The organism is Auraticoccus cholistanensis (assembly GCF_009742705.1).
Classification (GTDB): Bacteria; Actinomycetota; Actinomycetes; order Propionibacteriales; family Propionibacteriaceae; genus Auraticoccus; species Auraticoccus cholistanensis.
The window spans coordinates 694,326-751,474 of record NZ_WPCU01000004.1 but is presented as its reverse complement, the minus strand read 5'-3'; the positions used below and the strand labels follow the sequence as shown (position 1 = coordinate 751,474).

The window sequence follows — 57,149 nt, the reverse complement described above, 5'->3', positions numbered from 1 at the left end:
CGCCTGCCGGTCCCAGGTGCGGACCTGGGCGATGGTCTGGCTGACGTCGGCGCCGTAGGCGCCCACGTTCTGGATCGGGCTGGCCCCGGTGAGCCCGGGGATGCCCGAGAGGGCCTCCAGCCCCACCCAGCCCCGGGCGACCGTGGCGGCCACCAGCTCGTCCCACGGCTCGCCTGCGGCCACCGCCACCGTGGCGCCGGCGCAGTCGGAGAGGTCCTCGACGCGGATGCCGCGGGTGGCGACCTGCACCACGGTGCCGTCGAAGCCCTCGTCGGCGACCACCACGTTCGAGCCACCGCCCAGCACCAGCACCGGCTCACCGGCCCGGTCGCAGCCCGAGACGTGCTCGACCAGCTCGGCCTCGGTGCGCGCCACCAGCAGCCGCCGGGCGGGTCCGCCCAGGCGCAGGGTGGTCAGCGGGGCCAGGGGGACGCCGGAGCCCTCCGTCGGCGCCTCGGGCGCCGCCGTCGACGGGACGGCCTCAGCCACAGTCGACCTCGATCCGGGTGCCGCCCAGCACCTTGACCCCGTCGCAGACCGCCTCGACCGAGATGGTCCAGCGGGTGCCCTCGACGGCGGTCACGGTGGGGGTGAAGGTGATGTCGGCGCCGTCGAGCTCGTCCACCACCACGGGGCGGGTGAACCGGGTCGTGCAGGAGACCAGCACGCCGGGGTCGCCCACCCAGTCGGTCACGGTCTTGACCGCCAGCGCCATCGTCAGCATGCCGTGGGCGACGACGCCCGGCATCTGGATGGCCGCGGCGAACCGGTCGGACCAGTGGATCGGGTTGAGGTCGCCGGAGGCGCCGGCGTAGCGGATCAGGTCGGCCCGGGTGAGGTGCACCGTGGTGGTCGGCAGCGCGGTGCCGACCCCGACGTCGCCGACGCGGAGGGTGAGCAGCGGGTTCACCGGACGTCCTCCTCGGGGGCCGGGTGGGAGTGCACGAAGGTGGCGCGCACCTCGCAGACGGGCTCGCCGTCGGTGGTGCTGACCTCGACCAGCGAGCCGATGAAGTCGGCCGAGCCGCGGGTGCGGACCTTCTCGATGGTGAGGGTGGCGGTCACCTCGTCGCCGACCCGCAGCGGCCGCTGCCACGAGAAGCCCTGGTCGGCGTGCACCACCCGCTCCAGGGCCAGCCCCAGCTCGGGGTCGTGGAACATCTGGTCCCAGGCCTGGCCGGCCACCACGATGGCGAAGGTCGGCGGGGCGACGGGCCGCTTGCCCCGGTAGACCTCGTTGCCGTCGCGCAGGGCCCGGGCGAACTCCACCACCTTGGCCTGGCTGACGACGTAGGGGTCGGTCGCCGGGTAGCGGCGGCCGACGTGCTCGGCGGAGATGGGCATGGCCTGGAGTCTAGGGGGCGCCCCGGACAGCGCCTGGGACGACGAGAGCCGCCCACCCGGCGGGGTGGACGGCTCTCGGGAGGCGTCGGGGCGAGCGCTCAGCGGGTCTCGCGGTGCGCCGTGTGGGTGTGGCACTTGGGGCAGAACTTCTTCAGCTCCAGCCGCTCCGGGTCGTTGCGCCGGTTCTTCTTGGTGATGTAGTTCCGGTCCTTGCACTCGGTGCAGGCGAGCGTGATCTTGGGCCGAACGTCCGATGCCTTGGCCATGGTTCCTCTGTTCCTGTCGCTCGGAGCGACCTACTCGTCCAGTGCGCGGCGGGTCTGGTAGCGGGAGCGGGATTCGAACCCGCGACCTCACGATTATGAGTCGTGCGCTCTCACCAACTGAGCTACCCCGCCGTGACCCATGGGTGGGTGCCCACGAGCTCCAGAGCCCCCATGCGGAATCGAACCGCAGACCTTCTCCTTACCATGGAGACGCTCTGCCTACTGAGCTATAGGGGCCAGCCGACGCACAAACATACACACCCTGACGGCCTCGCCAAAATCGGCCGCCAGTGCCCGGGTCCGGGGGACGTGACGAGTCACGTCCCCCGCACCAACGGCGTGGCAGGTGTTGGATTCGAACCAACGTAGGCTGAGCCGACGGTTTTACAGACCGCTCCCTTTGGCCGCTCGGGCAACCTGCCGCGCCGATCACTCGGCGCGAGAAGGTTACACGGCCCGGGCCGGGCAGACCAATCGTCGCCCGGCGCGGCCCGCGGCTTGGCACCGCCGACCCCGCCGCGCCACCATGGCGGGCAGACCGCAGCACCGCCGGGGACGCCCGCCGGTGCGGACCAGGAGGATGAGGGTGGCTTCAGACAGCTCGTTCGACGTGGTGAGCAAGGTCGACCGCCAGGAGGTCGACAACGCGCTCAACCAGGCCGCCAAGGAGGTCTCCCAGCGCTTCGACTTCAAGGGCACCGACGCCAGGATCGCCTGGTCCGGCGAGGCCGTGGAGATGCAGGCGGTCAGCGAGGAGCGGGTGAAGGCCGTGCTCGACGTGTTCCGCTCCAAGCTGGCCCGGCGCAAGGTCGACCTGAAGTCCCTGGAGGCCGACGAGCCGCGCCAGTCCGGCAAGCTGTGGAAGATCACCGCCCGGACGGTCGAGGGCATCAGCCAGGAGAACGCGAAGAAGATCAGCAAGCTGATCCGCGACGAGGGCCCCAAGGGCGTCAAGGCGCAGGTGCAGGGCGACGAGCTGCGGGTGTCGGGCAAGTCCCGCGACGACCTGCAGGCGGTGCAGCGGCTGATCCGCGAGGCCGAGTACGACTTCGCGGTGCAGTTCGTCAACTACCGCTGAGCCCGCTCAGTCCTGGACGGCCTTGGCCACCGCGACGCAGCGGGTGATCCAGTCGCGCTCGCCGGCGGTGAGCCCGCGACCGGCCCGGCGGGCGCCCAGCGCCGACCAGGAGGCGTCCACCACCATCCGCACCACCGTCCAGTCCCGGGCCCTGGTCTCGTCCAGCTCCGCGGCGTCGACGACCGTGTGGAAGCGGCGCCGGATGCCCGCCCGCAGGTCGCCGGTCATCTCCTCCCACCGGTCGGTGAGCAGCGGACCGGGCTCCCAGTGCGGGTCGCCGTCGACGGGCAGCGGGTCGATGGCCAGCCAGGGCTCGCGGTCGCCGGCCAGCACGTTGGCGTAGTGCAGGTCGCCGTGCAGCACCACCCCGGTGCTGGCCGGGTCGTCGACCAGCGCCGCCCCGGCGTGCAGCGCCTGCTCGACCAGCCGGGGCGGCACCGGCAGCTCGCGGCCGAGCGCGGCCAGGTCGTCCAGCCAGCCGCGCACGTACCCGGTGAGCGGGCGCAGCTGGGGCAGCGCCGGGCGGTGCAGCCGGCGGTACAGCCCGGCCACCACCTCGCACGCCTCGAGGTCCCAGAGCCCCGTGAGGTCGACCGGGTGCAGCCGTTCCAGCAGCATCGCGCGACGCCGCGGGTCGGCGCGCAGCAGCCGGACGGCTCCCTGGCCGTGCCAGTGCTGCAGCGCCAGCGCCTCGTGCTCCATCTCGGGCTCGCCGTCGAAGGCCACCTTGAGCACCGCCGGCTCCCCCTCGGCGGTGAGCACCGGCAGCACCAGCGCCGCCGACCCGGCCAGCGGGTCGCCGTCGGGCCGCAGCCGCCACTGCTCCAGCAGGTCCCGTCGCAGCCGGGGCAGCCGGTCGAGCCAGCCGGCCCAGGCGGGGCCGTCGTGGCGGCGCTGCTCCAGCGCGGGTGGCAGCGGCTCGGTCACCCGCCGATCATCGCAGCCGTGCCGGGGCCCGGCGCTACAGTGCGCTGCCGTGACCGACCTCCCCGCCACCGCACCGGTGCTCCGGCTGGCCAGCGCCAACGTCAACGGGATCCGGGCCGCGGTGCGGCGCGGCCTGCCGCAGTGGCTCGAGCAGCGGCGCCCCGACGTGGTGGCCCTGCAGGAGGTGCGCTGCGAGCCGGGGCTGGTGCCGCCGCTGCCGGGCTGGCACCTGACCCTGGACGCCGGCACGCGCGCGGGCCGCAACGGGGTCGCGGTGCTCTCGCGCGAGGTGCCCAGCGCGGTGCGGACCGGGATCGGCAACCAGGCCTTCGCCGACGAGGGCCGCTACCTCGAGGTCGACCTGGACCGGGCCGGGCTGACGGTCGCCTCGCTGTACCTGCCCAAGGGCGACCGTCCCGGCGACGGCCCGGCGGCCGAGGCCCGGTACCGGCGCAAGCTGCGGTTCATGGCCTCGCTGGCGCGCCAGCTCACCGACTCGCGCCGGGCCGCCGCGCGGCAGGGTCGCGAGTTCGTGGTGATGGGCGACTTCAACATCGCCCACACCGAGCTCGACCTGGCCAGCTGGCGCACCAACCGCCGCAGCCCGGGGTTCCTGCCCGAGGAGCGGGAGTGGTTCGGCTCCCTGCTCGGGTCCCGCCGGCTGGTGGACGTGGTGCGCCGGCTCCACCCCGGCAGCCCCGGCCCGTACTCGTGGTGGACCTGGCGGGGCCAGGCCTTCAGCAACGACGCCGGCTGGCGGATCGACTACCAGCTCGCCAGCCCGGGGCTGGCCGGGCGGGCGCTGCGCGGCGGCACCGACCGCGAGCCGAGCTACGAGGCGCGGATGAGCGACCACTCCCCCGTGGTCGTCGACTACGCGCTCCCGCCCGCCTGACGGGCCAGCACCCCGGCCACGTCCGGGGGCCGGTAGCGCTCGGACTTGAGCACCTTGCCGTCGGCGCGCAGCACCGGGCGCCCGGAGCCGTCCAGCTTGGTCATGTTGGAGCGGTGCACCTCGGCGACCACGGCGTCCAGGTCGATGCCGTAGACGTCGGCGGTGCCGTAGGCGACGTAGACGATGTCGGCCAGCGCGTCGGCGACGGCCACCAGGTCCCCGGCGGCGCTGGCCTCGGCGAACTCCTCGGTCTCCTCGCGCAGCAGCCGCACCCGCAGCTCCGCGTCGGCCCGGCCGACGTCGGCCTCCGGCCGGTCCCGGCTGGGCAGACCGAAGGCGCGGTGGAACTCCGCCACCGCGGCGGCGGGACTCGGGTGCGTGCGGGCAGCGCTCATGGCCCGATCCTGCCCCGTCCCCGCGGCCGTGGCGGCGGCGGCTGGGTAGGTTGCCGGGCATGGACGAGGGCCTCTCCCCCACCAGCACCCCGGACGTGCTCAGCGGCACCCGCGGCCGGCTGGGACGGATCCGGCTCAACCGGCCCCGGGCCATCAACGCCCTGACCACCGACATGGTGCGGGCGGTGCGGTCCGAGCTGGCCCGGTTCGCCGACGCCGGCGTGGACGCGGTCTGGCTCGACGGGGCCGGCGAGCGCGGGCTCTGCGCCGGCGGGGACGTCCGCGCGGTGCGCGAGTCGGTGCTGGCCGGAGGCGACGAGGCGACCACCTTCTTCGAGGCCGAGTACGCCATGGACGCCGCCGTGGCCACCTCGCCGGTGCCGGTGGTGGCCTGGATGGACGGTGTCGTGATGGGCGGCGGCGTGGGGGTGTCGGTGCACGCCGGGCTGCGGCTGGTGACCGAGCGGACCCGGCTGGCCATGCCGGAGACCCTCATCGGCTTCTTCCCCGACGTCGGCGCGCTGTGGTGGCTGGCCCGCTGCCCGGGGCGGACGGGCACCCGGCTGGCGCTGACCGGGGCCACCGTCGGCGGCGCGGACGCGGTGGCCCTCGGGCTGGCCGACCGGCTGGTCGCCTCCGACCGGGCCGCGGAGCTGGTGGAGCGGGCCGCGGCCGGCGAGCGGCTGACCGACGTGGGCCTGGGCGCGGCGGAGGTGAGCAGCCCGGTGCTGGCGGAGGCGTCCGTGCTGGACCCGCTGCTCGCCGGGGACGACGCCGCTGCGATCCTGCGCCGCCTGGGCGTCGGCGAGCACCCGCTCGCGGCCGCGACGGCCCGCGAGCTCGCCGCCCGCAGCCCCTGGGCGGTCTCGGTCACGCTGGCCGCGCTGCGCCGGGCCGAGCGGATGTCCACGCTCGCCGAGGTGCTCGACCAGGACCGGCGGCTGGCACCCCGGATGGCGGCACACCCCGACTTCGCCGAGGGGGTCCGGGCCCAGCTGGTCGACCGGGACCGCACCCCCCGCTGGACCCACGCCGGCCTCGACGACGTCGACCCCGCCGAGGTCGAGGCCCTCTTCCCCTGACCCCTGCTCGCGTGTATGTCGTCCAGGTCTCGGCCGGTGTGTCGCGGCGCGTCGCGCTGTGGCGCCGCCACCGCGTACAGGTTCCCAGGGATTGCCCGTGCCGCCTCGCCGGGGACGCCCTGCCCGCGCGCACGAGCGGCAGCCGGCCGGCCGGAACCGGGTGCGAGGCGGGTTCTCCTGGGGACGTGTACGCGGTGACGCCGGTACAGCGGGACACGCCGCGGCACGCCGTCCGTGACCGCGACGACATACACGCTGGCGGGGTGGGCGGGGGTGGGGGGTCGATAGGCTCCCCGGCATGGTCCTGGGGTTGTCGCTGGCGCTGACGGGGCTCTGCCTGGTGGCCGTGGCCTGGGCGGTGGTCAAGATCGTGCGGCGGAGCCCGCTGCTGTGGTCGAGCACCGCCGACCGGGTGCTGCTGGCACTGCTGGGCCTGGTGGAGCTGGGGCTGCTGGCCCAGCTGGTGACGGGGTTCGTGCTGATGGCCTCCACCGACGCGCCGGCGGGGCTGACCTTCGCGGTCTACCTGGTCGGCGTGCTGCTGATCCTGCCCGCCGGCACGGCCTGGGCGCTGGCCGACCGCAGCCGGGCCGGGGCCGGGGTGCTGGTGGTGGCCTGCGTCACCGTCCCGGCGATGATCCTGCGGATGCACCAGGTGTGGAGCGGAGATGCCTGACCGCTCGGCGCTGGCCACCCGGACCCGCAGCGGGCTGGGACGGGTGCTGATCGCGGTCTACGCCGTCTTCGCGCTGGCCGCCACCGCGCGCACGCTGGTGCAGGTGGTGGAGCGCTTCGAGGTGGCGCCGCTGGCCTTCACCCTGTCCGGCGTCGCCGCGCTGGTCTACTGCCTGGCCACCGCCGGCCTGGCCCGCGGCGGCCGCGGCTCCCGCCGGGTGGCCTGGCTCAGCTGCACGGTGGAGCTGGTCGGCGTGCTGGCGATCGGGACGCTGAGCTGGGTCCGCCCGGAGTGGTTCCCGGAGGCGACGGTGTGGTCGCACTTCGGCCAGGGCTACGGCTTCGTGCCGGTGCTGCTGCCCGTGCTGGGCCTGCTCTGGCTGCGCCGCACCGCCTCGCCGGCGGCCCCGGTCAGCGGGTGAGCGAGGAGCGCCGGACGGCCTCGGCCACCCGCGGCGCGCGCAGCCGCGGCACCAGCAGGTGCCAGCCCGGCTCGGTGCCGCCCAGCTCGGCCAGCGAGGTGCGGTCGAAGATCCACACCCGCCAGGCGATCAGCCCCAGCGCCACCACGCCGATCAGGGTGGCCTCGTTCTTCCAGGCCACGTTCATCGCGATGTAGCCCAGCAGCCCCGCCGACACCCACACCGCGCCGCGGAGCATCCGCCGGCTCGGACGGGTCAGCCCCAGCAGCACCCCGGACCAGGACAGGTACCAGCCGTGCAGCGCCGGCCCGCACAGCGCCACCGCCAGCAGCGACCAGGCCAGCGAGGTGATGGGACGCCGGTGCGCCAGGGTGACGGCCAGCCAGCCGATCAGCGCCACGCAGGTCACCATGAACAGCGTCCGGACCACCCGCACCGACGTCCACGACAGGTCGTAGAGCCCGAGGGAGTAGAAGAACTGCGAGAAGACCTCGCCGAGCATGGTCGAGGGCGACATCGTGGTGACCATGCCGGGGACGTTCATCCCGGCGATCCAGCCGAAGCCCAGCCCGGTGGCGAGGTTGATCAGCAGGAACACCGCCACCACCACCACGCTGGCCACCAGCCCGCGGCGGACCGTGCGCAGGATCCGCGCCCGCTGGTCGGTCAGCGCCAGCTCCGGACGCAGCCGGGCCAGCGACAGCGAGCTGCTGCGGCTCAGCACCGGGTCGGAGAGCACGGCCACGGCGAGCACGGCGAAGATGCCGGGCAGCTTGATCGCCGCCGACGCGGCCACCAGCACGACCGGGAGCAGCAGCCGTCCCTGCAGGGCGAGCCAGAGGGCCACCACCACCAGGGCCATCATCAGCGCGTCGTTGTGGATGCCGCCGACGAAGTGCACCAGCACGAGCGGGTTCACCAGGCCCAGCCACAGCACCAGCCGCGGCTCGACGCCGATCCGGGCCGCGATCCGGGGCAGCAGGTGCAGCATCACCGCCACCGACAGCAGCACCGGCACCCGCATCCCGACCACGGCCCAGTACGGGTGGTGGCCGAACAGGTCGACCACCAGGTGGTTCAGCTGCAGGTCCAGCGGGCCGTAGGGCGCGGGCGTCCACCGCCACACCATCACGGTCTGGTCGGCGAAGGCGCCCGGCAGGGAGCCCACCCCCACCTCGTAGGGGTTCAGCCCGTTGTGGATCAGCCACCCCTCCGCGGCGTAGGCGTAGGCGTCGGCGCTGAACACCGGCGGGGCGAGCAGGAAGGGGACGCTCCACAGCGCCACCACCGCGGGGTAGCTCAGCCCGGGGTGGCGCGAGGGGCGGGTGGCGAACCAGGCGTCGAGCAGCAGCCCGACACCGACCATCAGCAGGGCCGTCCCCAGCGCGGTGCCCAGGCTGGTCTGCAGGAACGACACCCCCGGCACGGCGTGCACCGGGTTGGCGGCGGGCAGGTAGCCGGGGGTCAGCGAGCCGACGGTGATCAGCGCGGTGCCGAGCAGGCCGCGGCGCACCGCGGCCACGGCCCAGGCCCCGGCGAGGGCGTCGCGGACGTCCAGCAGCGCCGTCAGCCAGGGACGCGCCGCGGCCGCGCCGACCCGCCGCGGCACCGGCGTGGCCGGCAGGCGGACAGGCGGCACGGGTTCTCCTCGGTCTGGCGGGCACCCGGTCTGGCGGGCACCCGGTCTCATCGGCACTCGGGCCGGCGGGCAGCTGGCGGACGGCCGGACCCTCCGCCCGACCGGTGGGCACGAAACCGACCGCCGTGCCGTCGCCGGGCACGGACTATTTCGGTCAGGATACGCGTTGCACCCTCCGAGGGCGGGACCTCGGGGGTCGGACTCCGGCGTCCCCGCGCTCACCGACGGCCCCACGCAGCCCGCGTGGACGTGGAGCCGAGGAATTACGCAAGCCGCGTAGAGTGTAATGGGCCACGACGCAGACGCCGGGTGGCCCGGAAAACTGACCGCCAGGGTCGCAGACCAAGAGGGGCAAGTTCCAGGTGCCAGCCGTCCACACACTCGACCGTGTTGTCATCCGATTCGCCGGCGACTCCGGCGACGGCATGCAGCTCACGGGCGACCGCTTCACCGCCGACTCAGCGGTGTTCGGCAACGACATCTCCACGCTGCCGAACTTCCCGGCCGAGATCCGCGCCCCGCAGGGGACGCTGCCCGGCGTGTCGAGCTTCCAGATCCACTTCGCCAACTACGACATCATGACGCCCGGCGACCGCCCGGACGTGCTGGTGGCGATGAACCCGGCCGCCCTCAAGGCCAACATCGCCGACCTCCCGCGCGGCGGCGTGATCATCGCCGACAGCGCCGAGTTCACCCGGCGCAACCTGACCAAGGTCGGCTACGACTCCGACCCGCTGACCGACGACAGCCTCGCCGACTACCAGGTGCACGCGCTGGACCTGACCGGCATGACGGTGGCCGCGGTCAAGGAGTTCGGGCTGTCGCGCAAGGACGCCTCCCGGGCCAAGAACATGTTCGCCCTCGGCATGGTGTCGTGGCTCTACCACCGGCCCACCGAGGGGACCCTCGCCTTCCTGGCCAGCAAGTTCGCCAGCAAGCCCGAGATCCGCGACGCCAACATCACCGCCTTCAAGGCCGGCCACGCCTTCGGCGAGACCACCGAGACCTTCGCCGTCCGCTACGAGGTGGCCCCGGCGCCCATGCGCCCCGGCCGCTACCGCCAGATCTCGGGCAACCTGGCTACCGCCTACGGCCTCATCACCGGGGCCAGCAAGGCGGGGCTGCCGATGTTCCTCGGCGCCTACCCGATCACCCCCGCCTCGGACGTGCTGCACGAGCTGAGCAAGCACAAGAAGCACGGGGTGACCACCTTCCAGGCCGAGGACGAGATCGCCGCGGTCGGCGCCGCCCTGGGCGCCTCCTTCGCCGGCCACCTCGGCGTCACCACCTCCTCTGGCCCCGGCATCGCGCTGAAGGCCGAGACCATCGGGCTGGCGGTGATGACCGAGCTGCCGCTGGTGGTGGTGGACGTCCAGCGCGCCGGCCCGAGCACGGGCATGCCCACCAAGACCGAGCAGGCCGACCTGCTGCAGGTGATGTACGGGCGCAACGGCGAGGCGCCGGTCCCCGTGCTGGCCGCCCAGTCGCCGGCCGACTGCTTCGACACCGCGATCGAGGCGGTGCGGATCGCCGTGAAGTACCGCACCCCCGTGGTGATGCTCTCCGACGGCTACCTGGCCAACGGCGCCGAGCCGTGGCTGGTGCCCGACCTGTCGGCCATCGAGCCGATCGACCCGGCCTTCGCCACCGAGCCCAACGCGACCGACGCCAAGGGCAACCCGGTCTTCCACCCCTACAAGCGGGACGAGACGACGCTGGCCCGGCCGTGGGCCGTCCCCGGCACGCCCGGGCTCGAGCATCGCATCGGCGGCATCGAGAAGGCCAAGGACACCGGCAACGTGTCCTACGACCCGGCCAACCACGACGCCATGGTCCGCACCCGCCAGGCCAAGGTGGACGGCGTCGTGGCCGACATCCCCGACCTCGTCGTCGACGACCCCGGTCGTGAGGACGGCGACGGGGCCAAGGTGCTGGTGCTCGGCTGGGGCTCGACCTACGGCCCGATCACCGCGGCCGTCCGCCGGGTCCGCAAGGAGGGCCACAAGGTCGCCCAGACCCACCTGCGGCACCTCAACCCGTTCCCGGCGAACCTCGGTGAGGTGCTGCGGGGCTACCAGCGGGTCGTCGTGCCGGAGATGAACCTCGGCCAGCTCGCCATGATGCTGCGGGCCCGCTACCTGGTGGACGTCGAGTCCTACTCCCGGGTGCGCGGCCTGCCGATCTCGCTGTCGGAGCTGGCCCGGGACCTGATCACGGTCGTCGACGAGGTCGAGGGCCGCAGCAACGACGAGATCGCCGCCGAGCTCGCCCGCCTGCGCACCGACGAGGTGCGCGACACCGTCGAGGGACAGCACTTCGACACCGACGCCAGCCAGCGGAGCGCCCCGGCCGGGAACGGCCGGCGCACCGCGGTGGCGACCGCCGTCAGCAACGAGGAGCGCCAGCGATGACCACCACCGACCCCCAGACCCGCCCGGCCTACAAGGGCCTGGCCGGCGTCCCGCTCAGCCTGACGCCGCTCACCCGCAAGGACTTCACCAGCGACCAGGAGGTCCGCTGGTGCCCGGGCTGCGGCGACTACGCCGTGCTCGCCGCCTTCCAGGGCTTCATGCCCGAGCTGGGCATCACCCGCGAGAACACCGTGATCGTCTCCGGCATCGGCTGCTCCTCGCGGTTCCCCTACTACGTCGACTCCTACGGGATGCACTCGATCCACGGCCGCGCGCCGGCGATCGCCACCGGGGTGGCCACCAGCCGTCCCGACGTGGGCGTGTGGGTGGTGACCGGTGACGGCGACGCGCTGTCGATCGGCGGCAACCACCTGATCCACGCGCTGCGCCGCAACGTGAACATGACGATCCTGCTGTTCAACAACCGGATCTACGGGCTGACCAAGGGCCAGTACTCCCCCACCTCCGAGGTGGGCAAGCTGACCAAGTCGACCCCGATGGGCTCGGTGGACAGCCCCTTCAACCCGGTGTCGCTGGCGCTCGGCGCGGAGGCCTCCTTCGTGGCCCGCACCGTCGACTCAGACCGGGCGCACCTGACCGAGGTGCTCAAGGCGGCCGCCCAGCACCGTGGGTCCTCGCTGGTGGAGATCTACCAGAACTGCCCGATCTTCAACGACGGCGCCTTCGACGCGCTCAAGGACAAGGACTCCGCGGCCGAGTCGATCATCCCGCTGCGCCACGGCGAGCCGATCCGCTTCGGCGTCGGGGGCCGCCTGGGCGTGGTGCGCGACGCGGTGACCGGTGAGTTCGCGGTGCGCGAGGTCGCCGAGGTCGGCGAGGAGGCGCTGGTCGTCCACGACGCCCACCGCGAGGACCCCTCCTACGCCTTCGGGCTGTCCCGGCTCACCGACACCGGGGTGATGCAGCGCTCCCCGATCGGCGTGTTCCGCGACGTGGAGCGTCCGGCCTACGACGACCTGGCCCGCGAGCAGCTCGAGCTGGCCACCGCCGGCGGCGTGCCCGAGGACGCCCTGCAGGACCTGATCTCGGGGAAGGACACCTGGGAGGTCCGCTGACACCCCCGCGACCGGCCCACGCGCCCGTCCCGCCTCGGCGGGGCGGGCGCTCGCGCGTCGGGGGCGCGTGCGTCAGCGGGCCTCGCGGACGCCGGTCTCGACCAGCCACACCCGCGACCCGCCGGTGACGGCCAGCGTGCTGCCGTCCGGGCCGCCGAAGGCGAGGTTGGACGTCCGCTCCGGCAGCGGCAGCAGACCGAGCAGCGTGGCCGGCCGGTCGGGGCCGCCGGGCTCCCAGACGCGCACCCCGTCGCCGGCCGAGGACCAGATGCGGCCCTCGGTGTCGACCCGGATCCCGTCCGGCTGCTGGCCGGTGGCCTGCTGCCACCGCGCACCCAGGCTGCCGTCGACCACCTGGTAGGACCACAGCACGCCGTCGACCGAGTCCACCACGTGCAGCACCGACTCGTCGGGGGAGAAGGCCAGCCCGTTGGGGCCGGGCATGGCCGGCGACACCCGCTGCACGTCGCCGTCCGGGGTGACCCGGTAGACGTAGCAGCCGTCGAGCTCGGCCTCGCCGCCGTAGCCCTCCTCCGGCTTCTCCAGCCCGTAGCGGGGGTCGGTGAACCAGGTGCTGCCGTCGCGGGCCACCACCAGGTCGTTGGGCGAGTTGAACCGCCCGCCCTGCCAGCGCTCGGCCAGCGGCGTCCAGCTGCCGTCCGCCTCGCGGCGCACCACGGCCCGCAGTCCGTGGCTCGCGGCCAGCAGCCGTCCCTCGCGGTCGACGGTGTGGCCGTTCTGGTGGTGCGAGGGCTCCATCTCGACCACCACGCCCGGGCCGTAGCCGACGTCCTCGGTGACGGTGCCGGCGTCGGGCCGCCGGCGCAGCAGCCGGTTGCCGATCACGTCGCTCCAGACGAGGGAGTGGTCCTCGAGCCAGGCGGGGCCCTCGAACCACCGGCCGTTCCGGGCCACGGGGCGCGGCTCGCCGCGGAGCAGGCCGGCAGGCAGGGGGTGCACGTCGTCGGTCACGGGGCCGACGCTAGCCGTTGCCGGGGGCGGGCGGGGCACCGGGGTGGGGTGGCCCTCCGGGTCGCCGCCTGATTAACTTCGTGTCAAAGCAAACCACGTCAGGAGTTCCCGTGCCCGAGGCCACCGCCGTCCTTGTCCACCTGCGCGCCGCCGGCGTCAGCCTGCTCGTCGAGGTCGCCGACCGGCGGCTCCCGGCCGTCCTGCACTGGGGCGACGACCTCGGTGAGCTGAGCGGGGAGGAGGCCGCCGCGCTGGCCCGGGCGCGCGTGGTGCAGGCGATGGCGAACCAGGTGGACGAGCCGCTGCGGCTGTCCGTGCTGCCCGAGCAGCACACCGGCTGGGTCGGCCGCCCCGGGCTGTCCGGGTCGCGTGACGGCCGGTCCTGGACACCCTGGTTCACCGTGACCGAGGTCCGGCTGGACGACCGGACGCTCTCCCCCGGGCTGACCGGGTCGGGCGCCGGGACGCTGACCGTGACGGCCGTCGACGAGGAGGCCGGGCTCGAGCTCGGCCTGCTGCTGGAGCTGACCGTCGAGGGGCTGGTGCGCGCCCGCGCCACCCTGACCAGCACCGCCGAGGGCGTCTACCAGCTCGACGACCTGGTGCTGGCGCTGCCCGTGCCGCAGCGCGCCCGGGAGATCCTCGACCTGGCCGGCCGCTGGGGCAAGGAGCGGACCCCGCAGCGGCGCGAGCTCGTGGTGGGCACCCACCTGCGGGAGGGCCGTCGTGGCCGGACCGGTCCCGAGGCGGCCACCGTGCTGCACGTGGGCACGCCGGGCTTCGGCTTCGCCGAGGGCGAGGTGTGGGGGCTGCACACCGCCTGGAGCGGCAACCACACCCACTACGCCGAGCGCATCTACAGCGGCGAGCAGGTGCTGGGCGGGGGCGAGCTGCTGCTGCCCGGCGAGGTCCGGCTGGCCCGCGGCGACTCCTACACCTCGCCGTGGGTGGTGGGCGCCCACGGGCACGGCCTGGACGAGGTCGCCCGGCGCTTCCACCGGCACCTGCGAGCGATGCCGGGGCGGGCCACCCGGCCCCGGCCGGTCACGCTCAACGTGTGGGAGGCGGTCTACTTCGACCACGACCTGCCCCGGCTGAAGGCGCTGGCCGACCTCGCGGCGAGCATCGGCGTGGAGCGCTTCGTGCTCGACGACGGCTGGTTCGGCAGCCGCCGCGACGACACCTCCGGGCTCGGCGACTGGACCGTCTCCGCCGACGTCTGGCCCGACGGCCTGCACCCGCTGATCGACCACGTCCGCGGCCTGGGCATGGAGTTCGGGCTGTGGTTCGAGCCCGAGATGGTCAACCCGGACTCCGACGTGGCCCGCGCCCACCCGGAGTGGATCATGGCGCCGGGCGAGCGGCTGCCCGTGGAGTCGCGGCACCAGCAGGTGCTCAACCTCTCCATCGAGGAGTGCTGGACCCACGTCCGCGACCAGATGTCGGCCCTGCTGGCGGAGTACGACATCGCCTACATCAAGTGGGACCACAACCGGGACCTGGTCGAGGCCAGCACCCGGGCCACCGGCCGGGCGGCGGTGCACGAGCAGACGCTGGCGACCTACCGGCTGATGGCCGACCTGAAGCAGCGCCACCCCGGCCTGGAGATCGAGTCCTGCTCCTCCGGCGGGCTGCGGATCGACCTGGCGGTGCTGGAGCACACCGACCGGGTCTGGGTGTCGGACTGCATCGACCCCCAGGAGCGTCGCCAGATCCAGCGCTGGACCACCCAGCTGGTGGCCCCCGAGCTGATGGGCACCCACATCGCCTCCGGCCGCTCGCACACCACCGGTCGCGTGCACGACCTGGGCTTCCGCGCCCAGACGGCGTTCTTCGGCCACCTGGGCCTGGAGTGGGACCTGGCCGAGGCGAGCCCGGAGGACCTGGCCACGCTGACCGAGGTGATCGCCCGGCACAAGGAGCGGCGCGAGCTGCTGCACGGCGGCGACCTCGTCCGCCTGGACTTCCCCGACCCGACCGTCGAGCTGCACGGCGTGGTGGCCCCTGACCGCTCGCGGGCGCTGTACCAGCTGGCCACCGTGGGCCGCAGCGAGGTCAGCCTGCCCGGGGCGCTGGTGCTGCCCGGGCTCGACCCGGCGCGCCGCTACCGGGTGCAGCCCCTCGACCTCGGCCAGCCCGCGCGCGGGCTGCGTCCGCCCGCCTGGTGGCCGGCCGAGGGCGAGCCCGGCCCGGTGCTGCCCGGCACCGTGCTGTCCCGCGCAGGTTTGCAGGCACCCGCGCTGCACCCCGAGCAGGCCGTCCTGCTCGAGGTCTCCGCCGTCGACTGACGCACCCCCCGCCCCTCCTCCCGCGCCCCGCCTCCGCCACCCCGCGGACGCGGCGGCCGGGCCGGGTGGCGGCGAGGTCTTGACCCTTCGTTTGCTTCGTGTCAAAGTAAACCCGGCTCGCCACCGACGAGGGTGGGGAGGACGAGAGGACACCTGGATGGCCATCTCACAGCCCGTGCAGCGGCCCTCGGGCCCGGTGACGGCTCCCGCGCCTCCCCGCGGCCGCCGTCGCAAGGACGACACCGCGCTGGCCCTGCTCTTCATCGCCCCGGCGTTCCTCGGGTTCGCGGTCTTCCTGGCCTGGCCCACGCTGCGCGGCATCTGGCTCAGCTTCACCGAGTTCAACCTGCTCACCCCGGCCCGCTTCGTCGGCGCCGACAACTACCTGCGGATGGTCCAGGACCCGGTGTTCTGGAACGCCATGGTGGTGACCCTGCAGTACGTGGTGATCAACATCGGCCTGCAGACGGTGCTGGCGCTGCTGATCGCGGTGCTGATGCAGCGCCTCACGCAGTCCAGCCTCGTCCGCGGGCTGGTGCTGACCCCCTACCTGGTGTCCAACGTGGTGGCGGCGCTGGTCTTCTTCTGGATCCTCGACACCCAGCTGGGCGTCGGGAACCAGATCATCGCCGGCCTCGGGCTGGAGCGGATCCCGTTCCTGGCCGACGAGGCCTGGGTGATCCCCACCATCGCGGTGATCAACGTGTGGCGCCACGTCGGCTACACGGCGCTGCTGATCTTCGCCGGCCTGCAGGCCATCCCGCCCACGATGTACGAGGCGGCCAAGGTGGACGGCGCCTCGGAGATCAAGATGTTCTTCCGCATCACCCTGCCGCTGCTGCGCCCGATCATGGCCCTGGTGCTGATCATGACCATCATCGGCTCGTTCCAGGTCTTCGACACCGTCGCCGTCACCACCCAGGGCGGTCCGGTGAACGCGTCCCGGGTGCTGCAGTACTACATCTACGACATGGCGTTCGGCCGCTTCCAGTTCGGCTACGCCTCCGCCCTCTCGGTCGGCCTGCTGGTCGTCCTGATGGTCGTCACCGTGATCCAGTACCGGCTGACCCGTGCGGGCAGCTCCGACCTGGCCTGAGCGAAGGAGCTCCCGATGGCCCTGATGACCACCGACGCCACGCCCGCCGACGCCACCGAGCCCGAGCAGGCCCGGACCGCACGCCCCGGCCGGCGCACCAGCCCCGGCCGGGTGCTGGCCTGGGCGGTGATGATCCTGTTCCTGCTGTTCAGCCTGTTCCCCTTCTACTGGATGCTGCGCACCGCGCTGTCGAGCAACAACGAGCTGTACGCCGGGGCCGAGAGCTGGCTGCCGGTCGGCTTCGACACCGGCGGCTTCGAGCGGGTGTTCGGCCTGCAGACGGGTGAGGAGGCGCTGGCCGCGGGCGGCTCCGGCCAGTCCCTCAACTTCTTCCTGTACCTACGCAACTCGGTGGTGGTGGCCCTGCTCATCACCGTCGGGCAGACCTTCTTCTCCGCGATGGCCGCCTACGCCTTCTCCCGGCTGCAGTGGCGGGGCCGCGACTTCGTCTTCGCGCTCTTCCTGGGCGGGCTGATGGTGCCGCTGATCTTCACCTTCCTGCCCAACTTCGTGCTCATCAAGCAGCTCGGGCTGGTCGACACCCTGCTCGGGATCGCCCTGCCGAGCATGCTGATGGCGCCCTTCGCGGTGTTCTTCCTGCGCCAGTTCTTCCTCAACATCCCCCGCGAGGTGGAGGAGGCGGCGCTCATCGACGGCGCCAGCAAGGTCAAGGTGTTCTTCACCCTGATCCTGCCGATGTCCAGCGCCCCGGTGGCCACGCTGGCGGTGCTGACCTTCATCACCGCCTGGAACGACTACTTCTGGCCGCTGATGGTCAGCTACACCGACAGCTCCCGGGTGCTGACGGTCGCGCTGGGCGTGTTCCGCGCCCAGACCCCGCAGACCGGACCCGACTGGTCCGGCCTGATGGCCGCCACGCTGGTGGCCGCCCTGCCCATGCTGCTGCTGTTCCTGGTCTTCGCCAGGCGGATCATCAACTCCATCGGCTTCAGCGGGATCAAGTGAGAGGAGCGACGACGATGTCCGCACGCCCCACCCCCCGACGCCGCCGGCTCGCCGCCGCCCTGGCCACCCTGCCCGTGCTGGTCGCGGCCAGCGGCTGCGGCGGCGACCAGGGCGCCGGCGACGCCCAGGTGATCGACTACTGGCTCTGGGACTCCTCCCAGCAGCCGGGCTACGAGCAGTGCGCCCAGGCCTTCGAAGCCGAGAACCCCGGTCTGGACGTCCGCATCACCCAGAGCGGCTGGGACGACTACTGGAGCCGGCTGACCGCCGGGTTCATCGCCGACCAGGCCCCCGACGTGTTCACCAACCACCTGACCAAGTACCCCCAGTTCGTCGACCTGCAGGTGCTGCTGCCGCTGGACGAGCTGGAGGCCACCGCCGACCTCGACCCGGCCGACTACCAGCCCGGCCTGGCCGAGCTCTGGCAGGGCCAGGACGGCCACCAGTACGGCTCCCCCAAGGACTGGGACACCGTCGGGCTGTTCTACGACCGCGCGGTGCTCGAGGAGGCGGGGCTGAGCCCGGACGACCTCGCCGACCTGGAGTGGAACCCCCGGGACGGCGGCACCTTCGAGCAGGTCATCGCCCACCTGAGCGTGGACGCCAACGGCGTCCGCGGCGACGAGCCGGGCTTCGACAAGGAGAACGTCGAGGTGTTCGGGCTGGGCGCCAGCGGCTCGGGCGGGGACAACTTCGGCCAGACCCAGTGGTCGCCGTTCACCGGCAGCCTCCCCACCTGGACCGCCACCGAGACCAACCCCTGGGGCAGCGAGTTCAACTTCGACGACCCGGCCTTCCAGGAGACCCTGGAGTGGTACTACGGGCTGGCCGAGAAGGGCTACATGCCCCGCTACGACACCTTCGGGCCCTCCTCCGACTCCTACCAGCAGTTCGCCGCCGGGCGGGCCGCGCTGGCCCTCAACGGGTCCTGGATGATCTCCAGCTTCGCCTCCGTCGAGGGGGTCGAGCTGGGTGTCGCGCCCACCCCGATCGGGCCCAGCGGGCAGCGGGCGTCGATGTACAACGGCCTGGCCGACTCGGTGACCCGCTTCGCCGACGACCCGGAGGCCGCCGCCCGGTGGGTGGAGTTCCTCGGCGGGACGACCTGCCAGGACATCATCGGCGAGTCCGGCGTGGTCTTCCCCGCCACCCCCTCCGGCACCGAGAAGTCGATCCAGGCGCGCTCGGAGGCCGGCATCGACGTCAGCGCCTTCACCGACCACATCGAGGACGAGACCACGTTCCTGTTCCCGGTCACCGAGCACGGCGCCGACATCACCGCGCTGCTGCAGCCGGCGATGGACGCCGTCTACATCGGCAGCGAGCCCGCCTCCTCCCTCACCGAGGTCAACGAGCAGGTCAACCGGCTCTTCGACTACGGGTGAGGGCCGCGCTGACGGGCGGCGGGGATCGGTCAGGATGAGGACGTGAGCACCTCCGCCGCCGCGACCCGGGAGCCGCTGGCCGGCTGGCCCGAGCTCGACGACACCGTCCGCCGGGTCGCCGTGCTGGTGCTGCGCCGCGGCCAGGTCTCGCGGGCGGACCTGGCCCGCGAGATGGGGATGTCCACCGGCAGCCTGACCCGGGTCACCAAGCCGCTGCTGGCCGCCGGGCTGGTGCTGGAGGGGTCGGCGCAGCGGCTGCGCGGCACCGGCCGGCCGTCGCTGCCGCTGGAGGTCAACCCGGACCGGGCCGCGTTCGTCGGGGTGAACATCACCGGCAGCATGGTCTACGCGGTGCTGACCGACCTGCGCGGCGACGTCCGCGACTTCCGCCACCTGCCGGTGACCGACCCCAGCACCACCGCCGTGGTCGAGCAGATCGCCGGCCTGGTCCGGGACTGGCGCGAGCACCGGCCGGGGCTGGCCGGGGTCGGCGTGGCGCTGGGGGCCCGGGTGGTGGGCTGGCGCACGGTGGTCGAGGCCACCTACCTGGGCTGGCGCGACGTGGACCTCGCCGGCGAGCTGTCCCGCCGGCTGGGGCTGCCGGTCGCGGTGGAGAACGACGTGCACGCCTTCACCCAGGCCGCCCACCTGTTCGGGCCGGGCCGCGGGGCGTCCTCGCTGGCCGTGGTCACCCTGGGCGTCGGGGTGGGCGCTGGAGCGGTCACCCACGACCAGCTGCTGGTCGGCTCACCGAGCCAGGCCGGCGCGGTCGGCCACCTGCCGCTGCTCGGTGGCACCGCCGACTGCCACGGCTCGGACCACGTCGGCTGCGCCCAGGCCGAGCTCAGCACGTCCGCGGTCGAGGACAAGGCGGCGGCGCGGCTCGGCCGCCGCGTGGACGTCCCCGAGCTGCTGGCCCTCGCCCGCGGCGGCGACCGGCCGGCGCGGGAGGTGGTCGAGCAGTGCGCCCACCAGCTGGGCGTGCTGGCCGGCACCATGGTGGCGGTGCTCGGGCCGCAGGTGGTGTTCCTCTCCGGGGACGGCATCGACCTGGCCCGCGCCGCACCCGGGCGGGTGCGGGAGGGCATGCTGCGGGTGGCCCCGGGGCAGCCGCAGCCGAGCCTGGTGATCGACGAGGAGTTCAGCTTCGACGCCTGGGCCAGGGGCGCGGCCGCCACCGCCATCCTGCACACGCTGACCGGGCGGATGCCCGCCGTCGCGAGCTGAGCCGGGCCTGCGGAGCCGCTGCCGGGCGGCAGGGACGCTGGGTAGAGTCGGGCCGTGACCGATGAGCGCCGCGCCCTGGACCCCAGCACCTTCGACCCGGACGTCCGCATCCAGGACGACCTGTACCGCCACGTCAACGGCCCCTGGATGGCCCGCACCGAGATCCCGGAGGACAAGCCCGGCACGGGCGCCTTCCTCGTGCTGCGCGACGGCGCCGAGGCCGCGGTCCGCGACATCATCACCGGGCTGAGCGCCGACGGTGCCCGCCCCGAGCCGGGCAGCGACGCCGCCCGCATCGCCGACCTCTTCACCTCCTTCATCGACACCGAGGCCATCGAGGCCGCCGGCACCTCCGTGCTGGCCGAGGACCTCGCCGCGGTGGACGCGCTGCGCAGCACCGCCGAGCTGCCGGCCCTGCTCGGCCGGCTGACCCGCCGCGGGCTGCCCTCGCTGGTCAGCCTCGACGTGGACGCCGACCCGGGCAACCCGGAGCGCTACGTCCTCTTCGCCGGCCAGGGCGGGCTCGGGCTGCCCGACGAGGAGTACTACCGCGCCGACGAGTACGCCGACATCCGCGAGGCCTACCTGGGCCACGTCACCCGTTCCCTCGAGCTGGCCGGGATCGAGGACGCCGCCCGCCAGGCCGAGCTCGTCTTCGCCCTCGAGACCGAGATCGCGGCCCGCCACTGGGACAAGGTGCGCACCCGCGACATGCGGCAGATGTACAACCCGATGTCGCTGACCGAGTTCGCCGACACCGCCCCCGAGCTGGGGTTGAAGACCCTGCTGGCCGAGGTCGGCGTCCCGGGCACCGCCTCCGACGTGGTGAACTGCCAGCCGTCCTTCTTCACCGACGTGGCCGCGCTGGTCAGCGACGACCAGCTGCCGGCGTGGCGGGCCTGGGCCCGCTGGAAGGTCGTCACCGGCCGCTCCCCCTACCTGCCCGAGGCCTTCGTCTCCGAGCGGTTCGCCTTCTACGGCACCGTGCTGTCCGGCACGCCGGTGCTCAAGGAGCGCTGGAAGCGCGGCGTCGACCTGGTCGAGGGCGCGCTCGGCGAGGCGGTCGGGCGCATCTACGTCGAGCGCCACTTCTCCCCCGTCGCCAAGGAGCGGATGGACGAGCTGGTGGCCAACCTGATCGAGGCCTACCGCCGCTCGATCACCGAGCTGGACTGGATGACCGAGGCCACCAAGGCCGAGGCGCTGACCAAGCTGGAGAACTTCACCCCCAAGATCGGCTACCCCGACCAGTGGCGCGACTACTCGGGGCTGACGGTCGTCCCCGACGACCTGATGGCCAACGTGCTGGCCTCGGTGGCCTTCGACCTGGACTTCCAGCTGGCCAAGATCGACCAGCCCATCCAGGCCCACGAGTGGTTCATGACCCCGCAGACGGTCAACGCCTACTACCACCCGATGCGCAACGAGATCGTCTTCCCGGCCGCCATCCTGCAGCCGCCGTTCTTCGACGAGCACGCCGACGACGCGGTCAACTACGGCGGCATCGGCGCGGTGATCGGGCACGAGATCGGTCACGGCTTCGACGACCAGGGCTCGACCTGCGACGGCCAGGGCCGGCTGCGCGACTGGTGGACCGCCGAGGACCGGGCCGCCTTCGAGGCCCGCACCCGCTCGCTGATCGCCCAGTACGACGAGCTCCGCCCCGAGGGCGCCCCCGAGCTGCACGTCAACGGCGCCCTCACCATCGGGGAGAACATCGGCGACCTGGGCGGGCTGTCCATTGCCCTGAAGGCGTGGCGGATCGCCACCGAGGGCACCGAGGTGCCCGAGATCGACGGCTACACCGGCGAGCAGCGGCTCTTCCTCAGCTGGGCCACCATCTGGCAGACCAAGCTGCGCCCGGAGTCGGTCCGGCAGCGGATCGCCACCGACCCGCACTCCCCCGCGGAGTTCCGCTGCAACCAGATCGTGCGCAACGTCGACGACTTCTACACCGCCTTCGGGGTCACCCCCGAGGACGCGCTCTGGCTGGACGAGTCGGAACGGGTCTCGATCTGGTGAGCCCCGACGGGCCCGGGCGGGTGGTCGCCTGGGCCCGCGAGATGCGGCTGGTGCACCAGCGGCTGCGGCAGGCGGTCGAGCTCGCCCGCGCCGACGCCGCTGCGGGCGCACCGGCCAGCACCCCTTCCTCCGACCTGCTGCTGCACTGCTGGGGGTCCTGCCTGGCGCTGTCGGGCCACCACGGCGGCGAGGACCGGCTGCTCTTCCCCGCCCTGACCGGGCAGCACCCGGAGCTGGTCGAGGTGGTGGGCCGGCTGCGCCAGGACCACGACATGATCGAGTCGCTGATCACCGCCTTCCGCGAGGCGGTGGAGCGCCGGGAGCCGCCGGCGTCCCTGGACCGCCACCTGGAGGGGCTGGCCGCGGTGGTGGAGTCGCACTTCGGCTACGAGGAGCGGCAGCTGCTGGCGGTGCTGGAGTCGCTCGACCTCGAGGCCCCCGTCGAGGAGGTGCTGGGCCCGCTGGCCGGCTGAGCGCTGCGGCCGGGCGCGCCGCTCAGCCGGCGACGACCTCCAGCACCGCCGCCCCGTAGCGGGTCAGCTTCGCCTCGCCGACGCCGGAGACGGCCCGCAGGGCGGCCTCGTCGGCGGGCCGGGCGGTGGCGATGCCGGCCAGCGTCGCGTCGGAGAAGACGACGTAGGCGGGCACGCCCTGCTCCTGCGCCACCCCCGCCCGCCAGGCGCGGAGCCGCTGGAAGAGCTCCTGCTGCTCGGGGTCGAGGTCGAGCCCGGACGTCCCCCGCCGGCCCCGACGGGCGCGCTCCTGCTCGCGTCGCGGCGCCTCCCGGCGCAGCCGCACCGGGCGGCGGCCGCGGAGCACCTCGCCGCCGGCCTCGGTGAGGGCCAGCACGCCGTACTCCCCCTGCACCTGGACCAGCCCCTGGGCCAGCAGCTGGCGCACCACGCCGCGCCACTCCTGCTCGCCCAGCTCGGTGCCGATGCCCCAGGTGGACAGCTCGTGGTGGCGGGAGCGGCGCACCCGGTCGTTCTCGCGCCCCAGCAGGATGTCCACCAGGTGCCCGGCGCCGAAGGCCTGCCCGCGCTCCCGCTGCAGCCGGACGATGGTCGACATCAGCTTCTGGGCCGGCACGGTGCCGTCGAAGGCCTCCGGCGGGGAGAGGCATGTGTCGCAGTTGCCGCACGGCTCGCTCGGCTCGCCGAAGTAGGCGAGCAGCTGCTGGCGGCGGCACTCCACCGTCTCGCAGAGGGCCAGCATCGCGTCCAGGTGCAGGGTCTGGGCCCGCTTGCGCTGCTGGTCCCCCTCGCCCTCGGCGATCATCCGGCGCTGCTGCACCACGTCCTGCAGGCCGTAGGCGAGCCAGGCGGTGGACGGCTGCCCGTCGCGGCCGGCGCGGCCGGTCTCCTGGTAGTAGCCCTCGATGGACTTGGGCAGGTCGAGGTGGGCCACGAACCGGACGTCCGGCTTGTCGATGCCCATCCCGAAGGCGATGGTCGCCACCATCACCACGCCGTCGGAGCGCAGGAACCGCGACTGGTGGGCGGCCCGGGTGCCCGCGTCCAGGCCCGCGTGGTAGGGCAGCGCGGGGACGCCCTGGCTGCTCAGCCACTCCGCGGTCTTCTCCACCGAGGCCCGGCTCAGGCAGTACACGATGCCGGCCTCGCCGGGGTGCTCCTCGCGGATCAGCCGGAGCAGCTGGTTGCGGGCGTCCTGCTTGGGGCTGATGCGGTACTGGATGTTGGGCCGGTCGAAGCTGGAGACGAAGGCGGCGGCGTCCTGCAGCTGCAGCCGCTCGGCGATCTCGCGGCGGGTCTCGACCGTGGCGGTGGCGGTGAGCGCGATGCGGGGCACGCCGGGCCAGCGCTCGTGCAGCACCGACAGCCGCAGGTAGTCGGGGCGGAAGTCGTGGCCCCAGGCGCTCACGCAGTGGGCCTCGTCGATGGCGAACAGCGCGATCTGGCACCGGTCCAGCAGCCCGGCGGCGGCCGGCAGCCGCTCGGGGGCCAGGTACAGCAGGTCGAGCTCGCCGGCCAGCAGCCGGCGCTCGACGTCGCGGCGCTCGTCGGGGCCCTGGCTGGAGTTGAGGTAGGCCGCGCGCACCCCGACCTGCTCCAGCGCGTCCACCTGGTCGTGCATCAGGGCGATCAGCGGGCTGATCACCACCCCGGTGCCAGGGCGCAGCAGGGACGGCACCTGGTAGCACAGGCTCTTGCCGCCGCCGGTGGGCATCAGCACCAGCGCGTCACGGCCGGCGACCAGGGTGTCGATGATCTCGGCCTGCTGGCCGCGGAAGGCGTCGTAGCCCCAGACCCGGGCCAGCGCCTCCACCGCCGACTCCCCCGCCGGGCCGGCCGCGGGCTGGCGGGTCGGGCGCACGTCGGTCACCCGTCCACCTTAGGGGCCGCCCGCGCCTTCCCCCCGCCTGCCGTCCACACCCCGCCCCCTGCCGCCCCGCACCCGCCCTCGCCCCGAGAGCGTGTATGTCATCCCGGTCACGGTCGGCGTGCCGCGGCGTGTCGGGCTGTCCGGGCGGCACGGCGGACAGGTTCTCAGGGACGGCACCGAGTGAGCCGGCGACGGCGGTGGCCCGCCGGCCGGACGGGGTTCCGCGGGCCCGCCCCTGAGGACGTGTACGCGGTCGGGCCCGGACAGCGCGACGCGCCGCGACACACCGGGCGTGACCGCGACGACATACACGCTGTCAGGGCGGGCGGGGCGGGGCGGAGAGGGCTGGGCGGTCAGCGAGGTCGGGAGGCGGCGAGGGCCCGGCGGTGCTCGAGGTAGGTGAGCAGGTGGGCGGGGTCGACCTCGAGGTTGCGGAGCGGGACGCGGTGGTGGCGGCGCCGCAGGGGCTTCTCGTTGAGGTAGATGCCGCCCGGGGCCTGCAGCTCCAGCACGGCGCCGTTGCGGCTGGTGGAGACCTGCTGCAGGGTGCGCCAGGGCACCTGGACCCAGCCGACGAGGTCGCGCAGCCGCAGCCCGGCGTCGTCGACGACCAGCACGGGACCCGACATCACCAGCGCCTGCCCCCAGACGAGCAGCAGCACCAGCGGGAGCAGCACCAGCACGGGGAGCAGCATCAGCACGGCCGGGCCGTCGGCGACGGAGCCCAGCCACACCACCGTGGCCAGCACGACCAGGAAGCACAGCGTGAGGACCACGGCCGACATCCTCACCAGGGCGAGGGCGCCGCGGCGCGCGCGGACGGCGACGGCCAGTCCCTGACCGATGGGGTGCGGGACGCTGCCCGGTGGTGGCTGCATGCGGCTCCTCCTGCTCGGGGTCACTATGGCAGCCGGTGGGCTCAGCCGAGCAGCTGCTCCAGCTGGGCGGCCACCGCCAGCAGCTGGGCGTCGCGGCCGGCCCGGCCGCCGAGCATCACCCCGAAGGGCAGCCGGACGCCGTCGACCTCCTCGGCGTGCAGCGGCAGGCTGATCGAGGGGGCGCCGGTGATGTTCCACACGCTGCACCAGGGGGTCTGCGCCGTCTGCGCGGCGAAGTCGGCCGCCGGGTCGTCGTCGTCGCGCAGCTCGCCGTGGCGCCACGGCGGCTGCGCCATGGTCGGGGTGAGCACCAGGTCCACGCCGGCCCAGGCGGTGGCGACCTGCTGGGTCAGCCGCTGGGTGGCACGGACGGCCTCGGCGTACTCCAGCCCGCTCACCCCGCGGCCCAGCTCGCGCAGCCACCGGGTCAGCGGCCGCAGCAGGTGCTCACGCCCGGGCGGCACCTCCGCGGCCAGCGCGCCCACCGCCCACAGCGCCCGGAACGGCAGCCAGGCCTCGGCGGCGAAGGGCGGTGCCACCTGCTCCACCCGGTGGCCGAGGTGCTCGAGGCCGGCGGCCGCCGCCGCCACGGCCCGCAGCGCGCCGGGGTGCACGGGCGCCCCGGCGGCGATCAGCGGCTCGGTCAGCACACCCACCCGCAGCGGTCCCGGCGGGTGGTGCAGGGCTGCTGAGAAGGACGCGGGTGCCGGCTGCAGCGGCCACTCCGAGCCGCCCGGCACGGGCCAGTCCCCCGGCCAGCCGCGCGAGAGCACGTCCAGCAGCAGGGCGGTGTCGGCCACGTCGCGGGTGATCACCCCGTGGCTGACCAGCCCCGGTCCGGGCTGGCCGTGCGGGCCCGGCGAGACGAGCCCCCGGGTCGGCTTGAGCCCGACCAGGCCGCAGCAGGCCGCGGGCAGCCGCAGCGACCCGCCGCCGTCGCTGCCGTGGGCCACCGGCACGATGCCCGCGGCCACCGCGGCCGCGGCGCCGCCGCTGGAGCCGCCGGCCGACCGGCCCGGATCCCAGGGCGTCGCCGCCGGCGGTCCGGTGTCGGGCTCGGTGTAGCAGGGCAGCCCGAGCTCGGGGACGGCGGTGGTGCCGACCACCACGGTGCCGGCCTGCCGCAGCCGGGTGACGACGCCGTCGTCGACGGCCGGAGCCACCGGCTCCAGCGCGCGGCTGCCGGCGCGCATCGGCACCCCCGCCACCCGGGTGAGGTCCTTGACCGGGCACGGCACGCCGGCGAGCACCCCGGCGCGTCCGGGGTCGGTGCGCAGCAGCCGGTCGGTCTCGCGGGCCTGGGCCAGCGCGAGGTCGGGGGTGAGCCGGGCGAACGCGCCCAGCGCGGGACCGTCGCGCTCGGCGCGGGCCAGGGCGTCCTCGGCCACCTCGACCGCGGACAGCTCGCCGGCGCGGACGGCCGCCGCCAGTGCGCGGACGCCGAGGGCGCCCAGACCGTCGGGGTGCGTCACCGCCGGCGCCCGGAGCTCAGGCGACCCGGTCGACCAGCTGGTCGGCCAGCTCGGCCAGCGCCTCGCGGGCGGGGACGTCGGGCAGCACGGCCAGGTGCTGCTTGGCCACCTCGGCGCGGCCGCGGACGTGCTCGCGGGCCCGCTCGATCACCGGGTGGGCGCGGAGCCGGGTCAGCGCCTCGTCCAGGCGGCCGGCGTCGCTGAGGTCGGAGCCGATCAGCCGGGTCAGGTCGACGTCCTCGGGGTCGTCCGAGGCGGCCAGCATCAGCGTCGGCAGCGTCGGCACGCCGGCGCGGAGGTCGGTGCCGGGCTCCTTGCCGGTGGTGTCGCTGGTGATGTCGATGAGGTCGTCGCTGAGCTGGAAGACCAGCCCGATCTCCTCCCCGTACGCGCCCAGGGCGTCCAGCGCCGGCTGCGGCAGCCCGGCCGCCATCCCGCCGAACACGCAGGAGGTGGCGATCAGCGAGCCGGTCTTGTCGGCCAGCACGGCGAGATGGTGCCCCAGCGGGTCGACGCCCTCGCCGGGCCCCACGGTCTCGGCGATCTGACCCTGCACCAGCCGGGCGAAGGTGCGGGCCTGCAGCTGCACCCACTGCGGACCCAGGTCGGCCACCAGGTCGCTGGCCCGGGCGAACAGGTAGTCCCCCACCAGGATGGCCACGCTGTTCTGCCAGCGCCGGTTGGCGCTCTGCGCGCCGCGGCGCAGCTGCGCCTCGTCCATCACGTCGTCGTGGTACAGGCTGGCCACGTGGGTCAGCTCGACCACCTCGGCCGCCACCACCAGCCGCTCCTCGGCCGGCACCTCGCCGAGCCCGCCGGCGGTGGCCACCAGCAGCGGCCGGAACCGCTTCCCGCCGGAGCGGATGATGTGCTGGGCGGCCTCGGTGACCAGGGCGGTGTTGGCCTCGGCGGCCACCAGCAGCCCGCGCTCGACCTGCTCGAGCCGGGCACGGACGGCCGCCTCCAGCTCCTCCCGCGACCCCGGCACGGCTCCCGTACCCGCCACCGGCAGATCGTCCCCGGCTCGGGTCACGGTCACAGCCACCTCACCTCAGGAACACGCCGGCCTGCAGGGCCAGGTCCAGCAGCGGACCGGGCAGCAGACCGAAGACGACGGTGACGACCACGGCGGCCACCACCGCCCCATAGGTTGCCACACTGGCGCGACCGACCCCCACCTCGCCCGCGCTGCTGACCGCGGCCGGTGCTCCGGCGGTGCGCACCTCGGTGGCCAGCGCGCCGCCGCGGGCACCGTCGCCGTCCGCCGCCGGGCCGGTCGCCGGCGTGGCGTCGGCGGCTCCGGCCGGGGCCTGGGCGGCCTGGCCCCCCTGCCCCGAGCGGGGCTGCGGGTCGGCGAAGTACAGGGTGACGACGACCCGCAGGTAGAAGTAGGCGGCGACCAGGCTGAGCACGACGCCCACCACCACGACCCACGGGTAGCCGCCGCTCCAGGCGCTCTCGAAGACGCCGAGCTTGGCGATGAAGCCGCTGGTCAGCGGGATGCCGGCGAAGCTGAGCATGAACACCGAGAAGGCCGCGGCCAGCCAGGGGTGGCGGCGTCCCAGCCCCGCCCAGTCCTGCAACCGGCTGGCCTCGCCGTTGCGGTCGCGGACCAGCGTCACCACGGCGAAGGCGCCCACCGAGGCGACGCCGTAGGCCACCAGGTAGAACAGCGTGGAGCCGACGCTGCTGAGCTGGCGTGCCCCCTCGCCCGTGCTGGCGCCGGCCACGGCGGTCAGCATGAACCCGGCGTGGGTGACCGAGGAGTAGGCCAGCATCCGCTTCACGTCGTCCTGGGTGATGGCCAGCAGCGAGCCGACGGCCATGGTCACCACCGCCACCGCCGCCATCAGCGGCTGCCAGTCCCAGCGCAGCCCGCCGAGGCCGACGTAGAGCACCCGCAGCAGCGCCACCACCGCGGCCACCTTGGTGCAGGCCGCCATCAGCGCCGTCACCGCGGTCGGCGCGCCGGTGTAGACGTCGGGCGTCCAGGAGTGGAAGGGCACGGCGCCGACCTTGAACAGCAGACCGACGCTGATGCCGGCCATGCCCGCCAGCAGCAGCCACTCGCTGCCGGCGCCGGCGGCGACCGCCTGGTCGATGCCGGCCAGCGTGAAGGTGCCGGCGTAGCCGAAGAGCATGGCCACCCCGTAGAGGAAGAAGGCCGAGGCCAGCGCGCCGAGCAGGAAGTACTTCAGCCCGGCCTCCTGGCTCAGCAGCCGCCGCCGGCGGGCCAGGGCGCACATCAGGTAGAGCGGCAGGGAGAGGATCTCCAGCGCGACGAAGAGGATCAGCAGGTCGTTCGAGGCGACGAACAGCATCATCCCGAACAGCGAGAACAGGGCCAGCGGGTAGACCTCGGAGTGCTCGGTGCGGGCCCGGATGGCCAGCTCCTCGTCGACGCTGCCCGGCACCGCCGCCGCCTGCGGGGCGAAGGCGCTCACGCCGCCGTTCAGCCGGCGCTCGGTGAACAGCAGCAGCGACAGCGCCGCCAGCACGACCAGGGCGGTCCAGGAGAAGTAGGCGGGGTGGTCGACGGTGACCGAGCCCAGGGCCGAGACCCCGACGTCGCCGGCCCGCCAGCCCAGCACGGTGACCACCGCGGTCACCACCAGGGTGAGGAAGGTGAGCCCGACCTGGGCGCCCCAGCGGCTGCGGCGCGGCAGCACCGCCTCCACCAGCACGCCGAGGCACGCCCCGCCGAACACCAGCAGCAGCGGCAGCAGCCGCAGGTACTCCAGCGAGGGGGGCTCGATCATGTCCACCATCAGTTGGCCTCCTCGGCGAGCGGGGCGTGCGGGTCGGCGACGCCGGCCTGCTGCAGGGTCGCGGTGGCGGTCGGGGCGATCACGTCCAGCACCGGTGCCGGCACGACGCCCAGCAGCAGCACCAGCAGCACCAGCGGGGCCAGCGTCCAGCGCTCACGGCCGTCGAGGTCGCGGCTGACCCGCTGGCGGACGACCTGGGTGACCGGACCGGTCATGGTGCGCTGGTACATCAGCAGGATGTACAGCGCGGCGAGCACGATGCCCAGGGTGGCCACCGCGGCCACCGCCGGGTAGCGGGAGAAGGTCCCGGAGAGCACCAGGAACTCCGAGACGAAGCTGGACAGCCCAGGCAGCGCCAGCGAGGACAGGCCGGCGAAGAGCAGCAGGCCGGCCAGCACCGGGGCGCTCTTCTGCACGCCGCCGAAGTCGTCGACGCTGCGCGACCCGCGCCGCTTGACCAGGAAGCCCACCACCAGGAACAGCGCGGCGGTGGAGAAGCCGTGGTTGAGCATGTAGAAGATCGACCCGGTCATCGACTGGCTGGTCCAGGCGAAGATGCCCAGCACGATGAACCCGAAGTGGCTGATCGAGGTGAAGGCGACCAGCCGCATCAGGTCCTTGCTGCCGATGGCCGCCAGCGCGCCGTAGAGGATCGACACCAGCGCCAGCACCAGCACCACCGGGGTGGCCCACAGGCTCGCCTCGGGGAAGAGCTGCAGGCAGAAGCGGATCATGCCGAAGGTGCCCAGCTTGTCCAGCACGCCGACCAGCAGGGTGGCCACGGCCGGGCTGGACTCCTCGGCGGCGTCGGGCAGCCAGCTGTGCACGCCCACCATCGGCGCCTTGACCGCGAAGGCGATGAAGAAGCCGGCGAACAGCCAGCGGCCGACGTCCCCGCCCAGGTCGAGCGCGGCGAGGTCGGCGACCAGGAACGACGGCTGGCCGGCCCGGCTGGAGACGACGTAGCAGCCGATCACCGAGGCCAGCATGATCAGCCCGCCGCCCAGGGCGAAGATCAGGAAGCGGCTGGCCGCGCGACGCCGGCGCGGACCCCCGTAGGCGCCGATCAGGAAGTACATCGGCAGCAGGATCGCGTCGAAGAGCAGGAAGAACAGCAGCACGTCGGTGGTGAGGAAGGCGAGCAGGGCGAAGCCCTCCAGCGCCAGCACCAGGGCGAAGAACCCGCGGGCGCCCCAGCGGTGCGCCGCCGGGCCGCCGGGGCTGGCGAAGCCGCCGCCGAGGCGGTCCTCGTCGCGCCAGGCGGCGACGAGCACCACGGGGGTGAGCACGGCGGTCAGCGCGACCATGCTGAGGCTCAGCCCGTCCACCGGCCCCAGCGCCCACCAGGCGCCGATGGTGGGGATCCACGGCACCTGCTCGGCCAGCTCGACGCCGGACAGGTGCTGCACGGCGACCACGCCGGCCAGCACGAGGGTCAGCAGCGACACCGCCAGGCCGACCGCCTTGGCCGCCGTGCGCGGGACCGCCATCAGGACCGCCGCCCCCACCAGGGGCAGCAGACCGAGCACGCTCAAGATCGGGATGCTCATGACCCTCCTCCCTCAGCCCAGCCGGCCGAGGATCAGCACCACGGCGACCAGCGCGGCACCGGCCACCATGGTCAGCGCGTAGCTGCGGACGTAACCGTTCTGCGCCCGGCGCGACACCTGCGACAGGCCCGCCAGGGCGTCGGCGCCGCCGGTCCAGCCGCCGTCGACCACCCGGCGGTCGGTCGCCACCACGGCCCGGACCAGCCCGATCCCGGGCCGCATGAAGACCGTCTCGTTGAACGCGTCCCCGTACAGGTCGTGACGCCCGGCCAGCACGAAGGGCGAGCGGGTCCGGGGCGCGGTGACCGGCACCTCACGGCGCCCCACCAGCACCACGGCCAGCGCGACCCCGGCCGCCACCAGCAGCAGGGTCAGCCCGCCGACGACGCTGAAGTGCAGCAGGCTGGGCGCGCCGTGCTCCTCGCCGTGGCCGACCACCGGCTCGAGCCAGCCGCCGATCCAGTTGTTGAGCAGCAGACCGCCGATGGCCGAGGGGATCGCCAGCAGCACCAGCGGCACGGTCATCACCAGCGGCGACTCGTGGGGGTGCACCCCGTCGGCCCAGCGCCTGGTGCCGAAGAAGGTCATCAGCATCAGCCGGGTCATGTAGAAGGCGGTCACCCCCGCGCCCAGCATCGCCAGCGAGCCGACCACGACGTTGTGCTCGAAGGCGGCCTCGATGATGTGGTCCTTGGAGTAGAACCCGGCCAGGAACGGGAAGCCGATGATGGCCAGGTAGCCGATCCCGAAGGTGGCGAAGGTGATCGGCAGCACCCGGGCCAGCGCGCCGTAGCGGCGCATGTCGACGCCGTCGTCCATGGCGTGCATCACCGAGCCGGCGCCGAGGAACATGTTGGCCTTGAAGAAGCCGTGGGTCAGCAGGTGGAAGATCGCGAAGGCGTACCCGGCCGGGCCGATGCCGGCGGCCAGCATCATGTAGCCGATCTGGCTCATCGTGGAGCCGGCCAGCACCTTCTTGATGTCGTCCTTGGCGCAGCCGATCCAGGCCCCGAACAGCAGGGTGACCGTGCCCACCACCACGACGGCGGTGCTGGCGGCCTCGGTCTGGGCGTAGACGGGGTTGCTGCGCACCACCAGGTACACCCCGGCGGTGACCATGGTGGCGGCGTGGATCAGCGCCGAGACCGGGGTGGGGCCCTCCATCGCGTCCAGCAGCCACGACTGCAGCGGCACCTGGGCCGACTTGCCGCAGGCGCCCAGCAGCAGCAGCAGGCCGAGCGTGGTGGCCACCCCGGCGCCCAGCTCGCCGGCGCGGGCGTGGACGTCGGCGAACGCCGAGGAGCCGAAGGTGGCCAGCATCAGGCTGATGGCCAGCACCATGCCCATGTCACCGACCCGGTTCACCACGAACGCCTTCTTGGCGGCGGTGGCGGCGCTGCGCCGGTGCTGCCAGAAGCCGATCAGCAGGTAGGAGGCCAGGCCGACGCCCTCCCAGCCGACGAACAGCAGCAGGTAGTCGTCGGCGAGCACCAGCAGCAGCATCGCGGTGACGAAGAGGTTGAGGTAGCCGAAGAACCGGCGCCGCCGCGCGTCGTGGGCCATGTAGCCGACCGAGTAGACGTGGATCAGCGAACCGACGCCGGTGATCAGCAGCACGAACAGGATCGACAGCTGGTCGACCAGCAGCCCCAGCGAGACCTCCCAGCCGCCGACCTCCAGGAAGCGGTACAGCGGGACGGCGACGGCGCGCTGCTCGGCCGGGGAGGCCATCAGAGCGGCGAAGAGCACCACCGCCAGCACGAAGGAGGCGATCGGGGTGGCCACGCCCAGCCAGTGGCCCCAGCGGTCGGTGCGGCGGCCGCCGAGCAGCAGCACCAGCGCACCCAGGGCGGGCAGGGCGATCAGCAGCCAGGCCAGGGAGAAGGCACCGGTGGCCGCCTGCGGGGCCACCACCTCGAGCAGAGTCACGTTTCCCCTCAGAGCTTCAGCAGGTTCGCGTCGTCGACGGAGGCCGAGCGACGGGTGCGGTAGATGGAGACGATGATCGCCAGCCCGACGACGACCTCCGCCGCGGCCACCACCATCACGAAGAAGCTGGCGACCTGGCCGTCGAGCACGCCCCAGTGGGAGGAGAAGGTGACCAGCGCCAGGTTGCAGGCGTTGAGCATGAGCTCCACGCACATGAAGGCCACGATGGCGTTGCGGCGCACCAGGAAGCCGATGGCCCCGATGGTGAACAGCATCCCGGACAGCACCAGGTAGTGGTTCGGGTCCATCAGATGCGCTCCTCGTCGCTCAGGTCGGCGTCCTTCTGGTCGACCGGGGCCTTGAGCCGGGGGTCGGGCCCGTGCCCGATCCCGGGCTGGGCGGGCTGGTCGGCGCTCAGCTCGGCCTGCCGGGCGGCCATCGGGGCGGTCAGCTCGGCCGGCGTGCGGATGCTGGAGCGCGCCCGCAGCGTGGCCGAGACCGAGCTCTCCGCGGCCGAGCCGTCGGGCAGCAGCGCCGGGGTGTCGACGGAGTTGTGCCGGGCGAAGACGCCCGGGGTGGGCAGCGGGCCCGGGTGGACGCCGGACTCGGCGTAGGCCCGCATCCGGGCGGCCGCCCGCTCGCGCTGGTCCTGCTTCTTCACCAGCCGCTCGCGGTGGGTGAGGACCATCGCCCCGACCGCGGCGGTGATGAGCAGCGCCGAGGTGGCCTCGAAGGCCCAGACGTAGCGGACGAAGAGCAGCGCCGCCAGGCCCTGCACGTTCCCGCCGTGCTCGCTGTTGGGGCCGGCCACCCCGACGGGGTCGCCGACCAGGGCGTTGCCGGTCGCCACGACCAGCATCACCACCAGCCCGATCCCGACGAGCACGGCGTAGACCCGCTGGCCCTTCAGCGTCTCGACCAGGGAGTCGCTGGACTCCACGCCGACCAGCATCACCACGAACAGGAACAGCATGAGGATGGCGCCGGTGTAGACGATGATCTGCACCGCGAACAGGAAGGGCGCGTCGAGCGCGGCGTACTGCACGGCCAGGGCCACCATCACCGCGGCCAGGCAGAGCGCGGAGTGCACCGCCTTGCGGGCCAGCACCATGCCGAGCGCGGCCAGCACCATCACCGGGGCCAGCAGCCAGAAGGCCACCGAGGCTCCGGTCACCATCGGGATCACAGGTCGCCCCCCTGGCTCGTCGCCCGGCGCGGCTCGGTGGCGGCCGACACCTTGGCTCCGGCCTCGGCGTGACGGGCGTCCTGCACCCGCTCGCCGGTCTCACCCGGCGGGCGGGTCCCGGTGCGGGTGTCGGGCACGCCGGTGCTGGGCAGCCCGAGGAAGTACTCCTGCTCGTCGGCGCCGAGCCGGCGCGGGTGCGGCGGCTCCTCCATGCCCGGCAGCAGCGGCGCCAGCAGCTGGTGCTTCTCGTAGATCAGCGACTCGCGGGACACGTCGGAGAGCTCGAACTCGTTGGTCATGGTGAGCGCGCGGGTGGGGCAGGCCTCGATGCACAGCCCGCACAGGATGCAGCGCAGGTAGTTGATCTGGTACACCCGCCCGTACCGCTCCCCCGGGGAGTAGCGCTCCTCCTCGGTGTTGGCCGCGCCCTCGACGTAGATGGCGTCGGCCGGGCAGGCCCAGGCGCAGAGCTCGCAGCCGACGCACTTCTCCAGCCCGTCCGGCCAGCGGTTGAGCTGGTGACGGCCGTGGAACCGGGGGGCGGTGATCTTCGGCTTCGTCGGGTAGTCCTCGGTGAACGTCTTGCGGAACATGGTCCGGAACGTCACGCCGAACCCCGCGACGCTGTCGAGCACTCCCATCAGGACCTCTCCTCTTCTCCGGTGCGGGTGCCGGGCCGCGGGGGCTCCTCGGGACGGAGCACCCCGGCCATCTCGGGCAGCTGCTGCCCGCGCTGCGGCGGGACGGGGTAGCCGCCCGCGAACGGGTCGAAGTCGGTGCTGTCCTCCTCGGTCGCCGGCTCCGGCTCCCGGCCGCCGAACAGGATCAGCGCGAACGCCAGCACCAGCAGCAGCCCGGCCGCGAGCAGGAAGGCGCGGTTGCTGAACCAGCCGGCCGCCTGGGCCCGCTCCAGCACCGCCACGGCCATGGTCCAGCCCAGCGACAGCGGGATCAGCCACTTCCAGCCCAGCTTCATGAACTGGTCGTAGCGGAACCGCGGCAGGGTGCCGCGCAGCCAGACGAAGACGAAGATCAGCAGCACGACCTTGGCCAGGAACCACACCGCGCCCAGGTAGCCGGCGTCGATGCCCTCGATGCCGCTGAGCGGCCACGGCGCGTGCCAGCCGCCCAGGAACAGGGTGACGGCGATGGCCGAGACGGTGGCCATGTTGATGTACTCGGCCAGGAAGAACATGGCGAAGCGCATGCCGGAGTACTCGGTGTGGAACCCGCCGACCAGCTCGCCCTCGGCCTCCGGCAGGTCGAACGGCGCCCGGTTGGTCTCGCCGACCATGGAGATCAGGTAGATCACGAAGGACGGCAGCAGCAGCAGCGCGTACCAGCCCGGGATGCCGGTGTCGGTGCCGAGCACCTGCATCGTCTGCTGCTGGGCCTCGACGATCTCGGAGGTGGCCATCGACTGCGCCTTGAGGAAGACCGCCACCAGGGACAGCCCCATGGCGATCTCGTAGGAGATCATCTGGGCGCTCGAGCGCAGCCCGCCGAGCAGGGAGTAGGTGGAGCCGGAGGACCAGCCGGCCAGCACGATGCCGTAGATGCCGATCGAGGCGATGGCCAGCAGGAACAGCACCGCCATCGGCAGGTCGGTCAGCTGCAGGTTGGTCTGCCGGTCGGTGAAGGGGACGGTGACCGGGCCGGCGATGGGGATCACCGCCCAGGCGGTCAGCGCCGGCACCGCGGAGAGGAAGGGCGCCAGGTTGAACACCAGCCGGTCGGCGCCGGCCGGCATGAAGTCCTCCTTGAACATCAGCTTCATGCCGTCGGCCAACGACTGCAGCCAGCCGAAGGGACCGTTCATGGTGGGGCCCTTGCGGTGCTGCATCCGCCCCACGACCTTGCGCTCGAAGACGATGTTGAACAGCGTCAGCAGCAGCAGCAGGACGAAGACGAACAGCCCCTTGAGCAGCACCACCCACCAGGGGTCGGCGCCGAACAGCGACAGGTCCAGCGGGGTCATGCCACTCCTCCCTGCTCCTCGTGCTGCACGTCCACCCCGGCACCCGGCAGCGCACCCTCGCCGACCGGGACGGCGGCCCCGGGGTGCGGGGTGGCCGGCAGGGCGGCCGGGTGCACCGTGACCGGGCGTCCGGCGCCCAGGCCCAGCGCGGGCACCGAGATGCCCGCGGCCAGGGTGGGCACCCAGATGACGTCGTCGACCATCCCGGCGGTGACGTGGACCGGCAGCACGGCCTCGCCGCGCGGGCCCACCAGCCGGACGCCCTCGCCCTCGACCAGCCCGGCCCGCCGGGCGGTGGCCTGGCTCACCCGGGCCACCGGGCGCCGCGCCGTGGCCAGCAGGTGGGGCTCGTTGTCCAGCGCCCGGCTCGGGTCCAGCATCATCCGCCAGGTGGCGAGGAGGAGCTGGTGCCCGCCGTCCGCCCGGCCGCCGTCTGCCCGGCCGCCGTCCGGCGCCGCCGCCGGGGCCACGGGGGTCGCGGGGGCGGGCGAGGGGCCCGACCCGCCCGGCAGCGCCCGGTCGCGGGTCCAGGGGTCGAACTGGGCGATCTCGCGGCGGGCGTCGGCGACGGTGCGGATGCCGAGGTCGTGACCGAGGGCGTCGGCCAGCGCGGCCAGCACCCGCAGGTCGGTCATCGGGTTGGCGTGGCGGATCACCACGCCGAACTCGCGACGGCGGCCCTCCCAGGTGACGAAGGTGCCGGGACGCTCCTCCACGAGCGAGACCGGCAGCACGACGTCGGCGCGGGCCGTCACCTCGCTGAGCCGGTTCTCCACGCTGACCAGGAAGCCGACCTCCTCCAGCCCGCGCAGCACCGCGGCCGGGTCGGCGAAGTCGCCCGGGTCCACGCCGGAGACGACGAGGGCCCGCAGCTCGCCGGTGGCGGCGGCGGCCAGCATCTGCTCGGCGTCGCGGCCGGGCGTGGCCTGCAGCTCGCGGCCGAGCTCCCAGACGCTGAGGCAGTCGACCCGCGCCCGCGGGTCGGCGAGCGGGCGGCCGCCGGGTAGCAGCCCGGGCAGGCAGCCGGCCTCGAGGGCCCCGCGGTCGCCGGCCCGGCGCGGCACCCAGGCCAGCCGGGCCCCGGTCCGCTCCGCCAGCTCCGCCACCGCGGTCAGCGTGCCCGGCAGCACCGCCGCACGCTCCCCGACGAAGATGATGGAGCCGGCGTCGAGGGGGATGTGCTCCTCCAGCCCGGCGAGCACCTGCGGCTCGGCGCCGGGAGCGGCGGGCACCAGCACGGCACCGGCCTTGCGGGCCCCGTTGCTGAGGTACGGCGCCACCGTCCAGCTCGGCACCCCCGACCGGCGGGAGGCCTTGCGCAGCCGCAGGAACAGCGTGCCGGCCTCCTCCTCCGGCTCGAAGGCCACCATCAGCACGCCGGAGGCCTTCTCGACGTCGGCGTAGACCACGTCGGCGCGGCCGGCGACGTGCCGGGACAGGAAGTCCGCCTCCTCCTGCGACAGCGGGCGGGCGCGGAAGTCGATGTCGTCGGTGCCCAGCACGGTGCGGGCGAAGCGGGAGTAGCCGTAGGCGTCCTCCAGCGTGAGCCGGCCGCCGGTCAGCACGCCGACGTCACGGCCGGCGCGTCGCAGCCCCGCCACCGCCACGTCGATGGCCTCCGGCCAGGACGCCGGGCGCAGCACGCCGTCCTCGCGGACCAGCGGGGTGCGCAGCCGGTCCTCGCCGCGGCCGTAGCGGAAGGCGAAGCGGTCCTTGTCGGTGATCCACTCCTCGTTGACCTCGGGGTCGTCGCCGGCCAGCCGGCGCATCACCTCGCCGCGCCGGTGGTCGACGCGGATCGCGGCGCCGCAGGCGTCGTGCTCGCCGACCGAGGGGGTGGAGGTGAGGTCGAACGGCCGTGCCCGGAACCGGTAGGCGGCCGAGGTCAGCGCCCCGACCGGGCAGATCTGGATGGTGTTGCCCGAGAAGTAGCTCTCGAAGGGCTCACGCTCGTAGATCCCCACCTGCTGCAGCGCGCCCCGCTCGACCAGCGCGATGAACGGGTCGCCGGCGATCTGCTCGGAGAAGCGGGTGCAGCGGGCGCAGAGCACGCAGCGCTCGCGGTCCAGCAGCACCTGCGCGGAGATGGAGACCGGCTTGGGGTAGGTGCGCTTGACCGCCTCGAAGCGGGACTCCCCGCGTCCGTTGCTCATCGCCTGGTTCTGCAGCGGGCACTCCCCGCCCTTGTCGCAGACCGGGCAGTCCAGCGGGTGGTTGAGCAGCAGCATCTCGATCATGCCGTGCTGGGCCTTGTCGGCCACCGGCGAGGTCAGCTGCGTGCGGATCTGCATCCCGTCGGCCACCTCGAGGGTGCAGGAGGCCTGCGGCTTGGGCATGCCGCGCCCGTTGCCCATGTCGGGGACCTCGACCAGGCACTGCCGGCAGGCCCCGACGGGGTCCAGCAGCGGGTGGTCGCAGAAGCGCGGGATGGCCACGCCGATGAGCTCGGCGGCGCGGATGGCCAGCGTGCCCTTGGGGACCTGCACCTGGGTGTCGTCGATGGTGACGGTGACCAGCTGCTCGGCCACCTCGACGTCGGCGCCGTCCTTGCGGTCGGTGACGGTCATCGCACTCCTCCTGCCGGCTGCTCGCTGCGGATGAAGACCGTGCTGCGCTCGTAGGGCAGCAGCTCCCAGGCGGGGGTGTGCATGCCGGCCTCGAACTCCTCGCGGAAGTGCTTGATCGCCGAGGTGACGCAGGCCACCGCGCCGTCGGCCAGGGCGCAGAAGGAGCGTCCGCCGATGTTGTCGCAGAGGTCGAGGATCTTCTCGATGTCGCCCTCGACGCCCTGGCCAGCCTCGAGCCGCATCAGGATCTGCACCAGCCACCAGGAGCCCTCCCGGCAGGGGGTGCACTTGCCGCACGACTCGTGCTTGTAGAACTCGACCCAGCGCAGCGTGCTGCGCACCACCGAGGTGGTCTCGTCGAAGCACTGCAGCGCCTTGGTCCCCAGCATCGAGCCGGCGGCGGCCATGCCCTCGTAGTCCAGCGGCAGGTCGATGTGCTCGGGGGTGAGGATCGGGGTGGAGGAGCCGCCCGGGGTCCAGAACTTCAGCTGGTGGCCGGCGCGCATCCCGCCGGTGAGGTCCAGCAGCTGGCGCAGCGTGATGCCCAGCGGGGCCTCGAGCTGGCCCGGGTTGGCCACGTGCCCGGACAGCGAGTACAGCGTCATGCCCTTGGACCTCTCGGTGCCCATCGAGGCGAACCAGTCCGCACCGTTGGCCACGATGCTGGGCACCGAGGCGATCGACTCGACGTTGTTGATCACCGTCGGGCTGGCGTACAGACCGGCCACCGCGGGGAACGGCGGCCGCAGCCGGGGCTGGCCGCGGCGTCCCTCCAGGGAGTCGAGCAGGGCCGTCTCCTCGCCGCAGATGTAGGCCCCGGCGCCCGCGTGCACGACGACCTCGAGGTCGTAGCCGCTGCCGAGCACGTTGGAGCCGATGTAGCCGGCGGAGTAGGCCTCGCGGACGGCCTGCTGCAGCCGGCGCACGACGTGCAGCACCTCGCCGCGGACGTAGATGAAGGCGTAGCTGGCCTTGATCGCGTAGGCGGAGATGATGACGCCCTCGACCAGCGTGTGGGGCGTCGCCATCATCAGCGGCATGTCCTTGCAGGTGCCGGGCTCTGACTCGTCGGCGTTGACCACCAGGTAGGTGGGGTTGGGGTTGTCCTTGGGCACGAACGACCACTTCATCCCCGTCGGGAACCCGGCGCCGCCGCGGCCGCGCAGCCCGGAGTCCTTGACCAGCCCGACGACCTCCTCGGGGGCCATCTGCAGCGCGCTGCGCAGGGCGGTGTACCCACCGGTGCGCTCGTAGTTGCCGAGCTTCCACGCCCGCTCGTCGCCCCAGGAGGCGGACAGCACGGGGGTCAGGGTGTCGGTCACGTCGTCTCCTGGTCCTCACCCGACGCCTGGGCGCCGGAGGTCTTCGCCTCGGGTCCGGGGGTCGTCCCCCGGGCGTGCTCGGAGTCGGTGCTGGTGCCGGCGTCGGCCTCGGCGGTGCTGCGCTCGGCGGCGCCCCGGCGGCTGCTGTCGGGCTGGCCGTCGCCGACCGCCTCGGCCTCGGAGGCGGCCGGTCCGGCCACCTCGGGCTCGACCTCCTCGGCCACCTGGGGGCTGGGTGCGGCCCAGCCGTGCTCGCGGGCGATCCGCAGCCCGAGCAGGGAGCGCTCCCCCGCCGTCGGGCCGTGGTCGGCGCGGTTGTCGGGGAACCCGGCGAGCACCCGCTCGGCCTCGCGCCAGGAGGAGATCCGCGCGCCCCGGCTGGCCACCACCTCGCGGCCCTCGCGCAGGGCGTCGACGACCTCGACCGCCGACTCCGGGGTCACCTGGTCGAAGAACTCCCAGTTGACCATCATCACCGGCGCGTAGTCGCAGGCCGCGTTGCACTCGATGTGCTCCAGGGTGATGGCCCCGTCCTCGGTGGTCTCGTCGTTGCCGACGCCGAGGTGGCGCTGGAGCGTGGCCAGCACCTCGTCCCCGCCGAGGATCGCGCAGAGCGCGGTGGTGCAGACACCGACGTGGTGGCGGCCCACCGGCTTGCGCTTGTACATCGTGTAGAAGGTGGCCACGCCGCTCACCTCGGCGGCGCTGATCCCCAGCACGTCGGCGCAGGCCTCGATGCCGGCGGGGCTGACCCGCCCCTCGACCGACTGCACCAGGTGCAGCATCGGCAGCAGCGCCGACCGCGGCTGCGGGTAGCGCGCCGCGATCTGGCGCATCTCCTCCAGGTGGGTCTCGGTCAGCGCGGTCGTCTGGTCGCCGTCGAAGTCGACGCCCCCGGACTCCACGAAGTGGGTGGTGAAGTGGTGCCCGCTGTGGTCGGCCAGGTGGCCGTTCGTGCCGCTCATCGGTCGACACCGTCCTTCCGGGTCTCGACCCGACGTCGCAGCACGACCGGGTCGACGGGGGCGACTGCGTCGCCGCGGTACCGGATGGTCGTGCTGCTCATCGGTCGACACCGTCCTTCTGGGTCTCGACCCGACGTCGCAGCACGACCGGGTCGACGGGGGCGACTGCGTCGCCGCGGTGCCACAGGGTCGTGCTGCTCATCGGTCGACACCCCCCATCACCGGGTCGAGGCTGGCCACGGCCACCACCACGTCGGAGATCATCGCGCCCTCGCACATGATCGGCATGGCCTGCAGGTTGCTGAAGCTGGGGTCGCGGAAGTGCGCCCGGTAGGGGCGGGTGCCGCCGTCGGAGACCAGGTGCGCCCCGAGCTCGCCCCGGGGGTGCTCGACGGGCACGTAGGCCTGCCCGGGCGGCACCCGGAAGCCCTCGGTCACCAGCTTGAAGTGGTGGATCAGGGCCTCCATCGACTCACCCATGATGTGCTTGATGTGCTCGTGGGAGTTGCCCATGCCGTCCGGGCCGATGGACATCTGCGCCGGCCAGGCGATCTTGGTGTCGGCCACCATCACCGGCTCACCCACCATGCCCTCGAGCCGGTCGATGCACTGCTCGACGATGCGCAGGCTCTGCCACATCTCCTCCTGGCGCACCCGGAACCGGCCGTAGGCGTCGGCGGTGTCCCAGGTGGCCACCTCGAAGTCGTAGGTCTCGTAGCCGCAGTAGGGCTGCTTCTTGCGCAGGTCCCAGTCGAAGCCGGTCGAGCGCAGCACCGGTCCGGTGATCCCCAGCGCCATGCAGCCGGTCAGGTCCAGGTGGCCCACGCCCTCCAGGCGTCCCTTGAAGATCGGGTTCTCGTTGCAGAACGCCGCGTACTCGGGCAGGTGCTTCTTCAGCCAGGCCACCGTGTCGCGGAGCTTGGCGATGGCGTTGTCGGGCAGGTCGTTGGCCACCCCGCCCGGGCGGATGAAGGCGTGGTTCATCCGCAGCCCGGTGATCAGCTCGAAGGCGTCCAGGATCATCTCCCGGTCGCGGAAGCCGATCGTCATCACCGTCAGCGCGCCGATCTCCATGCCGCCGGTGGCGATGCAGACCAGGTGGCTGGAGATGCGGTTGAGCTCCATCAGCAGCACCCGCATCACCGTGGCCTTCTCCGGCACCTGGTCCTCGATGCCGAGCAGGCGCTCCACCGAGAGGCAGTAGGCGACCTCCTGGAACAGCGAGGCGAGGTAGTCCATCCGGGTGCAGAAGGTGACGCCCTGGGTCCAGTTGCGCACCTCCATGTTCTTCTCGATGCCGGTGTGCAGGTAGCCGATGCCGCAGCGGGCCTCGAGCACCGACTCGCCCTCCATCTCCAGCACGAGCCGGAGCACGCCGTGCGTGGAGGGGTGCTGCGGACCCATGTTGACCACGATCCGCTCGTCGCCGCGCTCGGCCTGGCGGTCGGCGATGTCGGTCCAGTCCTGCCCGCTGGCGGTGTAGACCCGCCCCTCGACCGGCTCCCCGGCCGCGCCGAAGGGGTCGACGTGCTGGTCCTGCACGGTGCTCATGAGTAGCTCCTCCGCGTCTCCGGTGGTGCGACGACAGCGCCCTTGTACTCGATGTCGATCCCGCCGAGCGGGTAGTCCTTGCGCTGCGGGTGGCCCGGCCAGTCGTCGGGCATCAGCACCCGGGTCAGCGCGGGGTGGCCGTCGAAGACCACGCCGAACATGTCCCAGGTCTCACGCTCGTGCCAGTCGGCGGCCGGGTAGACGGCCACCACGCTGGGCACGTGCGGGTCGGACTCGGGGCAGCTGACCTCGAGCCGGATCCGGCGGTTGTGGGTCATCGACTGCAGGTGGTAGACGACGTGCAGCTCGGCCCCCTCCAGGGTCGGGAAGTGCACGCCGGAGACCGAGGCGCAGTGCTCGAAGCGCAGCGTCGGGGTGTCGCGGAGCACGCGGGCCACCGCCAGCAGGTGCTCGCGGGCCACCTCGAAGGTCACCTCGCCGCGGTGGACCACCACGCCGGTGACCGAGCCCGACGGCACCACGGCCGCCATCTCGTCGGCCACGGTGTCGAACCAGCCGCCGTAGGGGCGCGAGGTCGGCTGGGGCATCTCGACCGCCCGCTGCAGCCGGCCGTAGCCCGAGGTGTCGGCGCCGCTGGCCGCGCCGAACATGCCGCGGCGGACCTCCAGCACCCGGCGCCGTCCGCCCTCGCCGAAGCCCGCCTCGGCGGCGGTCACGTCGGCGCTGCCGCCGGCGGGCTCCAGGTCGGTGTCGCTGGCGGTGGTGTCCTCGCGCTCGACGCCCTCCACGGGCGCGTGCTCCTCGGCGCGCCGGACGTCCTTCTCGGGTCCGGTCCCGGCCGGGGTCATCGCAGCAGCCCCTTCAGCTCGGAGGTGGCCGGCTGCAGCTGCTGCTTGGCCTCGAGCTCGGCGTAGAAGCGCTCCTCGTTGACGCCGATCGGCGCGTGCTGCACCTTCTTGCGCAGCTTGAACATGCCGTCGATCAGCATCTCCGGGCGGGGCGGGCAGCCGGGGACGTACATGTCGACCGGGACGACGTGGTCCACGCCCTGAACGATCGCGTAGTTGTTGAACATCCCGCCGCTGCTGGCGCAGACGCCCATGGCCATCACCCACTTGGGGTTGGGCATCTGGTCGTAGATCTGGCGCAGCACCGGGGCCATCTTCTGGCTCACCCGCCCGGCCACGATCATCAGGTCGGCCTGGCGCGGCGAGGCCCGGAAGACCTCCTGGCCCCAGCGCCCGGAGTCGTAGCGGGGGGCGCCGTAGGTCATCATCTCGATCGCGCAGCAGGCCAGCCCGAAGGTCGCGGGCCAGAACGAGGCCTGCCGCATCCAGCCGAACAGGCCCTCGACGCTGGTCAGCAGCACCCCGCTGGGGACGTTGTCCTCGAGTCCACCGGCCATCAGCGTGCCCTCCTCAGGTTCCGTCCGTCGCCCCGGCCGCGGACGTCCCGCGCCGGTCCCCCATCCAGCCCCACCCCGGCCAGCCCCATCCCGGCCAGCCCCGCACAGGTCAGTCCCACTCGAGGCCCCCTCGACGCAGCACGTACACGTAGGCGATGAAGACGGTCAGCACGAACAGCACCATCTCGACCAGGGCGAAGGTGCCGAGCTGGTCGAAGCTGACCGCCCACGGGTACAGGAAGACGATCTCGATGTCGAAGACGATGAAGAGCATGGCGGTGATGTAGTACTTCATCGGCACCCGGCCGCCGCCGACGGCGTGCGGCGTGGGCTGGATGCCGCACTCGTAGGACTCGTACTTGGCGCGGTTGTAGCGGCGCGGCCCGACCAGCACGCTGGTGACCACGCTGACCGCCACGAACGCGGCCGCGATCGCCAACAGCACGACGATGGGTGTGTAGACGTCGTTCACCGCACCTGCCTCTCCGTCGAAGCCCCGCTGCTCATGCCGGTCGAGTCCCTACGCCGCCGGTGCCAGTCGGGACAGCTGGTTGATCACCTTGTCCATCGCGTCGCCGTCGCGGGCGTCGGTCAGGTTGGCCAGCAGCTTGAGGGTGAAGCGCATCAGCGTCCGCCGCGGCAGCCCGTAGCGGGTGCACAGCCGCATCACCTGCGGGTTGCCGATCAGCTTCACGAACACGCCGCCGAGACGGTAGTAGCCGCCGAGCTCTGCCTTGAGCCGGGCCGGGTAGCCCTGCAGCGCCCGCTCCGCGCTGGGCGTGCCCACGCCACGGCGGTGCGCCTCGGTCATCGCGTCCGCGGCGTACTCGCCGGCCTCCAGGGCGTAGGCGATGCCCTCGCCGTTGAACGGGTTGACCATGCCGCCGGCGTCGCCGACCAGCAGCAGGCCCCGGTCGTAGTGCGGCTGGCGGTTGAAGCCCATCGGCAGCGCGGCGCCGCGCACCGGTGCGGTCATGTTCTCGTCGCGGTAGCCCCACTCCTCCGGCGTGGTGTCGAGCCACGCCTTGAGCAACGCCCGGTAGTCGGTCTTGCCGAAGGCCGAGGAGGTGTTGAGGATGCCGAGGCCCACGTTGGAGGTGCCGTCGCCCATGCCGAAGATCCAGCCGTAGCCGGGCAGCAGGTTCGACGCCCCCGGCGGGCCGTCCCACAGCTCCAGCCAGGACTCGAGGTAGTCGTCGTCGGTGCGCGGGGAGGTGTAGTAGGTGCGGACCGCGACCCCCATCGGGCGGTCGTCGCGCTTGGCGATGCCCATCGCCAGGCTCAGCCGGGTGGAGTTGCCGTCGGCCGCGACCACCAGCGGGGCGCGGAACCGGCGGCCGTCCTTGCAGCGGACGCCGACGATGCGCCCGGTGCGCTCGTCGAGCACGGGCTCGGTCACGTTGGCCTGCTCGTACAGGGTGGCGCCGGCCGAGACCGCGTTGCGGGCCAGCAGGTCGTCGAAGTCGGACCGGGGACGCACCAGGCCGTAGGGCGGGAAGTCGGACAGGTCGGGCCAGTCGAGCAGGAACGGCTGACCGCCGCCGCCGTAGATGCGCAGCCCCTTGTTGTGCCGCCAGCCGGCGGCCTCGGAGGTGTCGATGCCCAGGCGGATCAGCTGGCGGGTGGCGCGGGGGGTGAGCCCGTCGCCGCAGACCTTCTCGCGGGGGAAGCTCGTCTTCTCGAGCAGGGCGACCTCCAGCCCGCGACGCGCCAGGTGGGTCGCGGTGGCCGAGCCGGCCGGGCCGGCTCCCACCACGACCACGTCGGCGTCGACGACCCCCTCCGGGGTGCTGGGCATGGGATCTCTCCTGCTGCTCGTGAAATCGTTCACTACCTCGGTCAGTCTAGGCACACCGGCACCCGGAGTGCACACGGCCGTGCCGGGAGCGTCCCCCCTTGTCGGAGCGCGAATGGTGGAGCGAATATCGCAACGCGACGGTGCTCTAAATCGCTACCGGCCGGCCGGTGGTCGGCCGGCGCCCCCGTCGCGCGGGCGTAGGCTGCGCGCGTGGTCGCTCCCCTGCTCGTGCACAGCTCCACCCCCCTGTTCGTCCGCAGCACGGAGCTGGCCGAGGTCGGCCTCGACGACCTGCTGGCGCTGCTGGAGGCCGGTCCCGCGGCCGGGGTGGAGCAGGCCTGGCTGCGCGGCCCGGACGCGGCGGTGGCCGGCGGCGAGGCCGCCCGGTGGGCCGCCGAGCCGGGGCAGGGTGTCGCCGACGCGGCCGGCTGGTGGGCCTCTGTGGTCGAGCGGCTGGAGGAGGCCGAAGACAGCTCCGGGGTGCCCGCCACCGCCTTCGGCTCGTTCTGCTTCGACCCGGCGCGCACCCGGGCGCTGCCGGTGCTGGTGCTGCCGGAGTGGACGCTGGTGCACCGCCACGGCGTCACGACGCTGGTCGAGGTCGCCGGACGCCCCTTCGCCCGGCCGCCGCGCGGGCGCGAGGAGCTGCTGGCGGGGCTGCCCGCCGCCGGGACGGAGCGGGCCGGCGTGACCGAGCCGCTCACCGTGAGCGAGCGGGCCGGGAGCCTGGACGCCGACGGCTGGGCCGACCGGGTGGCCCAGGGCGTCAAGCGGATCCTGGCCGGCGAGCTGGACAAGGTGGTGCTGGCCCGCCAGGTGGCGGCCGTGGCCGACCGCCCGCTGCCGCTGGGCCGGCTGGCCCGCCGGCTGCACGAGCAGTACCCCCGCTGCTGGACCTTCCTGGTCGACGGTCTGGTGGGCGCCAGCCCCGAGATGCTGGTGCGCCGCGAGGACGGCCTGGTGACGTCGCGGGTGCTGGCCGGCACCATCGGCGTGCACGGCGCGACCACCCCCGAGACGCTGGCCACCGCGCTGGCGTCCTCCTCCAAGGACCTGCAGGAGCACGAGTACGCGGTGGCCTCGGTGGCGGAGGCGCTCAGCCCCTTCTGCACCGGCATGAACGTGCCCGACGCCCCCTACGTGCTGGAGCTGCCGAACGTGCTGCACCTGGCCACCGACGTCACCGCGGTCGCGGCTGCGGGCACGTCGGTGCTGGAGCTGGTCGCGGCCCTGCACCCGAGCGCCGCGGTGTGCGGCACCCCGACCGAGGTGGCCCGGGAGCTGGTCGCCGAGCTGGAGGAGCTGGACCGGGGGCGCTACTCCGGACCCGTCGGCTGGGTCGACGCCCACGGCGACGGCGCTTTCGCGATCGCCCTGCGCTGCGGCCAGCTCGACACGGCCGACCCGACCACCCTGCACCTGTACGCCGGCTGCGGCATCGTGGCCGACTCCGACCCCGACGCCGAGGTCGCCGAGTCCGAGGCGAAGCTGGTGCCGATGCGGGACGCGCTGCGGGCGGTGGTCCGGTGAGCACCACGGCCAGCGCGGTGGTGGCCCGGCTGGAGTCGCTCGCCGACCCCGAGGAGCTGCCCAGGGTGCGGCGTCGGCTGGCCCCGGACGAGCCGGCCATCGGGATGCGGATGCGTGACCTGTTCACGGTGGCCGCGGAGGCCCGCAGCATGCCGCTGGAGGAGGTGGAGCGGCTGCTGGACGAGCCCGCCTACGAGCCGAGGATGGCCGCCTGCTGCGTGCTGGACTTCAAGGCGCGGGAGGCGCTGGGCGACCGGGCGCTGTCGGAGCTGTACCTGCGCCGCCACGACCGGATCACCACCTGGGACATGGTCGACCGGGCCGCACCCCGGGTGGTGGGGGCGCCGCTGGTGGGCGGCGACGTCGGCCTGCTGCACGAGCTGGCCCGTTCCCCCCAGCCGCTGCGGCGCCGCACCGCCGCCACGGCGCCGCTGTACTTCGTCCGCTCCGGCTCCGAGTCCGACCTGGCCGGCGGGTTCGCGGTGGTGGCCGCGCTGGCCGCCGACCCCGAGCCGGTGGTGCACCAGGCCGTCGGGATCTTCCTCAAGCACGCCGGCGAGCGGGTGCCCCTGCTGCTGAGCTCGTTCCTCGACCGGCACGCCGCCACGATGCCCCGGGCCGCCGTCCGGCTCGCCGTGGAGAAGGTGGACCCCTCCGTCCGCCGCCGCTACGTCGGCTGACGCGCACCCTCCCCGCCCGGGGGTCAGGTGTGGGTGCCCACGTTGACCACGTTGCCGTGGGCGTCGCGGTAGAAGAAGCGGGTGACTCCCCACGGCTCCTCGGTCAGGGGTGGACGATCTCCAGACCAGCAGCGGTCGCCCGTCGCAGCGCCTCCTCCACGTCGTCGACGAAGACCGACACCGCGGGGTTGACCGGAGCGGAGGCGTCCGCCGTCAGGAGGCTGAGCTGGTGGCCCTCGCCGTCCCCCAGCGTCACGATCCAGCCGTGGTCCATGAGCACCGACCACCCCAGCACGTCGCGGTGCGCCGCGACGGCGCCCTCGAGGTCGGTCACGGTCAGGTCGGGGACCACCCGCTCCACTCGCACCGGACCATCCAACCGCCCCGCCGTGCCACCCGCGCACCCCTCCCCTGCCCGCGTGTATGTCGTCTGGGTCACGGTCGGCGTGTCGCGGTGTGTCGCGGTGTCCGTGTCCGACGGCGTACACGTCTGCAGGGCCGAGGCGCCGCAGCTCGCTCCGAGCAGCCGGCGGTGGCCACCCGCTCCCGTCCTCGACGCCGCCCGCACCACCCGGGAGCGGCCGGCCCGGAGGTGACGACGGGCGCCCCTGAGAACGTGTCGCCCGTCGCCCGCGAACATCACGACACGCCGCGACACGCCGGGCGTGACCGGGACGACATACACGCGTCCAGGGGCCGGGCGGGTGGACGGGCGGGCCGGGGGGACGGGCGGGGCGGGGGCCCGTCAGCGGCGCTGCTGCTGGCGCATCTTCTCCAGCTCGCGGCGCTGCTGCTCCTGGGTGGCGCGCAGGCCCTCCCCGCTGAAGCCGCCGAGCAGCACCAGGGCGACGATCGCGAGCACGACGAGCGACCAGACGGTGGACAGGCCCAGCAGCACCGGCGCGGTGATCAGCAGCACCATGTCGATGCCGCGGATCGGGGCGGTGACCAGACCGGGCGGGAACGCACCGGCGGGGGTGGAGGCCATCGGCGCGCTCCAGTTGACCGGCTTGGCCGTGGTCCAGCGGACGGCCCCCATCAGCCCGGCCGCGGCGGTGACCAGCGACACCAGCAGCGCCCCGGGCACGGACCGGGGGACGGCCCCCTCGCCGAAGCCGACGAAGGCGGCGGTGGAGGCGACGGCCCAGACCAGCGCCACCGCGGCCGGCACGGCGACGGTGGCCAGCCGGATCTGGCCGGTGGTGAAGGGCAGCGTGCGGGCCAGACCGCTGTTGCGGGTCAGCACCCGCAGCCCGCCGGTCAGCGGGATGAGGGTGAGGAAGACGGCCAGCCCGCCGAGGAAGGGGGCGATCGAGGCCAGCCCCAGCGCGTCGGCGGCGTAGGGCACCACCACGGTGGCCAGCACGGCCGGGACCGCGGCCGGCGAGCGCGAGGTGCGCTGCAGCTCCCGCAGCACCAGCGCGGTGGTGCCGGTGCCGCTGCCCCGCATCGCGCGGACGTGGCCGCGCTCGGTGGCCCGGCGCTCCACCACGATGTCGTGGATCAGCCCGAGGTCCAGGGCGTAGAAGGCGCCGGAGAGCCCGGCGGCCAGCGACCCGCCGCTCATCAGCCGCAGCCGCGGGATCTTCTCCAGCCGCGCGTTGGCCAGGAGTCCGCAGCCGAGGGTGAGCAGCAGCCCGACGGCGCCGACGACCAGCGCGACCTCGACCTGCTCCGCCCCGGGCAGCCGCACGGTGGTCCAACCGGCGGAGAGCGCCACCACCAGGCCCAGCACGCCCAGCCCGGCCAGTGCGAACAGCCGCGCGCCCCAGCGGGCCGGGGCGCTGTGGTCGGCGACCTGCTGGGTGGCGGCGAAGGCGGTCATGCCGGTGGCCAGCAGACCGGTGGCCACCGTCCAGGCCGTCACCTCGTCCGCACCCGCACCGGAGAGCAGGGTGGCCAGCACCGCCAGCAGTGCGCCCGCCAGCAGCGCGACGACCAGCGCGGCCACCAGCCGGGGACGCAGCAGCCGCGACCGGCGGATCGGCGTCGACATCAGCCACGACCCCTCGGCGGAGGAGGCCAGCACGGGCCCGAAGAGCCGGGCCATCGACAGCGCCAGCGCGGCGGACAGCGCGCCGGTGACCCACGGCAGGTAGGAGCGGGCGGAGGTGCAGGCCACGGTGGTGCAGGCCGAGACGTTCGTCTGCACCTGCAGCACCACGTTCACCGCCATCGCGGTGACCATCAGCACCCCGAACACCATCACGTAGGCGTCGGAGACCACCTCGGTCAGCTTGCGGGTAGCCCGTCCGCGCCGCCAGTCCCGCATCAGCCGCAGCAGCTCGCGCTCGTCGGCGGGGACGCAGTCGTCGAAGGCGATCCTGGTGACCGGCACCGGCTGCTCCGGCTCCGGCAGCGGCTGCCCGGACAGCGCCAGCGGCCGCTCGGTGAGGGCCTCCTCGCGCGGCGGCGGCGCCGGCTGCTTGCGCCGCCTGCGCCTCCCCTTGGCCGTCACCGCCGGCGGCAGGGCGGGCCCCGGGTCCTCGGGGGCGGCGTCGGAGGCGCCCTCCGCCGCGGCCTCCACCTCGGGCTCGGGCGTGCCGGCTCGTTCCTCCCCGCTCATCCGCGCGGCGCTCCGAGCTCGACCACCCGGGTGGCCACGGTGTCCACCAGGCTGGGCTCGTGGCTGGCGAAGACGATGGCCAGGCCGTCCTGCCGCTCGGCCCGCAGCCGGTTGGCCAGCCACGTGACGCCCTCGACGTCGAGGCGCGCCTCGGGCTCGTCCAGCACCAGCAGCTCACGGGGCCGGACGAAGGCGGTGGCCAGCCCGAGCCGGCGCCGCTGGCCGGAGGACAGCGTGCCCGGCAGCTGGCCGGACTGCGGCACCAGCTGCACCTGCTCCAGCACCTCGTCCACCACCCCGTCGGCGTCGGGGACGCCGTGGGCCCGCGCCAGCAGGTCCAGGTGCTCCACCACCGACAGGTCGGGGAAGAAGTCCAGGTCGTCGATCACGGTCGCCACGTCGCGGCGGGTGCGGGCCGAGGTCTCCACCACCGGGTGGCCGCACACCTCGACGGTGCCCTCGTCGGGACGGTCGGCGCCGACCAGGCACCGCAGCACCGTGGACTTGCCGGACCCGTTGCGGCCGGTGAGCGCCACCGCCTCCCCCGCCCGCACCTCGAGGCTGAAGTCCTCGACGATGGTGACGGGCCCGTAGGCGCGCCTCAGCTTGGACACCTTCAGCACGGTGCTCTTCCTGGCCATGGGCTCGATCCTGCCTCCTGCTCGCAACCGGCGGTCCTGTCAGGACCACGTGGCAGAATCCCACACGTGCCGAGACAGACCTCCCGCGCCACACTGGCCAAGCGGCGTTCCGACGTCTCGGCGATGTTCGACCACGTGGCCGAGCGCTACGACGCCACCAACGACATCCTCTCCCTGGGCCAGGACCGGCGCTGGCGGCGGCTGGTGCGCCGCTCGGTCGACCCGCGACCGGGCCAGCGGGTGCTCGACCTGGCCGCCGGCACGGGGACGTCCAGCCGTCCCTTCGCCGACGCCGGCGCCCTGGTGGTCCCCACCGACCTCTCCCTCGGCATGCTGGCGGTGGGCAAGCGCCGCCAGCCCGACCTGCCCTTCGTGGCCGGCGACGCCCTCGCCCTGCCCTTCGCCGACGGGGCCTTCGACGCCGTCACGATCTCCTTCGGGCTGCGCAACGTCGAGAGCACCGAGGAGGCGCTGGCCGAGCTGCGCCGGGTCACCCGCCCCGGCGGGCGGCTGGTGATCTGCGAGTTCAGCTCGCCGGTGGTGCCGGTGCTGCGCTCGGTGTACCGCAACTACCTGGTGGCGGCGCTGCCCCGGGTGGCGCGGGCGGTCTCGTCCAACCCCGTCGCCTACGAGTACCTGGCCGAGTCGATCCTGGCCTGGCCCGACCAGCGGCGGCTGGCGGCGATGATCGCCTCGGCCGGCTGGTCCGACGTGGGCTGGCGGAACCTGAGCGGCGGGATCGTCGCGCTGCACCGCGCCGTGGCATGAGCGAGCAGCCGGCGGGTCCACCAGGCCGGCCCGACCCGGGCCGGGGGGTGCTGCTGGGTCCGTGGGCGGCCCCGAGCTGCCCGGTGAAGACCCAGAACAGCCACGACCCGCGGATCACCGGGGTCTTCGCCGCCCCGGCGCCGGACGAGGCGCTGCGCGAGCTCTTCGCCGGCACCGAGGAGTGGCGCGCCCAGGTCAGCGACACCCTGGCCGCGCTGCCCGGCGCGCTCGACCTGCGCGGGCTCGACGAGCCGCTGGCCGAGCGGGTGGAGCGCTGCCGGGCGGCGATGGCCGCCGGTGCGCCGGTGCTGCTGGGGGCCGAGCTGCCCGCCGACCACGAGGGCCACCGGGTCGGACGCTGCGACGTGCTGGTGCGCGGCGCCGACACCGCGGACGGGCGTCCGGGCTACCTGCCGGTGCTGGTCAAGGGGCACAAGGTGCGCGAGCAGCGCTCGGTGCCCGCCGACGCCGACCTGCTGCGGGTCGCCCCGCTGGCGCAGCCGGCGCTGGCCGGCTCGGAGGCCGTCCCGGGCTGGAGCTTCCGCAACGCCCGCCGGGAGCGCGACGTGCTGCAGCTGGCGCACTTCTGGCGGCTGCTCGAGGCCTGCGGCTGCGCTGCGGCGGGGGCGCCCTGGGCCGGGTTGGTGGGCACCGACGAACCGGTCGGGGTGACCTGGCTGCCGCTGGCCGAGCCGCGGTTCCGCACCTTCTCCCGGCGCACCGCCGGGGGCTGGCGGCTGCGCTCGGGGCTGGAGCGCTACGACCACGAGCACGGCTTCCGGGTGTCGGTGGCCAGCCGGGCCCGCCGGCTCGGGGAGCCGGGGGTGCAGCCGATGGTGCACCCGATCAAGATCGACGAGTGCGACCGCTGCCAGTGGTGGGAGCACTGCCGCCCCCAGCTCGACGCGGAGGACATCAGCCTGCGGATCGCCAAGGCGCCGCTGGACGTCCGCGAGATCAGCGTGCTCCGCTCGCTGGGCGTCAGCACCACCCGCGCGCTGGCCGAGGCCGACCTCGACGAGCTGCTCCCCCGCTACCTGCCGGAGGTGGCGCACCGCTCGCAGGCGGAGCGCCGGCTGCGGATCACCGCCCGGCGGGCCCAGCTGATCAGCGCCGGGGTCACGCTGGAGCGGCTCGAGTCCGGACCGGTGAAGATCCCGGGCGCGGAGCTCGAGATCGACCTCGACATCGAGACCTCGGCCGAGGACCGCGTCTACCTGTGGGGCTTCCTGGTCAACGACACCGTCAGCGGCAGCAGCGAGTTCCGCTCCTTCGTCGCCTGGGACGACCTCGACGCGGAAGGCGAGCTGGAGCTCGCGCGCCGCGCGCTGAGCTGGCTGCGCGACCTCGTCGGCGGCGAGCGGTCGGTGCTGGTCTACCACTACAGCGACTACGAGACGGTGCGGATCGGCCAGCTCGCCGAGCGGGCCGAGGCGGCCCGGTCCCCGGCCGGTACCGTGCTGCGGTGGGCCCGCGACGACGCCAGCCGCTGCTTCGTCGACCTGTTCGCCGTGGTCCGCGACCACCTCTTCGGGGTGCACGGCCTGGGGTTGAAGGTGGTGGCCAGCACGGGTGCGGGGTTCCGCTGGCGTGACGACGACCCCGGCGGCCTGAACTCCCAGCGCTGGTTCGGCGAGGCCGTCCACGGCGCGACCGAGGAGGTCCGCGAGCTCGCCCGCACCCGGGTGCTGCAGTACAACGAGGACGACGTGCTGGCCACCGCGGCGCTGCGTCGGTGGCTGCGCTCCTTCGACTGAGCCGCCGGCGCGGGCTGGCAGCCGGCCGCGGCCCCGCCGCAGCCGGGGCCGGACAGCACTCGTCCCCCAGCCCCGGCCGGGTGGCCGGTGCTGGAGGACGAGAGCTGGTCAGCAGGGCGATCTGCTCGCCCGCGTGGGTCAGGCGTTGACGCGGCCCCGGTCGCGGGTGAGCGCCAGGCCCAGGCCCACCATGCCGATGCCCAGCAGCAGGTGCAGGATGTCGTCGGCCAGGTTCAGCGGCACGAAGTTGGCCGACGAGTCCTGCGGGACGAACAGGCCGTACAGGAACAGCACCAGGTAGATGATGCCGCCGACGACCAGGTAGCTGCGCGCCCCGGACACCGAACGGGCCATCAGGAGCCCGGCGATGCCGAACAGCAGGTGGACGATGTTGTGCAGGATCGAGACCTGGAAGATGCCGAGCAGCATGGCCTCGGAGTGGTGGGACGCGAAGGACATGGTGTCGTAGTTGCTGGTGATACCCGGGACGAATCCCAGCACGCCGACCAGCAGGAAGACCACGCCGACGGCCAGGGCGGCCTTCTGCACAGCCGTCCGGCCGGCACGGTCGGCGCGGGACGAAGTAGGAACGGTCATAGCTCCTCCACAGTGTTCGATGCCTGGACGGAACCCCAGGTGGCATGGTGATACCCGTTGCCGGACGCCCCAATCCTGAGGAGTCGCTGAGCCGGCGGGCTCAGGCCAGGGCGCGGATCCGCTCGTCCAGCTCGCGGCGCCCGGAGCGGTCCAGCCGCACCTCGACCAGCTCGAGCCCCCGGATCCTGCGCGACAGCAACTCCCTCAGCTCGGCCACCGAGCCGACCGGGCGGTGGACGACCCCGTGAGCGGCCGCCAGCGCGGCGAGGTCGACCCGGTGCGGGGTGGCGAACAACCGCTCGAAGGAGCCCGCGAGCTCGTCGCGGCCCTGCTCGAGCGTGGCGAAGATGGCCCCGCCGCGGTCGTTGGCGACCACGAAGCGGACGTCGGGGCGCGGTTCGCCCGGGCCGATCAGCAGCCCGTTGGCGTCGTGCAGCCAGGTCAGGTCGCCGAGCAGGGCGGTGACCCCGCGCCCGGTCCCGAGCGCGAGCCCGACCGCGGTGGAGACCGTCCCGTCGATGCCGGCCAGACCGCGGTTGGCGTGCACCTGCGGACCGGTCGAGCGCCAGACCGGCGCCAGGTCGGCGTCGCGGACGGTCGAGGAGGAGCCGAGCAGCCAGACGTCGTCCGCGCGCAGGCTGGTGGCGACCTCCGCCGCCAGCCCGGGCCCGGTGAGGCCGTCCCGAGCGGCCAGCTCGGCGGCCAGCCGCGCCCCCAGCTCGCGGTCGGCGGTCAGCCACTCCTGCAGCCAGCCCTCCGGCCCGGGCTCGAGCTCCACCGCGCCCAGCACGCGGGAGACCCGGTGCCCGGGGTCGGGCCAGCGGTCGCCGCCGCCCACCACGACCACCTCGACGTCGTGGCGGGCCAGCAACCGGCTCACCGGGCGCGAGAGCGTCGGGTGGCCCAGGCACAGCACCCGGGTGATCCGCTGCCCCAGCGGCCCGGGCAGCAGCAGCCGGTAGCCGGCGACCGCGCACTCCCCCACCCGGGCGTTGCCCGAGGGCTCGCTGAGCAGCGGCACCCGGCCCCGCTCGGCCAGCGCGCGGGCGGCGGCGCCGGTGGCGGGGTCGGCGTCGCCGACCAGCACCACGGTGCCGGCGTCGGCGGGCAGCGGCGCCGGCGGGTGCTCGGGACGGCTGACCTGCCAGCCGGCCGGCACGCGCTCCACCGCGGCCAGCGGCTGCGCGGGCACCAGCGGGTCGGCCAGCTCGAGGTTGAGGTGGACGGGTCCGGGGGTGCCGGTGCGGACCCCGGTCGCGGCCACCAGCAGCCGCCGCACCGCCGCCCGCAGCGCGTCGGGGGAGGCGGCGTCCATCCGGGCGCTGCTGCGGACCGCCTCGGCGAACATCCCCACCTGACGGGTGGTCTGGTTGGCCCCGGTGTCGACCAGCGCGGCCGGGCGGTCGGCGCTGACCACCACCAGCGGGACGTGGGCCGCGTCGGCCTCCAGCACCGCCGGGTGCAGGTTGGCCACCGCGGTGCCCGAGGTGGTGACCACCACCACCGCCCGCCCGGTGGCCCGGGCGAGCCCCAGCGCGGTCCAGGCGGCGCTGCGCTCGTCGATGCGGACGTGCAGCCGCAGCAGCCCGCCGCGCTCGGCCGCCTCCAGGGCGTAGGCCAGCGGGGCGCTGCGGGACCCGGGCGAGACCACCGCCTCGACGACGCCGCCGGCCACCAGCTCCTCGACCACGGCCAGCGCCGCGGAGACGCTCGGCACCTGCTGCTCAGCCATCCCGGTCCTCCTCCTCCGCGGCGGCGCGGGTGCCCGCCCACCGCTGCAGCCACGCCGCGGTCGTCGCCGGGTCGGCCCGGACGGCCTCCAGCCGGTCCGGCACCGGTGGTGCGGCGGGCACCGCGATGGCCCCGTCCACCGAGCGCAGCGGCCTCGAGCAGACGTCCTCGTCGAGCAGGGCGACGGTGTCCAGCCCGCAGGCGAAGGGCAGCTCGGGCAGCGCGGCGGCCAGCGCCAGCCCGGCCGCCAGACCGACCGAGGTCTCCAGCGCGCTCGACACCACCACCGGCAGACCCAGCCGGTCGGCCAGCTCCAGGCAGCGGCGGACACCGCCGAGCGGCTGCACCTTGAGCACCGCGACGTCGGCGGCCTCGAGGGCCACCACGCGCTCGGGGTCGCCGCTGCGGCGGATGGACTCGTCGGCGGCCACCCGGACGTCCCACCCCCGACGGGCCAGCCGGCGTCGCAGCGCGGCGAGCTCCTCCACCGAGGCGCACGGCTGCTCCACGTACTCCAGGTCCAGGGAGCGCAGCGCGCCGACCGCCTGCTCGGCGGCGTCGAGGTCCCAGCCCCCGTTGGCGTCCACCCGGACCGCGCCCCGGCGGCCGAGGGCGTCGCGGACGGCCTCCACCCGGGCGAGGTCGTCGGCCAGCGTCTGGCCGCGCTCGGCCACCTTCACCTTGGCCGTGGTGCAGCCGGAGGCCGCGACGAGGGCGTGCGCCCGCTCGGGGTCGAGGGCCGGCACGGTGCAGTTGACGGGGACCGAGGTGCGCACGGGCGGCGGCGGGAGCAGCTCGGCGGCCTCCTGGCAGGCCCGCTGCCAGGGCACCAGCTCGGCACCGGCGTAGTCGAGGAACGGGCTCCACTCGGCCCAGCCCGCCGGCCCCTGCACCAGCAGCCCCTGCCGCCGGGTGATGCCCCGGAAACGCGTCCGCATCGCCACGTCGTAGACCACCGGCTCGCGCACCGCCCCAGCCTAGGGGGTGGCGCGGCCCGCTCACCGACCCAGCGCCGCCGCCAGCCGCTCCAGCGGACCGCG

Annotated in this window: 51 protein-coding genes, 3 tRNA genes and 1 pseudogene (2 of these 55 cut by a window edge); 18 read left to right on the top strand and 37 right to left on the bottom strand. The window is 73.9% G+C overall.

The annotated features are described in order from the left end of the window. The 7 genes from GC722_RS05920 to GC722_RS05890 form a co-directional block, all read right to left on the bottom strand. A protein-coding gene (locus GC722_RS05920) for a UDP-N-acetylmuramate dehydrogenase (protein ID WP_331714431.1) crosses the window boundary here: on the bottom strand, positions 1-489 show its 5' end (the start). 606 nt of this gene lie to the left of the window's left edge; 489 of the gene's 1,095 nt are visible here — the first part of the coding sequence; it begins with the start codon at positions 487-489; its stop codon lies off the left edge, out of view. Beyond that, complete coding sequence (locus GC722_RS05915) at positions 482-910, bottom strand: MaoC/PaaZ C-terminal domain-containing protein (protein ID WP_331714430.1); 429 nt, start codon at positions 908-910, stop codon at positions 482-484. The genes GC722_RS05920 and GC722_RS05915 overlap by 8 nt, the downstream gene beginning before the upstream one ends. Continuing rightward, a complete protein-coding gene (locus GC722_RS05910) occupies positions 907-1,344 on the bottom strand; it encodes an FAS1-like dehydratase domain-containing protein (RefSeq protein ID WP_156608691.1) in 438 nt (145 codons plus the stop codon). The genes GC722_RS05915 and GC722_RS05910 overlap by 4 nt, the downstream gene beginning before the upstream one ends. 98 nt (positions 1,345-1,442) lie before the next feature. Beyond that, entirely contained in the window at positions 1,443-1,610 is a 168-nt protein-coding gene (rpmG, locus tag GC722_RS05905; protein ID WP_156608689.1) for a 50S ribosomal protein L33, read from the bottom strand. Positions 1,611-1,665: 55 nt separating this feature from the next. After that, a tRNA-Met gene (locus GC722_RS05900) sits at positions 1,666-1,742 on the bottom strand. A 32-nt stretch (positions 1,743-1,774) separates the two neighbouring features. Continuing rightward, positions 1,775-1,847 (bottom strand) — tRNA-Thr (locus GC722_RS05895). 103 nt (positions 1,848-1,950) lie between these two features. Then, positions 1,951-2,032: transfer RNA gene (locus tag GC722_RS05890), tRNA-Tyr, on the bottom strand. Between the two features lie 164 nt (positions 2,033-2,196). Here GC722_RS05890 and GC722_RS05885 point away from each other — a divergent pair. Further along, positions 2,197-2,688 (top strand): YajQ family cyclic di-GMP-binding protein, encoded by a 492-nt coding sequence (locus GC722_RS05885; RefSeq protein ID WP_331714429.1) that lies wholly within the window; start codon positions 2,197-2,199, stop codon positions 2,686-2,688. A 6-nt stretch (positions 2,689-2,694) separates the two neighbouring features. Here GC722_RS05885 and GC722_RS05880 read toward each other — a convergent pair whose 3' ends face one another. Next, a complete protein-coding gene (locus GC722_RS05880; RefSeq protein WP_331714428.1) occupies positions 2,695-3,615 on the bottom strand; it encodes an aminoglycoside phosphotransferase family protein in 921 nt (306 codons plus the stop codon). Positions 3,616-3,664: 49 nt separating this feature from the next. Here GC722_RS05880 and GC722_RS05875 point away from each other — a divergent pair, with 49 nt between their 5' ends. After that, positions 3,665-4,510 carry an exodeoxyribonuclease III gene (locus GC722_RS05875; protein ID WP_331714427.1) on the top strand — a complete coding sequence of 282 codons (846 nt, stop codon included), beginning with the start codon at positions 3,665-3,667 and terminating at the stop codon, positions 4,508-4,510. On the opposite strand, the gene GC722_RS05870 is transcribed toward GC722_RS05875, so the two are convergent. Next, positions 4,489-4,905 (bottom strand): pyrophosphohydrolase domain-containing protein, encoded by a 417-nt coding sequence (locus GC722_RS05870; protein WP_156608685.1) that lies wholly within the window; start codon positions 4,903-4,905, stop codon positions 4,489-4,491. The genes GC722_RS05875 and GC722_RS05870 overlap by 22 nt on opposite strands. A gap of 59 nt (positions 4,906-4,964) precedes the next feature. Here GC722_RS05870 and GC722_RS05865 point away from each other — a divergent pair, with 59 nt between their 5' ends. The 3 genes from GC722_RS05865 to GC722_RS05855 all read left to right on the top strand — a co-directional run bounded on the left by GC722_RS05865 (position 4,965) and on the right by GC722_RS05855 (position 7,084). Further along, positions 4,965-5,987, top strand: coding sequence for an enoyl-CoA hydratase/isomerase family protein (locus GC722_RS05865; protein WP_156608683.1), 1,023 nt, complete (start codon positions 4,965-4,967; stop codon positions 5,985-5,987). A gap of 298 nt (positions 5,988-6,285) precedes the next feature. Further along, positions 6,286-6,663 (top strand): hypothetical protein, encoded by a 378-nt coding sequence (locus GC722_RS05860; protein ID WP_156608680.1) that lies wholly within the window; start codon positions 6,286-6,288, stop codon positions 6,661-6,663. After that, positions 6,656-7,084, top strand: coding sequence for a hypothetical protein (locus GC722_RS05855; RefSeq protein WP_156608678.1), 429 nt, complete (start codon positions 6,656-6,658; stop codon positions 7,082-7,084). Before GC722_RS05860 ends, GC722_RS05855 begins: the two co-directional genes overlap by 8 nt. Here the strand turns inward: GC722_RS05855 and mptB are convergent. Continuing rightward, on the bottom strand, positions 7,074-8,723 hold the full coding sequence (mptB, locus tag GC722_RS05850; RefSeq protein WP_156608676.1) for a polyprenol phosphomannose-dependent alpha 1,6 mannosyltransferase MptB: 1,650 nt from the start codon (positions 8,721-8,723) through the stop codon (positions 7,074-7,076). The two genes, GC722_RS05855 and mptB, sit on opposite strands and share 11 nt — an antisense overlap. A gap of 362 nt (positions 8,724-9,085) precedes the next feature. Between mptB and GC722_RS05845 the strand changes: the two genes are divergently transcribed. Then, positions 9,086-11,134, top strand: a complete 2,049-nt coding sequence (locus GC722_RS05845) for a 2-oxoacid:acceptor oxidoreductase subunit alpha (RefSeq protein ID WP_331714426.1) — start codon at positions 9,086-9,088, stop codon at positions 11,132-11,134. Beyond that, positions 11,131-12,210 carry a 2-oxoacid:ferredoxin oxidoreductase subunit beta gene (locus GC722_RS05840; protein ID WP_156608672.1) on the top strand — a complete coding sequence of 360 codons (1,080 nt, stop codon included), beginning with the start codon at positions 11,131-11,133 and terminating at the stop codon, positions 12,208-12,210. The genes GC722_RS05845 and GC722_RS05840 overlap by 4 nt, the downstream gene beginning before the upstream one ends. Positions 12,211-12,282: 72 nt before the next feature. Here GC722_RS05840 and GC722_RS05835 read toward each other — a convergent pair whose 3' ends face one another. Further along, entirely contained in the window at positions 12,283-13,182 is a 900-nt protein-coding gene (locus GC722_RS05835) for an SMP-30/gluconolactonase/LRE family protein (protein WP_156608670.1), read from the bottom strand. Positions 13,183-13,292: 110 nt separating this feature from the next. Between GC722_RS05835 and GC722_RS05830 the strand changes: the two genes are divergently transcribed. From GC722_RS05830 to GC722_RS05800, 7 genes are all read left to right on the top strand, one after another. Continuing rightward, positions 13,293-15,470, top strand: coding sequence for an alpha-galactosidase (locus tag GC722_RS05830; RefSeq protein ID WP_331714425.1), 2,178 nt, complete (start codon positions 13,293-13,295; stop codon positions 15,468-15,470). A gap of 157 nt (positions 15,471-15,627) precedes the next feature. After that, positions 15,628-16,566, top strand: a complete 939-nt coding sequence (locus GC722_RS05825) for a carbohydrate ABC transporter permease (RefSeq protein ID WP_156608668.1) — start codon at positions 15,628-15,630, stop codon at positions 16,564-16,566. Positions 16,567-16,581: 15 nt separating this feature from the next. Then, positions 16,582-17,532, top strand: coding sequence for a carbohydrate ABC transporter permease (locus tag GC722_RS05820; protein ID WP_231747396.1), 951 nt, complete (start codon positions 16,582-16,584; stop codon positions 17,530-17,532). Between the two features lie 14 nt (positions 17,533-17,546). Further along, the gene (locus tag GC722_RS05815) at positions 17,547-18,917 is read left to right on the top strand and encodes an ABC transporter substrate-binding protein (RefSeq protein ID WP_156608666.1); all 1,371 of its coding nucleotides are present in this window, start codon (positions 17,547-17,549) and stop codon (positions 18,915-18,917) included. 42 nt (positions 18,918-18,959) lie between these two features. Then, the gene (locus GC722_RS05810; RefSeq protein WP_156608664.1) at positions 18,960-20,144 is read left to right on the top strand and encodes an ROK family protein; all 1,185 of its coding nucleotides are present in this window, start codon (positions 18,960-18,962) and stop codon (positions 20,142-20,144) included. 54 nt (positions 20,145-20,198) lie between these two features. Beyond that, a complete protein-coding gene (locus tag GC722_RS05805; RefSeq protein WP_331714424.1) occupies positions 20,199-22,166 on the top strand; it encodes a M13 family metallopeptidase in 1,968 nt (655 codons plus the stop codon). Continuing rightward, entirely contained in the window at positions 22,163-22,639 is a 477-nt protein-coding gene (locus tag GC722_RS05800; protein WP_331714423.1) for a hemerythrin domain-containing protein, read from the top strand. Before GC722_RS05805 ends, GC722_RS05800 begins: the two co-directional genes overlap by 4 nt. Before the next feature lie 22 nt (positions 22,640-22,661). Here GC722_RS05800 and recQ read toward each other — a convergent pair whose 3' ends face one another. From recQ to GC722_RS05705, 19 genes and pseudogenes are all read right to left on the bottom strand, one after another. Continuing rightward, a complete protein-coding gene (recQ, locus tag GC722_RS05795; protein WP_331714422.1) occupies positions 22,662-24,509 on the bottom strand; it encodes a DNA helicase RecQ in 1,848 nt (615 codons plus the stop codon). A 353-nt stretch (positions 24,510-24,862) separates the two neighbouring features. Beyond that, positions 24,863-25,387: a PH domain-containing protein gene (locus tag GC722_RS05790; protein WP_156608662.1), complete on the bottom strand. Its 525-nt coding sequence runs from the start codon at positions 25,385-25,387 to the stop codon at positions 24,863-24,865. 41 nt (positions 25,388-25,428) lie between these two features. Then, positions 25,429-26,859 carry an amidase gene (locus GC722_RS05785; RefSeq protein ID WP_331714421.1) on the bottom strand — a complete coding sequence of 477 codons (1,431 nt, stop codon included), beginning with the start codon at positions 26,857-26,859 and terminating at the stop codon, positions 25,429-25,431. 16 nt (positions 26,860-26,875) lie between these two features. Continuing rightward, a complete protein-coding gene (locus GC722_RS05780) occupies positions 26,876-27,865 on the bottom strand; it encodes a polyprenyl synthetase family protein (protein ID WP_408609292.1) in 990 nt (329 codons plus the stop codon). Between the two features lie 40 nt (positions 27,866-27,905). After that, positions 27,906-29,627 (bottom strand): NADH-quinone oxidoreductase subunit NuoN, encoded by a 1,722-nt coding sequence (gene nuoN, locus GC722_RS05775; protein WP_156608661.1) that lies wholly within the window; start codon positions 29,625-29,627, stop codon positions 27,906-27,908. Beyond that, positions 29,627-31,177, bottom strand: coding sequence for an NADH-quinone oxidoreductase subunit M (locus GC722_RS05770; protein WP_156608659.1), 1,551 nt, complete (start codon positions 31,175-31,177; stop codon positions 29,627-29,629). Before GC722_RS05770 ends, nuoN begins: the two co-directional genes overlap by 1 nt. 12 nt (positions 31,178-31,189) lie before the next feature. After that, positions 31,190-33,106: an NADH-quinone oxidoreductase subunit L gene (nuoL, locus tag GC722_RS05765; protein ID WP_331714420.1), complete on the bottom strand. Its 1,917-nt coding sequence runs from the start codon at positions 33,104-33,106 to the stop codon at positions 31,190-31,192. 8 nt (positions 33,107-33,114) lie between these two features. Then, positions 33,115-33,414 (bottom strand): NADH-quinone oxidoreductase subunit NuoK, encoded by a 300-nt coding sequence (gene nuoK / locus GC722_RS05760; protein WP_156608657.1) that lies wholly within the window; start codon positions 33,412-33,414, stop codon positions 33,115-33,117. Further along, entirely contained in the window at positions 33,414-34,283 is an 870-nt protein-coding gene (locus tag GC722_RS05755) for an NADH-quinone oxidoreductase subunit J (protein ID WP_156608655.1), read from the bottom strand. Before GC722_RS05755 ends, nuoK begins: the two co-directional genes overlap by 1 nt. Positions 34,284-34,288: 5 nt before the next feature. After that, a complete protein-coding gene (gene nuoI, locus GC722_RS05750) occupies positions 34,289-34,933 on the bottom strand; it encodes an NADH-quinone oxidoreductase subunit NuoI (protein ID WP_156608652.1) in 645 nt (214 codons plus the stop codon). Then, positions 34,933-36,270 carry an NADH-quinone oxidoreductase subunit NuoH gene (nuoH, locus tag GC722_RS05745; RefSeq protein WP_156608650.1) on the bottom strand — a complete coding sequence of 446 codons (1,338 nt, stop codon included), beginning with the start codon at positions 36,268-36,270 and terminating at the stop codon, positions 34,933-34,935. The genes nuoI and nuoH overlap by 1 nt, the downstream gene beginning before the upstream one ends. A 113-nt stretch (positions 36,271-36,383) precedes the next feature. Continuing rightward, positions 36,384-38,837, bottom strand: a pseudogene (locus GC722_RS05740) (NADH-quinone oxidoreductase subunit G); the annotation flags it as partial. Next, positions 38,834-40,159, bottom strand: a complete 1,326-nt coding sequence (gene nuoF, locus GC722_RS05735) for an NADH-quinone oxidoreductase subunit NuoF (RefSeq protein ID WP_331714419.1) — start codon at positions 40,157-40,159, stop codon at positions 38,834-38,836. The pseudogene GC722_RS05740 and the gene nuoF, both read right to left, overlap by 4 nt. Continuing rightward, positions 40,156-41,124 (bottom strand): NADH-quinone oxidoreductase subunit NuoE, encoded by a 969-nt coding sequence (gene nuoE, locus GC722_RS05730; protein ID WP_156608646.1) that lies wholly within the window; start codon positions 41,122-41,124, stop codon positions 40,156-40,158. The genes nuoF and nuoE overlap by 4 nt, the downstream gene beginning before the upstream one ends. 198 nt (positions 41,125-41,322) lie before the next feature. Continuing rightward, a complete protein-coding gene (locus tag GC722_RS05725) occupies positions 41,323-42,675 on the bottom strand; it encodes an NADH-quinone oxidoreductase subunit D (protein WP_156608645.1) in 1,353 nt (450 codons plus the stop codon). Continuing rightward, complete coding sequence (locus tag GC722_RS05720; protein WP_156608643.1) at positions 42,672-43,484, bottom strand: NADH-quinone oxidoreductase subunit C; 813 nt, start codon at positions 43,482-43,484, stop codon at positions 42,672-42,674. Before GC722_RS05720 ends, GC722_RS05725 begins: the two co-directional genes overlap by 4 nt. After that, positions 43,481-44,041: a NuoB/complex I 20 kDa subunit family protein gene (locus GC722_RS05715; RefSeq protein ID WP_156608641.1), complete on the bottom strand. Its 561-nt coding sequence runs from the start codon at positions 44,039-44,041 to the stop codon at positions 43,481-43,483. Before GC722_RS05715 ends, GC722_RS05720 begins: the two co-directional genes overlap by 4 nt. 109 nt (positions 44,042-44,150) lie before the next feature. Then, a complete protein-coding gene (locus tag GC722_RS05710) occupies positions 44,151-44,513 on the bottom strand; it encodes an NADH-quinone oxidoreductase subunit A (RefSeq protein WP_331714418.1) in 363 nt (120 codons plus the stop codon). A gap of 48 nt (positions 44,514-44,561) precedes the next feature. Beyond that, positions 44,562-45,839, bottom strand: coding sequence for a geranylgeranyl reductase family protein (locus GC722_RS05705; protein ID WP_156608639.1), 1,278 nt, complete (start codon positions 45,837-45,839; stop codon positions 44,562-44,564). 210 nt (positions 45,840-46,049) lie between these two features. Here GC722_RS05705 and GC722_RS05700 point away from each other — a divergent pair, with 210 nt between their 5' ends. Beyond that, positions 46,050-47,369, top strand: coding sequence for an isochorismate synthase (locus GC722_RS05700; protein WP_331714417.1), 1,320 nt, complete (start codon positions 46,050-46,052; stop codon positions 47,367-47,369). Beyond that, positions 47,366-48,049, top strand: a complete 684-nt coding sequence (locus tag GC722_RS05695; RefSeq protein ID WP_197429839.1) for a DNA alkylation repair protein — start codon at positions 47,366-47,368, stop codon at positions 48,047-48,049. The genes GC722_RS05700 and GC722_RS05695 overlap by 4 nt, the downstream gene beginning before the upstream one ends. Positions 48,050-48,152: 103 nt before the next feature. Here the strand turns inward: GC722_RS05695 and GC722_RS05690 are convergent, their stop codons facing one another. From GC722_RS05690 to GC722_RS05680, 3 genes are all read right to left on the bottom strand, one after another. After that, on the bottom strand, positions 48,153-48,416 hold the full coding sequence (locus tag GC722_RS05690) for a VOC family protein (RefSeq protein ID WP_231747395.1): 264 nt from the start codon (positions 48,414-48,416) through the stop codon (positions 48,153-48,155). A gap of 378 nt (positions 48,417-48,794) precedes the next feature. Next, positions 48,795-50,615, bottom strand: coding sequence for a DUF6297 family protein (locus GC722_RS05685; RefSeq protein WP_156608637.1), 1,821 nt, complete (start codon positions 50,613-50,615; stop codon positions 48,795-48,797). After that, positions 50,612-51,256: an ABC transporter ATP-binding protein gene (locus GC722_RS05680; protein ID WP_156608635.1), complete on the bottom strand. Its 645-nt coding sequence runs from the start codon at positions 51,254-51,256 to the stop codon at positions 50,612-50,614. Before GC722_RS05680 ends, GC722_RS05685 begins: the two co-directional genes overlap by 4 nt. Positions 51,257-51,322: 66 nt before the next feature. Between GC722_RS05680 and GC722_RS05675 the strand changes: the two genes are divergently transcribed. Together GC722_RS05675 and GC722_RS05670 are read left to right on the top strand one after the other, a co-directional pair. Next, positions 51,323-52,024 (top strand): demethylmenaquinone methyltransferase, encoded by a 702-nt coding sequence (locus GC722_RS05675; protein WP_331714416.1) that lies wholly within the window; start codon positions 51,323-51,325, stop codon positions 52,022-52,024. Beyond that, positions 52,021-53,781 (top strand): TM0106 family RecB-like putative nuclease, encoded by a 1,761-nt coding sequence (locus tag GC722_RS05670; RefSeq protein ID WP_156608633.1) that lies wholly within the window; start codon positions 52,021-52,023, stop codon positions 53,779-53,781. Before GC722_RS05675 ends, GC722_RS05670 begins: the two co-directional genes overlap by 4 nt. A gap of 138 nt (positions 53,782-53,919) precedes the next feature. Here the strand turns inward: GC722_RS05670 and GC722_RS05665 are convergent, their stop codons facing one another. From GC722_RS05665 to GC722_RS05650, 4 genes are all read right to left on the bottom strand, one after another. Then, positions 53,920-54,378, bottom strand: coding sequence for a DUF4383 domain-containing protein (locus GC722_RS05665; RefSeq protein WP_156608631.1), 459 nt, complete (start codon positions 54,376-54,378; stop codon positions 53,920-53,922). Between the two features lie 100 nt (positions 54,379-54,478). Then, positions 54,479-56,110: a 2-succinyl-5-enolpyruvyl-6-hydroxy-3-cyclohexene-1-carboxylic-acid synthase gene (gene menD / locus GC722_RS05660; protein ID WP_156608629.1), complete on the bottom strand. Its 1,632-nt coding sequence runs from the start codon at positions 56,108-56,110 to the stop codon at positions 54,479-54,481. Then, complete coding sequence (locus GC722_RS05655; RefSeq protein WP_331714415.1) at positions 56,103-57,077, bottom strand: o-succinylbenzoate synthase; 975 nt, start codon at positions 57,075-57,077, stop codon at positions 56,103-56,105. The genes menD and GC722_RS05655 overlap by 8 nt, the downstream gene beginning before the upstream one ends. Before the next feature lie 30 nt (positions 57,078-57,107). After that, positions 57,108-57,149 carry the end of a DUF418 domain-containing protein gene (locus GC722_RS05650; RefSeq protein WP_197429838.1) on the bottom strand. Its footprint extends 1,008 nt past the window's final position, so the window shows 42 of its 1,050 coding nt (coding positions 1,009-1,050); its start codon lies off the right edge, out of view; it ends in the stop codon at positions 57,108-57,110.

Bases quoted from the DNA above. Each gene is read 5' to 3' on its own strand.
- GC722_RS05910 (WP_156608691.1), bottom strand. From the start codon at position 1,344: ATGCCCATCTCCGCCGAGCACGTCGGCCGCCGCTACCCGGCGACCGAC.
- rpmG (WP_156608689.1), bottom strand. From the start codon at position 1,610: ATGGCCAAGGCATCGGACGTTCGGCCCAAGATCACGCTCGCCTGCACC.
- GC722_RS05870 (WP_156608685.1), bottom strand. From the start codon at position 4,905: ATGAGCGCTGCCCGCACGCACCCGAGTCCCGCCGCCGCGGTGGCGGAG.
- GC722_RS05865 (WP_156608683.1), top strand. From the start codon at position 4,965: ATGGACGAGGGCCTCTCCCCCACCAGCACCCCGGACGTGCTCAGCGGC.
- GC722_RS05860 (WP_156608680.1), top strand. From the start codon at position 6,286: ATGGTCCTGGGGTTGTCGCTGGCGCTGACGGGGCTCTGCCTGGTGGCC.
- GC722_RS05855 (WP_156608678.1), top strand. From the start codon at position 6,656: ATGCCTGACCGCTCGGCGCTGGCCACCCGGACCCGCAGCGGGCTGGGA.
- GC722_RS05840 (WP_156608672.1), top strand. From the start codon at position 11,131: ATGACCACCACCGACCCCCAGACCCGCCCGGCCTACAAGGGCCTGGCC.
- GC722_RS05825 (WP_156608668.1), top strand. From the start codon at position 15,628: ATGGCCATCTCACAGCCCGTGCAGCGGCCCTCGGGCCCGGTGACGGCT.
- GC722_RS05820 (WP_231747396.1), top strand. From the start codon at position 16,582: ATGGCCCTGATGACCACCGACGCCACGCCCGCCGACGCCACCGAGCCC.
- GC722_RS05815 (WP_156608666.1), top strand. From the start codon at position 17,547: ATGTCCGCACGCCCCACCCCCCGACGCCGCCGGCTCGCCGCCGCCCTG.
- GC722_RS05790 (WP_156608662.1), bottom strand. From the start codon at position 25,387: ATGCAGCCACCACCGGGCAGCGTCCCGCACCCCATCGGTCAGGGACTG.
- nuoN (WP_156608661.1), bottom strand. From the start codon at position 29,627: ATGGTGGACATGATCGAGCCCCCCTCGCTGGAGTACCTGCGGCTGCTG.
- GC722_RS05770 (WP_156608659.1), bottom strand. From the start codon at position 31,177: ATGAGCATCCCGATCTTGAGCGTGCTCGGTCTGCTGCCCCTGGTGGGG.
- nuoK (WP_156608657.1), bottom strand. From the start codon at position 33,414: ATGGACCCGAACCACTACCTGGTGCTGTCCGGGATGCTGTTCACCATC.
- GC722_RS05755 (WP_156608655.1), bottom strand. From the start codon at position 34,283: ATGGTGACCGGAGCCTCGGTGGCCTTCTGGCTGCTGGCCCCGGTGATG.
- nuoI (WP_156608652.1), bottom strand. From the start codon at position 34,933: ATGGGAGTGCTCGACAGCGTCGCGGGGTTCGGCGTGACGTTCCGGACC.
- nuoH (WP_156608650.1), bottom strand. From the start codon at position 36,270: ATGACCCCGCTGGACCTGTCGCTGTTCGGCGCCGACCCCTGGTGGGTG.
- nuoE (WP_156608646.1), bottom strand. From the start codon at position 41,124: ATGAGCGGCACGAACGGCCACCTGGCCGACCACAGCGGGCACCACTTC.
- GC722_RS05725 (WP_156608645.1), bottom strand. From the start codon at position 42,675: ATGAGCACCGTGCAGGACCAGCACGTCGACCCCTTCGGCGCGGCCGGG.
- GC722_RS05720 (WP_156608643.1), bottom strand. From the start codon at position 43,484: ATGACCCCGGCCGGGACCGGACCCGAGAAGGACGTCCGGCGCGCCGAG.
- GC722_RS05715 (WP_156608641.1), bottom strand. From the start codon at position 44,041: ATGGCCGGTGGACTCGAGGACAACGTCCCCAGCGGGGTGCTGCTGACC.
- GC722_RS05705 (WP_156608639.1), bottom strand. From the start codon at position 45,839: ATGCCCAGCACCCCGGAGGGGGTCGTCGACGCCGACGTGGTCGTGGTG.
- GC722_RS05685 (WP_156608637.1), bottom strand. From the start codon at position 50,615: ATGAGCGGGGAGGAACGAGCCGGCACGCCCGAGCCCGAGGTGGAGGCC.
- GC722_RS05680 (WP_156608635.1), bottom strand. From the start codon at position 51,256: ATGGCCAGGAAGAGCACCGTGCTGAAGGTGTCCAAGCTGAGGCGCGCC.
- GC722_RS05670 (WP_156608633.1), top strand. From the start codon at position 52,021: ATGAGCGAGCAGCCGGCGGGTCCACCAGGCCGGCCCGACCCGGGCCGG.
- GC722_RS05665 (WP_156608631.1), bottom strand. From the start codon at position 54,378: ATGACCGTTCCTACTTCGTCCCGCGCCGACCGTGCCGGCCGGACGGCT.
- menD (WP_156608629.1), bottom strand. From the start codon at position 56,110: ATGGCTGAGCAGCAGGTGCCGAGCGTCTCCGCGGCGCTGGCCGTGGTC.